Origin of the sequence: Ruegeria spongiae (assembly GCF_023502395.1) — a bacterium.
In the GTDB taxonomy this organism is placed as follows: domain Bacteria; phylum Pseudomonadota; class Alphaproteobacteria; order Rhodobacterales; family Rhodobacteraceae; genus Ruegeria_C; species Ruegeria_C spongiae.
The window spans coordinates 1-56,431 of record NZ_JAMFMB010000001.1 but is presented as its reverse complement, the minus strand read 5'-3'; the positions used below and the strand labels follow the sequence as shown (position 1 = coordinate 56,431).

Annotated in this window: 53 protein-coding genes and 4 pseudogenes (1 of these 57 cut by a window edge); 18 read left to right on the top strand and 39 right to left on the bottom strand. The window is 61.6% G+C overall.

The genetic code is table 11. The features are described 5' to 3' along the window. On the bottom strand, positions 1-443 hold the start of the coding sequence (locus tag M3P21_RS00280; RefSeq protein WP_249705865.1) for an aminotransferase-like domain-containing protein. Its footprint begins 970 nt before the window's first position; the window shows 443 of its 1,413 coding nt (coding positions 1-443); it begins with the start codon at positions 441-443; its stop codon lies off the left edge, out of view. A 96-nt stretch (positions 444-539) separates the two neighbouring features. Between M3P21_RS00280 and M3P21_RS00275 the strand changes: the two genes are divergently transcribed. Then, positions 540-767: a DUF1127 domain-containing protein gene (locus M3P21_RS00275; RefSeq protein WP_249705864.1), complete on the top strand. Its 228-nt coding sequence runs from the start codon at positions 540-542 to the stop codon at positions 765-767. Positions 768-825: 58 nt separating this feature from the next. On the opposite strand, the gene M3P21_RS00270 is transcribed toward M3P21_RS00275, so the two are convergent. Further along, on the bottom strand, positions 826-1,269 hold the full coding sequence (locus M3P21_RS00270) for a PaaI family thioesterase (RefSeq protein ID WP_249705863.1): 444 nt from the start codon (positions 1,267-1,269) through the stop codon (positions 826-828). A gap of 57 nt (positions 1,270-1,326) precedes the next feature. Between M3P21_RS00270 and M3P21_RS00265 the strand changes: the two genes are divergently transcribed. The 4 genes from M3P21_RS00265 (at position 1,327) to gluQRS (ending at position 5,201) form a co-directional block, all read left to right on the top strand. Next, positions 1,327-2,112, top strand: a complete 786-nt coding sequence (locus M3P21_RS00265) for an enoyl-CoA hydratase (RefSeq protein ID WP_249705862.1) — start codon at positions 1,327-1,329, stop codon at positions 2,110-2,112. A gap of 260 nt (positions 2,113-2,372) precedes the next feature. Continuing rightward, on the top strand, positions 2,373-3,728 hold the full coding sequence (gene trmFO, locus M3P21_RS00260) for a methylenetetrahydrofolate--tRNA-(uracil(54)-C(5))-methyltransferase (FADH(2)-oxidizing) TrmFO (RefSeq protein WP_249705861.1): 1,356 nt from the start codon (positions 2,373-2,375) through the stop codon (positions 3,726-3,728). A 22-nt stretch (positions 3,729-3,750) separates the two neighbouring features. Continuing rightward, a complete protein-coding gene (locus M3P21_RS00255; RefSeq protein WP_249705860.1) occupies positions 3,751-4,365 on the top strand; it encodes a class I SAM-dependent DNA methyltransferase in 615 nt (204 codons plus the stop codon). Next, complete coding sequence (gene gluQRS, locus M3P21_RS00250) at positions 4,362-5,201, top strand: tRNA glutamyl-Q(34) synthetase GluQRS (RefSeq protein WP_249705859.1); 840 nt, start codon at positions 4,362-4,364, stop codon at positions 5,199-5,201. Before M3P21_RS00255 ends, gluQRS begins: the two co-directional genes overlap by 4 nt. 2 nt (positions 5,202-5,203) lie before the next feature. Here the strand turns inward: gluQRS and hisI are convergent, their stop codons facing one another. Further along, positions 5,204-5,563, bottom strand: a complete 360-nt coding sequence (gene hisI, locus M3P21_RS00245) for a phosphoribosyl-AMP cyclohydrolase (protein WP_249705858.1) — start codon at positions 5,561-5,563, stop codon at positions 5,204-5,206. A 67-nt stretch (positions 5,564-5,630) separates the two neighbouring features. On the opposite strand from hisI, the gene M3P21_RS00240 reads away from it, so the two are divergent. Both M3P21_RS00240 and M3P21_RS00235 read left to right on the top strand, forming a co-directional pair. Next, positions 5,631-6,083: an iron-sulfur cluster assembly scaffold protein gene (locus tag M3P21_RS00240; RefSeq protein WP_249705857.1), complete on the top strand. Its 453-nt coding sequence runs from the start codon at positions 5,631-5,633 to the stop codon at positions 6,081-6,083. A gap of 56 nt (positions 6,084-6,139) precedes the next feature. Then, positions 6,140-6,781, top strand: coding sequence for a MarC family protein (locus M3P21_RS00235; protein ID WP_249705856.1), 642 nt, complete (start codon positions 6,140-6,142; stop codon positions 6,779-6,781). Positions 6,782-7,262: 481 nt separating this feature from the next. On the opposite strand, the gene recG is transcribed toward M3P21_RS00235, so the two are convergent. From recG to sciP, 4 genes are all read right to left on the bottom strand, one after another. After that, positions 7,263-9,353 carry an ATP-dependent DNA helicase RecG gene (gene recG, locus M3P21_RS00230; RefSeq protein WP_249705855.1) on the bottom strand — a complete coding sequence of 697 codons (2,091 nt, stop codon included), beginning with the start codon at positions 9,351-9,353 and terminating at the stop codon, positions 7,263-7,265. Continuing rightward, entirely contained in the window at positions 9,350-11,602 is a 2,253-nt protein-coding gene (gene ligA / locus M3P21_RS00225) for an NAD-dependent DNA ligase LigA (protein WP_249705854.1), read from the bottom strand. The genes recG and ligA overlap by 4 nt, the downstream gene beginning before the upstream one ends. Positions 11,603-11,715: 113 nt before the next feature. After that, positions 11,716-12,432, bottom strand: a complete 717-nt coding sequence (ctrA, locus tag M3P21_RS00220; protein WP_249705853.1) for a response regulator transcription factor CtrA — start codon at positions 12,430-12,432, stop codon at positions 11,716-11,718. An 84-nt stretch (positions 12,433-12,516) separates the two neighbouring features. Next, positions 12,517-12,810, bottom strand: coding sequence for a CtrA inhibitor SciP (sciP, locus tag M3P21_RS00215; protein ID WP_249705851.1), 294 nt, complete (start codon positions 12,808-12,810; stop codon positions 12,517-12,519). A gap of 130 nt (positions 12,811-12,940) precedes the next feature. On the opposite strand from sciP, the gene mnmA reads away from it, so the two are divergent. Then, positions 12,941-14,086, top strand: coding sequence for a tRNA 2-thiouridine(34) synthase MnmA (mnmA, locus tag M3P21_RS00210; RefSeq protein ID WP_249705849.1), 1,146 nt, complete (start codon positions 12,941-12,943; stop codon positions 14,084-14,086). On the opposite strand, the gene M3P21_RS00205 is transcribed toward mnmA, so the two are convergent. The 14 genes from M3P21_RS00205 to M3P21_RS00145 all read right to left on the bottom strand — a co-directional run bounded on the left by M3P21_RS00205 (position 14,080) and on the right by M3P21_RS00145 (position 27,262). Further along, a complete protein-coding gene (locus tag M3P21_RS00205; protein ID WP_249705848.1) occupies positions 14,080-14,664 on the bottom strand; it encodes a hypothetical protein in 585 nt (194 codons plus the stop codon). The two genes, mnmA and M3P21_RS00205, sit on opposite strands and share 7 nt — an antisense overlap. After that, the gene (lpxB, locus tag M3P21_RS00200) at positions 14,664-15,821 is read right to left on the bottom strand and encodes a lipid-A-disaccharide synthase (protein WP_249705846.1); all 1,158 of its coding nucleotides are present in this window, start codon (positions 15,819-15,821) and stop codon (positions 14,664-14,666) included. Before lpxB ends, M3P21_RS00205 begins: the two co-directional genes overlap by 1 nt. After that, on the bottom strand, positions 15,822-16,616 hold the full coding sequence (locus tag M3P21_RS00195) for an LpxI family protein (protein ID WP_249705844.1): 795 nt from the start codon (positions 16,614-16,616) through the stop codon (positions 15,822-15,824). A 3-nt stretch (positions 16,617-16,619) separates the two neighbouring features. Beyond that, a complete protein-coding gene (lpxA, locus tag M3P21_RS00190; RefSeq protein ID WP_249705842.1) occupies positions 16,620-17,405 on the bottom strand; it encodes an acyl-ACP--UDP-N-acetylglucosamine O-acyltransferase in 786 nt (261 codons plus the stop codon). Beyond that, positions 17,402-17,875, bottom strand: a complete 474-nt coding sequence (gene fabZ, locus M3P21_RS00185) for a 3-hydroxyacyl-ACP dehydratase FabZ (protein WP_249705840.1) — start codon at positions 17,873-17,875, stop codon at positions 17,402-17,404. The genes lpxA and fabZ overlap by 4 nt, the downstream gene beginning before the upstream one ends. 71 nt (positions 17,876-17,946) lie before the next feature. Then, positions 17,947-18,525 carry an OmpH/Skp family outer membrane protein gene (locus M3P21_RS00180; protein WP_249705838.1) on the bottom strand — a complete coding sequence of 193 codons (579 nt, stop codon included), beginning with the start codon at positions 18,523-18,525 and terminating at the stop codon, positions 17,947-17,949. 6 nt (positions 18,526-18,531) lie between these two features. Beyond that, the gene (bamA, locus tag M3P21_RS00175) at positions 18,532-20,892 is read right to left on the bottom strand and encodes an outer membrane protein assembly factor BamA (RefSeq protein WP_249705836.1); all 2,361 of its coding nucleotides are present in this window, start codon (positions 20,890-20,892) and stop codon (positions 18,532-18,534) included. Between the two features lie 129 nt (positions 20,893-21,021). Further along, entirely contained in the window at positions 21,022-21,147 is a 126-nt protein-coding gene (locus tag M3P21_RS22510; protein ID WP_283780795.1) for a hypothetical protein, read from the bottom strand. Positions 21,148-21,234: 87 nt separating this feature from the next. Beyond that, positions 21,235-22,587, bottom strand: a complete 1,353-nt coding sequence (rseP, locus tag M3P21_RS00170) for an RIP metalloprotease RseP (protein ID WP_249705835.1) — start codon at positions 22,585-22,587, stop codon at positions 21,235-21,237. 4 nt (positions 22,588-22,591) lie between these two features. Then, entirely contained in the window at positions 22,592-23,764 is a 1,173-nt protein-coding gene (gene dxr / locus M3P21_RS00165; protein WP_249705834.1) for a 1-deoxy-D-xylulose-5-phosphate reductoisomerase, read from the bottom strand. After that, a complete protein-coding gene (locus tag M3P21_RS00160; RefSeq protein WP_249705833.1) occupies positions 23,764-24,546 on the bottom strand; it encodes a phosphatidate cytidylyltransferase in 783 nt (260 codons plus the stop codon). The genes dxr and M3P21_RS00160 overlap by 1 nt, the downstream gene beginning before the upstream one ends. Then, a complete protein-coding gene (gene uppS, locus M3P21_RS00155) occupies positions 24,543-25,274 on the bottom strand; it encodes a polyprenyl diphosphate synthase (RefSeq protein ID WP_249705832.1) in 732 nt (243 codons plus the stop codon). The genes M3P21_RS00160 and uppS overlap by 4 nt, the downstream gene beginning before the upstream one ends. 12 nt (positions 25,275-25,286) lie before the next feature. Beyond that, on the bottom strand, positions 25,287-25,850 hold the full coding sequence (frr, locus tag M3P21_RS00150) for a ribosome recycling factor (RefSeq protein WP_249705831.1): 564 nt from the start codon (positions 25,848-25,850) through the stop codon (positions 25,287-25,289). Between the two features lie 827 nt (positions 25,851-26,677). Then, positions 26,678-27,262, bottom strand: a complete 585-nt coding sequence (locus M3P21_RS00145; protein WP_249705830.1) for an HNH endonuclease — start codon at positions 27,260-27,262, stop codon at positions 26,678-26,680. Between the two features lie 213 nt (positions 27,263-27,475). On the opposite strand from M3P21_RS00145, the gene M3P21_RS00140 reads away from it, so the two are divergent. Beyond that, positions 27,476-28,051 (top strand): pseudouridine synthase, encoded by a 576-nt coding sequence (locus tag M3P21_RS00140; protein ID WP_249705829.1) that lies wholly within the window; start codon positions 27,476-27,478, stop codon positions 28,049-28,051. Between the two features lie 11 nt (positions 28,052-28,062). Further along, on the top strand, positions 28,063-28,500 hold the full coding sequence (locus tag M3P21_RS00135) for a VOC family protein (protein WP_249705828.1): 438 nt from the start codon (positions 28,063-28,065) through the stop codon (positions 28,498-28,500). Position 28,501: 1 nt separating this feature from the next. Here M3P21_RS00135 and M3P21_RS00130 read toward each other — a convergent pair whose 3' ends face one another. Genes M3P21_RS00130 through M3P21_RS00120 form a run of 3 tightly spaced genes read right to left on the bottom strand, consistent with a single transcriptional unit; the run spans position 28,502 to position 30,127 of the window. Continuing rightward, positions 28,502-28,804 carry a putative quinol monooxygenase gene (locus tag M3P21_RS00130; protein ID WP_249705826.1) on the bottom strand — a complete coding sequence of 101 codons (303 nt, stop codon included), beginning with the start codon at positions 28,802-28,804 and terminating at the stop codon, positions 28,502-28,504. 25 nt (positions 28,805-28,829) lie between these two features. After that, complete coding sequence (locus M3P21_RS00125; protein WP_249705824.1) at positions 28,830-29,495, bottom strand: alpha/beta hydrolase; 666 nt, start codon at positions 29,493-29,495, stop codon at positions 28,830-28,832. Continuing rightward, positions 29,492-30,127, bottom strand: a complete 636-nt coding sequence (locus tag M3P21_RS00120; protein WP_249705822.1) for a DNA-3-methyladenine glycosylase family protein — start codon at positions 30,125-30,127, stop codon at positions 29,492-29,494. Before M3P21_RS00120 ends, M3P21_RS00125 begins: the two co-directional genes overlap by 4 nt. A 99-nt stretch (positions 30,128-30,226) precedes the next feature. Between M3P21_RS00120 and M3P21_RS00115 the strand changes: the two genes are divergently transcribed. Further along, complete coding sequence (locus tag M3P21_RS00115; protein WP_249705821.1) at positions 30,227-31,450, top strand: MFS transporter; 1,224 nt, start codon at positions 30,227-30,229, stop codon at positions 31,448-31,450. 3 nt (positions 31,451-31,453) lie between these two features. Here M3P21_RS00115 and M3P21_RS00110 read toward each other — a convergent pair whose 3' ends face one another. Genes M3P21_RS00110 through cysS form a run of 4 tightly spaced genes read right to left on the bottom strand, consistent with a single transcriptional unit; the run spans position 31,454 to position 36,007 of the window. Continuing rightward, positions 31,454-32,230, bottom strand: coding sequence for a squalene/phytoene synthase family protein (locus M3P21_RS00110; protein ID WP_249705819.1), 777 nt, complete (start codon positions 32,228-32,230; stop codon positions 31,454-31,456). Further along, a complete protein-coding gene (locus tag M3P21_RS00105; protein ID WP_249705817.1) occupies positions 32,227-32,946 on the bottom strand; it encodes a class I SAM-dependent methyltransferase in 720 nt (239 codons plus the stop codon). The genes M3P21_RS00110 and M3P21_RS00105 overlap by 4 nt, the downstream gene beginning before the upstream one ends. Continuing rightward, a complete protein-coding gene (gene cimA / locus M3P21_RS00100) occupies positions 32,946-34,568 on the bottom strand; it encodes a citramalate synthase (protein ID WP_249705815.1) in 1,623 nt (540 codons plus the stop codon). Before cimA ends, M3P21_RS00105 begins: the two co-directional genes overlap by 1 nt. Then, positions 34,568-36,007 carry a cysteine--tRNA ligase gene (gene cysS / locus M3P21_RS00095; RefSeq protein WP_249705814.1) on the bottom strand — a complete coding sequence of 480 codons (1,440 nt, stop codon included), beginning with the start codon at positions 36,005-36,007 and terminating at the stop codon, positions 34,568-34,570. The genes cimA and cysS overlap by 1 nt, the downstream gene beginning before the upstream one ends. A gap of 246 nt (positions 36,008-36,253) precedes the next feature. Between cysS and M3P21_RS00090 the strand changes: the two genes are divergently transcribed. Genes M3P21_RS00090 through M3P21_RS00080 form a run of 3 tightly spaced genes read left to right on the top strand, consistent with a single transcriptional unit; the run spans position 36,254 to position 38,353 of the window. Continuing rightward, positions 36,254-36,757, top strand: a complete 504-nt coding sequence (locus M3P21_RS00090) for a hypothetical protein (RefSeq protein WP_249705813.1) — start codon at positions 36,254-36,256, stop codon at positions 36,755-36,757. Positions 36,758-36,760: 3 nt separating this feature from the next. After that, positions 36,761-37,105, top strand: a complete 345-nt coding sequence (locus tag M3P21_RS00085) for an MmcQ/YjbR family DNA-binding protein (RefSeq protein WP_249705812.1) — start codon at positions 36,761-36,763, stop codon at positions 37,103-37,105. A gap of 60 nt (positions 37,106-37,165) precedes the next feature. Next, a complete protein-coding gene (locus M3P21_RS00080; RefSeq protein WP_249705811.1) occupies positions 37,166-38,353 on the top strand; it encodes a pyridoxal phosphate-dependent aminotransferase in 1,188 nt (395 codons plus the stop codon). Between the two features lie 16 nt (positions 38,354-38,369). On the opposite strand, the gene M3P21_RS00075 is transcribed toward M3P21_RS00080, so the two are convergent. Further along, a complete protein-coding gene (locus tag M3P21_RS00075) occupies positions 38,370-38,897 on the bottom strand; it encodes an outer membrane protein (RefSeq protein ID WP_249705810.1) in 528 nt (175 codons plus the stop codon). A 399-nt stretch (positions 38,898-39,296) separates the two neighbouring features. On the opposite strand from M3P21_RS00075, the gene M3P21_RS00070 reads away from it, so the two are divergent. Continuing rightward, entirely contained in the window at positions 39,297-40,841 is a 1,545-nt protein-coding gene (locus tag M3P21_RS00070) for a trimethylamine methyltransferase family protein (RefSeq protein WP_249705809.1), read from the top strand. An 89-nt stretch (positions 40,842-40,930) separates the two neighbouring features. On the opposite strand, the gene M3P21_RS00065 is transcribed toward M3P21_RS00070, so the two are convergent. Beyond that, entirely contained in the window at positions 40,931-41,176 is a 246-nt protein-coding gene (locus M3P21_RS00065; protein WP_249705808.1) for an EF-hand domain-containing protein, read from the bottom strand. 731 nt (positions 41,177-41,907) lie between these two features. After that, positions 41,908-45,561, bottom strand: coding sequence for a vitamin B12-dependent ribonucleotide reductase (locus M3P21_RS00060; RefSeq protein ID WP_249705807.1), 3,654 nt, complete (start codon positions 45,559-45,561; stop codon positions 41,908-41,910). 535 nt (positions 45,562-46,096) lie between these two features. Between M3P21_RS00060 and M3P21_RS00055 the strand changes: the two genes are divergently transcribed. Further along, positions 46,097-46,558, top strand: a complete 462-nt coding sequence (locus tag M3P21_RS00055) for a hypothetical protein (RefSeq protein WP_249705806.1) — start codon at positions 46,097-46,099, stop codon at positions 46,556-46,558. A gap of 99 nt (positions 46,559-46,657) precedes the next feature. On the opposite strand, the gene M3P21_RS00050 is transcribed toward M3P21_RS00055, so the two are convergent. The 4 genes and pseudogenes from M3P21_RS00050 to M3P21_RS00035 form a co-directional block, all read right to left on the bottom strand. After that, positions 46,658-47,983, bottom strand: a complete 1,326-nt coding sequence (locus M3P21_RS00050) for an aspartate aminotransferase family protein (protein WP_249705805.1) — start codon at positions 47,981-47,983, stop codon at positions 46,658-46,660. Continuing rightward, the gene (locus tag M3P21_RS00045; RefSeq protein WP_249705803.1) at positions 47,980-48,246 is read right to left on the bottom strand and encodes a glycine cleavage T C-terminal barrel domain-containing protein; all 267 of its coding nucleotides are present in this window, start codon (positions 48,244-48,246) and stop codon (positions 47,980-47,982) included. The genes M3P21_RS00050 and M3P21_RS00045 overlap by 4 nt, the downstream gene beginning before the upstream one ends. A gap of 101 nt (positions 48,247-48,347) precedes the next feature. Then, positions 48,348-50,303 (bottom strand): annotated as a pseudogene (locus tag M3P21_RS00040) (GcvT family protein); the annotation flags it as partial. Between the two features lie 50 nt (positions 50,304-50,353). Beyond that, positions 50,354-51,016: a glycine cleavage T C-terminal barrel domain-containing protein gene (locus tag M3P21_RS00035; protein ID WP_249705801.1), complete on the bottom strand. Its 663-nt coding sequence runs from the start codon at positions 51,014-51,016 to the stop codon at positions 50,354-50,356. Positions 51,017-51,018: 2 nt separating this feature from the next. Here M3P21_RS00035 and M3P21_RS00030 point away from each other — a divergent pair. Both M3P21_RS00030 and M3P21_RS00025 read left to right on the top strand, forming a co-directional pair. After that, positions 51,019-51,354 (top strand): annotated as a pseudogene (locus M3P21_RS00030) (transposase); the annotation flags it as partial. 949 nt (positions 51,355-52,303) lie between these two features. Beyond that, positions 52,304-52,459 (top strand): annotated as a pseudogene (locus M3P21_RS00025) (IS5/IS1182 family transposase); the annotation flags it as partial. A 444-nt stretch (positions 52,460-52,903) separates the two neighbouring features. On the opposite strand, the gene M3P21_RS00020 reads toward M3P21_RS00025, so the two are convergent. The 4 genes and pseudogenes from M3P21_RS00020 to M3P21_RS00005 all read right to left on the bottom strand — a co-directional run. Continuing rightward, positions 52,904-53,401, bottom strand: coding sequence for an SMI1/KNR4 family protein (locus tag M3P21_RS00020; RefSeq protein WP_249705799.1), 498 nt, complete (start codon positions 53,399-53,401; stop codon positions 52,904-52,906). Further along, on the bottom strand, positions 53,398-55,146 hold the full coding sequence (locus tag M3P21_RS00015; RefSeq protein ID WP_249705798.1) for an HNH endonuclease signature motif containing protein: 1,749 nt from the start codon (positions 55,144-55,146) through the stop codon (positions 53,398-53,400). Before M3P21_RS00015 ends, M3P21_RS00020 begins: the two co-directional genes overlap by 4 nt. Before the next feature lie 230 nt (positions 55,147-55,376). Continuing rightward, positions 55,377-55,709 (bottom strand): annotated as a pseudogene (locus M3P21_RS00010) (IS91 family transposase); the annotation flags it as partial. A 12-nt stretch (positions 55,710-55,721) separates the two neighbouring features. After that, positions 55,722-56,431, bottom strand: a 710-nt coding sequence (locus tag M3P21_RS00005) for a tyrosine-type recombinase/integrase (RefSeq protein WP_249705797.1), incomplete at its 5' end; no start/stop codon positions are given.

Here is a 56,431-nt window from a genome sequence, read left to right as displayed (position 1 = left end):
CCGGTACGGCTGGGGTAATGCATCAGCCCCGAGGGCGGGTCCTGCGCGATCTCAGCCAGCAAGTGCCGGATCAGCGCCGATTGCCCGACTCCAGGCAGATGCGGCGAAAACAGATTGACGGTATGGGCGTCCGCGCCATCGCTGTTATGGGCGATCACGTCCACTTCGATCGGCGCAACACCCGCCTGATCCATGCGCGGCGGCGCTACAAATGTACCCCGGCCCACCTCGGCCTGTAACAATCCCTCATCGGTCAGAATTGTATAGGCCCGCGCAACGGTGCCGGGCGTGATGCTCAATTGATATGCCAGTTCCCGCACCGGAGGCAACTTTGCACCGGGTTGCAACACCTTGTCTTCGATTGATTTTCTGATCGTGTCGGCCACCAGTTTATACTTGGGGCCTTTCTCGCGCGGCAGGGTGTCGGGCCAAATTGTACCCATTACAATCTTTCCTTTGATTTGGCACAATATCGAATGTACCCATACATCATATCCACTAACTACCTCATTGTGTCAATACAATTGAAAGGACCCACTATGACACACGCTTCGCAGAACCCTGCCCTGACGCTCCTCACCGCCAGCCCCCGGCTGCCGCTGCTGGCCGCCCTGGCGGTCCGTTTTGCGGCGACCGTGACACGGTGGGAACAACGGCGCCGCACCCGCATCAATCTGAGTTATCTCGATGACCGGCTTCTGTCCGATGTCGGCCTGACCCGCTGGCAGGCGGGCCGGGAAACGGCACGCCCGTTCTGGGATACCTGACCAACTCCCCGTCCCGATCCGGGACCTCCAGACTGGCCGGGCTTTGCCCGGCCTTTTTTCAGCCCGAGTCGGCGGCGGTAGACCCAACCGGCGGGATCGAATAGGTCATCGTGGCGCGGGCAACCGGTGCATCGCTGCCCTCGGACAGGATCAGCACATCGCCCACCGCCAGGCTGCGCCCGAGCTTGAGCAACCGGCATTGCGCGATCATCGCCACATCGCCGCGCGGCTTGCGCATGAAATCCATCGAACAATTGGTGGTCACCGCCAGCGCCTGCCGACCCAACCGCGCCAGCACGATCGCGTAGACGCTGACATCGGCCAGCGCGAACATCGACGGACCCGACACCGTGCCACCGGGCCGCAAATGCCGCTCGGCGGTGAGCAGCCGCATGGTCACGCCATCCTCTGACAGCGCGTCAATCACGAAATCCTCGCGCACCTGGGGAAAGATCTCGGCCAGATAGTCCGCAAGCTCTTCCCTGTTCATCTTCAGTGACATGCTTCCCCTCCGCCCTGCCGCCGCATAGAGTTGGCGCGGAACAGGGGTGAGGGCAAGATGGCAATTCTGGAACGGCATGACAAAGATGCGGTGGCGCATCTGCAATTGAACGCGCCCGAGCGGCTCAACGCGCTGTCGGACGAGATGCTGGCGGCACTGCAAGACGCGCTGGAGCAGATCGCCGAAGACCGCGATGTGCGGGCAGTGATCCTGTCAGGTGCGGGCAAGGCCTTCTGTACCGGGCACGACCTGAAGCAGATGACGGCGGGACGCCAGCACGAGGATGGCGGCAAGGCCTATTTCAAGGACCTGTTTGACCGTTGCGCCCGGATGATGATGGCCGTTCAGGCGATCCCGCAACCGGTGATCGCACAGGTTCATGGGATCGCCACCGCTGCCGGCTGCCAACTGGTGGCAACCTGCGATCTGGCGATCGCCGCCGAGGACACCCGATTCGGGGTCAACGGCGTGAATATCGGCTTGTTCTGTTCAACCCCCATGGTCGCTCTGACCCGCAACATCCCCCGCAAGCAGGCCTTCGAGATGCTCACGACCGGCCAGTTCATCGACGCCCCCCGCGCCGCCGAACTTGGGCTGATCAACCGCGCCGTTCCTGCGGACAAGCTGGCAGATGAAACCAACGCGCTGGCCCAGACCCTGACCCAAAAGCTTGGCGCTGCTGTAAAAATCGGCAAACGCGCCTTTTATGAACAGCTTCAGATGCCGCTGGATCAGGCCTATGCCCATACCGGAAACGTCATGGTAGAAAACATGCTGCACCGTGATACCGAAGAGGGTATTGCCGCCTTTATCGAAAAAAGACCCCCCGATTGGAGCCAATAAAGGGAACGTCTCACATTTTTTTTAGCATTGTTTCGATATTCGCACTTTTAATTTGGGCGAGACTGTGTCAAAGCTTGGGCATGGCGAAAGCCAAGGATAGTTTTGGGTCGTTGTAGGTGGAAGGTCCCTCCTGGTCAGTTCTCTCGCTGACTTCGACATTCCCGCCGCAGCGACCCCAAATCCTCCCCCTCCTGACAATTCGGTTCTGACAGTCACTGGCATCGTTGCGTCCGCGCGCGCCCTGCCCTATGTGGCAGCCCATGACAGAGATATTGCATATCGTGGGCGGCGGCATGGCCGGGTCCGAAGCGGCCTGGCAGGCGGCACACATGGGCGTTCAGGTGGTGATCCACGAGATGCGCCCCAACGTCGGCACTTTCGCCCATCAGACCGGCAATCTGGGCGAGATGGTGTGCTCGAACTCGTTCCGCTCCGATGATGACGAACAGAACGCCGTGGGTCTGCTGCATTGGGAAATGCGCGCGGCTGGCGGGTTGATCATGTCCAGCGCCGACCAACACCGCCTGCCTGCGGGTGGCGCTTTGGCCGTGGATCGCGAGCCTTTTGCCGAAACCGTCACCGCGCGGCTGCGCGCCCATCCCAATGTGACCATCTCCTCCGAAGAGATCACAGGCCTGCCCGAGACAGGTCAATGGATCTTTGCCACCGGCCCGCTGACCTCACCCGCCTTGGGTGAAGCGATCCGGGCCGAGACCGGCGCCGAGGCGCTGGCCTTTTTCGACGCCATCGCACCCATCGTCTATGCCGAGAGCATCGACATGGAAAAGGCCTGGATGCAGTCGCGCTATGACAAGGGCGAGACCGAAGAGGAACGGACCGCCTATCTCAACTGCCCGATGGACCGCGACCAGTATGAGGCGTTCATCGACGCGCTGCTGGCCGCAGATAAGGCTGAGTTCCACGAGGGCGAGACCGCCAGCTATTTCGACGGCTGCCTGCCGATCGAGGTAATGGCCGAGCGTGGCCGCGAGACCCTGCGCTACGGGCCAATGAAGCCGGTGGGCCTGACCAACCCGCACCAGCCCGATGCAAAGGCGCATGCGGTGGTGCAGCTGCGCCGCGACAACGCGCTGGGCACGCTGTTCAATATCGTCGGCTTTCAGACCAAGATGAAATATGGTGCCCAGACCGAGGTGTTCCGGATGATCCCCGGTCTGGAAAACGCCAGCTTCGCGCGGCTGGGTGGCATCCATCGCAACACCTTCATCAACTCGCCCACCTTGCTGGATGACCGGATGCGGCTGCGTGCGCGCCCCAATATCCGCTTTGCCGGGCAGATCACCGGAGTCGAGGGCTATGTGGAAAGTGCCGCCATGGGTCTGCTGGCCGGGCGACTGGCGGCATCCGACATTCTGGGCCACGCCCTGCCCACCGCGCCGCAGGACAGCGCCATGGGCGCGTTGATCCATCACATCACCGGCGGCGCCGAGGCCAAGACCTTCCAGCCGATGAATGTCAATTTTGGCCTGTTCCGCCCGGTCGAGGGCCTCAAGGGGGGCCGTCGAGGCCGTAAGGACCGCTACAAGGCCTATACCGACCGCGCCAAATCGGCCTGGCAGGGCTGGCTGGAGCAATGCGCGCTGGACGCGGCCTGACCGGCACGTCTATCCTGCGGCCATGTCAGATAAATTCCTCGACAAGACCTACGGGCTCAGCACCACCGAAGAAACCCGCGACCATTACGACCAATGGGCCGCCAGCTATGACGCGGAAGTGGGCGAGAACGGCTATGTCACGCCGGGCCGCGTGGCGGACGCGCTCTGGGGCGTTCTGCCCGAAACGCAGGCGCCGATCCTGGATTTCGGCTGCGGTACCGGGCTGTCGGGCCTCGCCCTGCGCCGCGCCGGGTTCGAGGTGATCGACGGCATGGACCCCTCGCCCGAAATGCTTGAGGGCGCGCGGACCAAATCCGCCTATCGCGCGCTGAAGCTGCTGGATGTGGAGGACCGCGCGCCCATCGCCAGCGGCAGCTACAAGGCGATCGCCGCCATTGGTGTGCTGGGGACCGGCGCCGCCCCGCCAGAAACCTTCGACCTGCTGGTGCACGCCCTGGGGCGCGGCGGATTGCTGGCGTTTTCGTACAATGATCACACGCTGGCCGACCGGAATTTCACCGGCAAGCTGAACGAATGGCTCGATTGCGGTGCCGCGCGCCTGCTGTTTCGTGAATACGGCCCCCACCTGACTGGCATGGATATGGGTGCCGACGTCTACGTGCTTGAAAAAGCGTGACGTTTACCACCCGTTTTGCGCCGTCGCCCACCGGACCACTACATCTGGGCCATGCCTGTTCGGCCCTGCTGGCCCATGACATGGCATGCGCTGCCGGGGGGCGGTTTGTGCTACGCATCGAAGACACCGACACCAGCCGCGCCCGCCCGCAATGGGAAGAGTTGATCTACAAGGACCTCGCCTGGCTCGGCCTGACCTGGGAAGAGCCGGTGCTGCGGCAATCCGATCAGTTGGAACTCTATCACGAAGCGCTCACGCAGTTGGCGCAACGCGGTTTGATCTTTCCCTGCTCCTGTCGCCGCCGCGACATCCGCGCAGCGCTCTCGGCCCCGCAGGAAGGCGCGAAACTGGCCCCCGGCATCTATCCCGGCACCTGCCGCAACCGGCCCATGAGCGACCGCAAGCCGGGCGACGCGCTGCGGCTGAACATGGGCGCGGCGGTGCAAAGCCTCGACATGCCCGGCTTCACCGAACTTGGCGCGGCACATGCGGGCCAGCACCAGTTGGACCCCGACCGTCTGATTATCGAGATCGGAGACGCGGTTCTGGGCCGGATCGAGCTGGAAACAGTCTCTTACGTGCTGGCCTCGGTCGTTGATGACGCAGCGCAGGGGATCACCTGCATCATCCGTGGCAAGGACCTGTTCCAGATCACCTTTCTGCAGGTGCTGTTGCAGGGTCTGCTAAACCTGCCGACACCGGACTATCATCACCACCACCTGATCCGCGACGATCAGGGCAAGCGCTTGGCCAAACGCGACGACGCCCGCGCCATCGCCAAATACCGGGCCGAAGGGGCCACACCACAGGATATCCGCCAAATGGTGGGGCTGTAGCCTCAGACCATCGGTGCCATCAACTCGCGCTCGCTCCCATCTTCGACCGAGGTATAGAAACAGCTGCGCCGGTTGGTGTGGCAGGCGGGGCCGGTCTGGTTGACCAGAGCCAGCAGGCAATCCCGATCACAATCGACCCGCAGATCGACCAGTTCCTGCACATGGCCCGAGCTTTCGCCCTTGATCCAGAAGGCCTGCCGCGAGCGCGACCAATAGGTGACCCGGCGCGTGTCGAGCGTCCGCCGCACGGCCTCGAGGTTCATCCAGGCCATCATCAGCACTTCGCCGCTTACCGCATCCTGCGCGATGGCGGGGATCAGCCCGTCGGCGTTATAGGTCAGTGTCTTGGGGTCGAAATCCATCTGCGAAAACCTTTTGCATCCCGGAATACGCCCACTATGTATGGGGAACGCATAACGAGGGAAAGCCATGTCCGGCGAAACCGATCTGATCAAGCTTTATTCGGGGCGCATTCTGGCGCTGGCCGCAGATATTCCGCATCTGGACCGGCTGGCCGAGCCCGATGCCACAGTCAAGAAACGCTCGCCGCTCTGTGGGTCGACGGTGACGGTGGATGTCAAGATGAAGGACGGGCGCATCGCCGAGTTTGGCCAGGACGTGAAAGCCTGTGCGCTCGGTCAGGCGTCGGCCGCCGTCGTGGGCGCCGCCATCATCGGCACCACCCGCGCGCAGGTCGAAACCGCCCGAGATCAGCTCAAAGCGATGCTGAAATCCGACGGCCCTGCCCCGGATGCCCCCTTTGACGGGCTCGAAGTGCTGATTCCGGCGCGCGAATACAAGAACCGACACGCATCGATCATGCTGGCGCTGGACGCCACGGCCGAGGCCATGGCGCAGGCCGAACAGGCCAATTGCGCCTGAGTGTGGCATTGCCCCCCGCTCTTGGCTAACGTCGCACCAATACCGGAGGGGATGCCTTGGAAGATCTGCTGGACCGTTTCGTGACCTTGTGGGTGGTGATCGACCCGATCGGCACCATCCCCGTCTTCATCGCTGTCACCGCCGGGATCGACGCCGCAACCCGTCGCCGCACCGCCCTCCAGGCGGCATTGGTCAGCGTGGGCGTGCTGATGTTCTTTCTCGTGCTGGGCCAGTTGCTGATTGATGCGCTGGATATCGGGCTGAACTCGTTTCAGGTCGCAGGTGGCATCGTGCTGTTCCTCTTTGCGCTCACCATGATCTTTGGCGAAAGCAAGGCCGAGACCGATACCAAGATCGTCGAGGCCGATAAATCCGCGCAGGTCCGTCGCAAGCAGAACCCGGCGATCTTTCCGCTGGCGGTGCCGTCGCTGGCCTCGCCCGGCGCGATGCTGGCGGTGGTGATGCTGACCGACAACAACCGATATGGCCCGATTGACCAGGGCATCACCGCGCTGGTCATGGTGGCTGTCATCGCGGTGGCCTATGTTCTGATGCTGTTCGCCGAACCGATCATCCGGGTGATCGGCCATGCGGGATCGGCCATCGTCAGCCGCGTCATGGGCATGATTCTGGCCTCGGTTGCGGCCAATGCGGTGTTGTCGGCGCTGATCAACATCATCCAGACCGGCGAGCTTTAAGCCCACCCATCAGCCTGTTGTTTTCAAAAAAACCGCCGCTCCTCCCGGACGGGAGAGGGCGGCGGCAGGAATGCGTTTCTCGTGTTGGGACCGATGGGCCCTGCGGGGTTCGGGACAAACCCCTCAAAGGGAAAGGACAGGCAGGTCACCCTTTGCATCGGGATGGGTAGGATGCGGGCAGATCGGCACGAGATCGCAGGCAGATAAGGGTCAGAGGCCGGGCATATGCAGAGCGACCATCAGCATGACAACCAGCGACGCGGCGCCCAGAGCATCCTGCAGGATGGTATGGCGGGAACGGGTCAGTGCAGTCTTGATCTGGGTCAGCATGGGTCACCTCCGGCTCTGTCGTTAGGCTTTTGTTGACCTTTTGTTCTCATTTTTGAAACGCCCTGTAAAGAACTTTATGAGAACATATGTGAACTTTCTAAGATCAAGCGCGGTAACCCATTGAAATCACGGCGCTCACAAGGTGACGCTATCAGCCCACCGAAATCAGGCGGATCGCCTGATCCTGTCGCATCAGCCACAGAAGAACACGCGCCGCCTGCCCTCTTTGCGAGGTTAGTTCCGGATCAGCGTCAAGCAAGGCACGCGCATCGCTTTGCGCCACCGACATCAGGGACGCTTGCCGTTCGAGATCAGCGATGCGAAACTTTGGCAGCCCCGATTGTGCGGTGCCGATCAGGTCGCCCGCGCCGCGCATCTCCAGATCGGTTTCGGCGATGCGGAACCCGTCCTCGGTCTCGCGCAACACTTCCAGCCGCCGCCTGCCGCTTTCGCTGACCGGGGCCTGATACATCAGCAGGCAGGTCGATTCAGCCTCGCCCCGCCCGACCCTGCCGCGTAGCTGGTGCAACTGCGCAAGGCCAAAAATCTCGGCCCGCTCAATCACCATGATGGAGGCATTGGGCACGTTGACGCCGACCTCGATCACCGTGGTGGCCACCAGTACCTTGGTTGCGCCGCTTTGAAACGCCGCCATCGCCGCGTCTTTGTCCGCCGGGGGCATCTGACCATGCACAAGCCCCACGATCCCCTCGCCAAGCACCGCGCGCAAACGCTTGAACCGGTCCTCTGCCGAGGTCAGGTCAACCGATTCCGACTCTTCCACCAATGGGCAGACCCAGTAACATTGCCGCCCTTCCGCAATGGCCTGACGCAGCCTATCGACCACGGCCGCAATGTTCTGGGTACTGATCACAGCGGTCTTGATCGGTTTGCGCCCGGGCGGCTTTTCATCCAGCACCGAGACATCCATGTCGCCATATTGCGCCAGCGACAGGCTGCGCGGAATCGGCGTGGCGGTCATTACCAGAACATCCGCGCCCATACCCTTTTCGGCCAGTTCCATCCGCTGACGTACGCCGAAGCGGTGCTGCTCATCAATAATCGCCAGACGCAGGTCCTTAAAACCCACATCCCCCTGAAACACCGCATGGGTGCCGACCAGAATCTGGATATCACCCTGCGCCAGCGCGTCCAGCTTGGCGCGCCGCTCCGACCCCTTGTCGCGCCCGGTCAGGATTTCCAGCACCACGCCCGCCTCTTCGGCGAGCGGGCGCAGCCCCTCCAGATGTTGACGGGCAAGGATTTCGGTGGGGGCCATCATCACGCCCTGCCCACCGGCCTCGACCGCAACCAGCAGCGCCATGAAGGCCACCAGCGTCTTGCCCGCGCCAACATCGCCCTGCAGCAAGCGGTTCATCCGTGTCTCCGCCGCCATATCGGCGGATATCTCTTCGATCGCGCGGGTCTGCGCAGCGGTGGGCCTGTAGGGCAAGCTGGCCAGCACCAGCGACTGCATTGCACCGGTGGCAGTACTGGATATCCCGCGCCCCTTGCGCTCGCGACGGCGGGCCAGCGCCAGCGTCATCTGATGGGCGAACAGTTCATCATAGGCGAGCCGTGCCCGCGCCGGGGCGTGCGGCAGCATGTCATCCAGCCCGCGTGGCGCATGCCCGGCCTCCATCGCGCCGTGCCAGTCGGCCCAGCCCTCGCGCTGTATCAGAGCCGGATCGATCCATTCGGCAAGCTGAGGTGCCCGCGCCAATGAGGCGCGGGCCGCCTTGAACATGGTCTTTTGCGTGACGCCCTGGGTCAAATGGTAGACCGGTTCGAAATCGGGAATATCGCGGGCCTCATCCACCGGCAGCATATGGTCGGGATGCACCATCTGCGCCATCCCGTCGAACAGCTCCAGCTTGCCCGAAATCAGCCGACGCTCGCCCGGCGGCAGCACTTTTTTCAGATAATCACTGCGGGCGTGAAAAAAGACGAGTTGGAAATCCGCCTGCGCGTCCTCGACATGCACCCGATAGGCTCCACCGCGACTGCGCGGGGCGCGATGGGCGCCCACGGTCACCTCAACCGTCAGGGTCGCGGGCAGATCGACCCCCTTGATGCTGTCGCGCCGCCTGCGATCGACCACCGCATAAGGCAGCGAAAACAAAATGTCGCGCGGCGCGGTGATCTCGGCCTGGGTCAGCAATTGCGCCGTTTTCGGCCCGACACCTTCCAGCGCCTCAAGCCCGGCAAAAAGCGGAAAAAGCTGTTCGGGGCGCCCGCTCATGCGTCGCCGATGAGGTGCAGCCAGCCATCCTCGTCCAAGGTTTCAATGCCCAGATCGGCCGCCTTCTTGGCCTTCGATCCCGCCCCCGGCCCCGCCACCAGCAGATCGGTCTTGGCCGAGACCGAGCCCGAGACCTTGGCCCCCAGCGCCTCGGCCCGGGCCTTGGCCTCGGCCCGTGTCATTTTCTCCAATGTGCCGGTGAAGACGACTGTCTTACCCGCGACCGGGCTTTCAGCGGCGGGAGCCTCGGGCGGGACGATGGTCAGATGCGCGCGCAAGGCGTCAAAGGCGGAGCGTTCTTCGGTATTGGCAAAGGCATCCGACAGCGACAGGCCCAGCGTCGCGCCGATACCGTCGATCCCGGTCAGATCCCCCCAGGCAGCGCTGGCCGCGTCTGGCACGGCGCGGGTGGTGATGGCGGCATCGCGCACCTCTTTGATCCGCGCCCGGCGACCTTCTCCGGCTGCCGCGATCCGTTCCGCCTCTTCCGCTTCATCGCCAGCGCGATGGGCTAGTGCCGCCGGACGGGCGGTATCGACGGCATCGGCCATCGCGTCCCAGTCCCGGTAAAACAGCGCCAGATCGCGTGCGCCGACCTCGCCCACATGGCGGATGCCGAGGGCAAAGATCAGCCGCGCCAGCGGGATGGTTTGCTTTTCCTTGATCGCAGCAAAGAGGTTGCTGGCAGACGTGTCCCCCCAGCCGTCACGGTTCTTCAGCTTGCCGAGGTTCTGCGCATCGCGGACCTGCAGCGTGAAGATATCGGCGGGCGTGTTGATCGGCAGGGTCTCGTCGCCATGGAACATCTCGACCTGCTTGGCGCCCAGACCTTCGATATCGAACGCCTTGCGTGACACGAAATGTTTCAGCTTTTCAACAGCCTGAGCCGGGCAGATCAACCCGCCGGTGCAGCGGCGTACCGCGTCGCCTTCCTCGCGGATCGCCGCGCTGTCACATTCGGGACACTGCGTGGGAAACTGATATTTTACAGCATCTTCCGGGCGTTTCTTCAGATCAACGTCGGCCACTTTCGGGATCACGTCACCGGCGCGATAGACCTGCACCCAGTCACCGATGCGAATGTCCTTGCCGCCTCGGATCTCGCCCCCAGTGGCGTCGCGGCCCGCAATGTAATCCTCGTTGTGCAGCGTTGCGTTCGAGACCACGACGCCGCCCACCGTCACCGGATGCAGACGCGCAACCGGGCTGAGCGCGCCGGTGCGGCCCACCTGAATGTCGATGGCTTCAAGCCGGGTCCAGGCCAATTCGGCCGGAAATTTATGCGCGATCGCCCAGCGAGGGGTGGTCGAGCGGAACCCCAGCCGCGCCTGCAAATCCAGCGCATCGACCTTGTAGACCACACCGTCAATGTCATAGCCCAGCGTGGCGCGCTGTGTCTCGATCTCGCGATAATGGCTGATCAAATCGGGCACTGAATGGCAGAGTCGGGTCAGCGGGTTGGTTTGGAAGCCAAGCGTTTGCAACCGCTCAATCGCCCCCATTTGGGTCTGCGCAAGAGGTTCCGATATCTCGCCCCATGCATAGGCAAAAAACCTCAGGGGGCGGGCGCGGGTGATCGCGGAATCCAACTGCCGGAGAGATCCCGCAGCAGCGTTGCGCGGGTTGGCAAATGTCTTGCCGCCTTCCTGTTCCTGCCGGGCGTTCAACGCATCGAAATCGGCATGGGTCATGTAAACCTCGCCCCGCACCTCCAGTACGTCCGGCGCGCCGGTGACGGTTGCGGGAATATCCTCGATCGTCAGTGCGTTGGCGGTGACATTCTCGCCAACCTCACCATCACCACGCGTTGCCGCCTGAACCAGCCTGCCCATTTCGTAGCGCAGCGACAGCGATAGCCCGTCGATCTTGGGCTCTGCGGTGAACCCCAGCCGGGTGTCACCCGACAGTCCCAGATATTTTCGAATCGATGTGACGAAGGCGCTCACATCCTCATCGTCAAAGGCATTTCCCAGCGACAGCATTCGCACCGCATGGGGAACCTTCGAAAACCCCTCTGCCGGGCGCGCGCCGACTTGGTCCGACGGGCTGTCCTTGCGTTTGAGTTCGGGAAACCGCGCCTCAATCGCGCTGTTGCGCCGTTTCAGCGCATCATAATCCGCATCGCTGATCTCGGGCGCGTCAGAGACATGGTAAGCCTGATTCGCACGCTCCAGCAGCCGGGTGAGCCGCGCGAGCTCATCGCGCGCCTGTTCTTGTGTCAGCGTGTCGACTGATTGTGTATCGGACATGGCCCCGCCCCGCCGCTTGTGGTTTCGGTCACAAGTGTTAGGACGAGGCCATCGTCAGGTCCAGACGTTGCGTGTGAGTGGTGGGACCGCTCTGGACAGGCGGTCGGGGGTATTCAGGCGCCGACGGCCAGTTTCGATTCCGTCAGACTGTCAGTCTGCGGGTCGCGCAGCACATAGCCGCGGCCCCAGACCGTTTCGATGTAATTGTCGCCATCGGTCGCTACGCTCAGCTTTTTGCGCAGTTTGCAGATGAAAACATCGATGATCTTGAGCTCGGGCTCATCCATGCCCCCATAGAGATGGTTGAGGAACATCTCTTTGGTCAGCGTGGTGCCCTTGCGCAGGCTCAGCAATTCCAGCATCTGGTATTCCTTGCCGGTCAGATGCACCGGTTGACCGTCTGCCTCGACCGTCTTGGCATCCAGATTGACCGCGATGCGCCCGGTCTGAATGATCGACTGCGAATGACCCTTGGACCGGCGGATGATCGCGTGAATACGCGCCACCAGCTCTTCGCGGTGGAACGGCTTGGTCAGATAGTCATCCGCACCAAAGCCAAAGCCCTTGATCTTGTTTTCGGTGTCATCGGCACCGGACAGAATCAGGATCGGCGTTTCGACCCGCGCCAAGCGCAGCTGTCGCAGCACCTCATGCCCTTCCATGTCCGGCAGGTTGAGGTCCAGCAGGATCAGATCATAGTCATAGAGCTTGGCCAGATCGATCCCCTCTTCACCCAGATCCGTGGCATAGACGTTCAGGTTGGCGTGGGTCAGCATCAGCTCGATGCTCTTTGATGTTGTTGGGTCATCTTCGACCAGAAGTATGCGCATGCACCGCTCTCCGTGTTCTACAGAAACTCGCTCTCGGGACCAAGGTGGACAAAAATGGTTAACCCAACGTTACCGTTAATCAAACTATCGTGTATCAACTTTAAGTTGTCTATATTTTTTCAACGCCGTGACCTTCAAAGCGTTCTCTCCGTGGGTTGCGGCGGCGGCAACCCAGCCATTGAATTCCTCTTCACTCAGCCCATAGGCTTTCTGAGCGTCCGATTGCGTGATCAGCCCGTAAAGCACGCCCCGCACCACCGCGAATTTGCGGGATGCAACCCATCTGTTAGTGCTCACTGGCGGCAGATCGGACCGCGTCATGATCGACCCGTCCGGCAGCGTGACCGAGTTCGGCCCTTCAACCTTGCGTAGAAACATCACCTTATCCCCTTTCTTGGCCCACAAACTGTCGCGCAGCAGACTTAACGGCACATGAAACCGCCTCTTGAGAGTATCTAGGATTTTCCTATATTCTGCCGGTCTTCCACCGATCCGCAGGAGTCGCCCGATGGCGCTGGACAACGATACGCAACTGAATTCGCTTGGCATCGCCAAACCGCCCTCGCAAACGCGGGTGGTGGTCGCCATGTCGGGGGGCGTCGACAGTTCTGTCGTGGCCGCCTATCTGGCCGATCAGGGCTATGACGTGGTGGGCGTGACACTGCAGCTTTATGACCATGGTGCGGCCTTGGCCAAGAAAGGCGCCTGCTGTGCGGGGATCGACATACACGATGCGCGCCGGGTGGCCGAAGAACGGGGCTTTCCCCATTACGTTCTGGATTACGAGAACATCTTCAAGGACGCGGTGATCGACGAGTTCGCCGACAGCTATCTGGCCGGGGCGACGCCGGTGCCCTGCATCCGCTGCAACGAGCGCGTGAAATTCAAGGACCTGCTGGAAACCGCCAAGGATCTTGAGGCGGACTGCATGGCAACCGGGCACTATATCCAGCGCAAGATGGGGCCAAACGGGCCCGAGCTGCACAGTGCCGAAGACGCCAACCGCGATCAGTCCTACTTCCTGTTCTCGACCACGCCAGAGCAGCTGGATTTCCTGCGCTTCCCGCTGGGCCACCTGCCGTCCAAGGATGCGACCCGCGAGATGGCGGTGCAATACGGGCTGGCGGTGGCCGACAAGCCTGACAGCCAGGACATCTGTTTCGTGCCCGACGGCAACTATGCCAGCGTGATCGAGAAACTGCGCCCCGGTGCCGCCGAACCCGGCGAGATCGTGCATGCGGATGGTCGTGTGCTGGGCGACCATAACGGCGTCATTCACTACACGATCGGTCAACGGCGGGGCCTCGGCATCGGCGGGCTGAGCGAACCGCTCTATGTGGTCAAGCTGGATGTGGACACCAAACAGGTCGTGGTCGGCCCCAAAGAGCTGCTGGCCACTCGCACCGTCCCGGTGCGCGAGATCAACTGGCTGGGCGATGAACCGTTCACCTCGCAAAAGGAATGGCATGTCTCGGTCAAGGTCCGCTCGACCCGCCCGCCGCGCGCGGCGGTGATCCGACCGCTTTCGGACACCACCGCCGAGGTCGAATTGCTGAGCGCCGAGGAAGGTATCTCACCCGGTCAGGCCTGTGTGTTCTATGAAACCGATGGCAGCCGCATCTTTGGCGGTGGCTGGATCTGGCGCGGCTACTGAGCCATGTCGGTCCAGCTGTTGCTCAGGATGTAGATCCCGGCGCAGATCATTACATACGGCACGATCTTTTCCATCCGACGGGCAATGCGCTCAGCGGCGCTGGTGGCCCGCGCGCCCGCCAGTGCCAGTGCCGCCAGCGCGCAGACCGCCAGCATTGCGCCGATCAGCCCGGCAAGGCGATAGCTGGGCACGGAATCGGCCAGCAGCGGGGCCATCACGATGAAACTGTCCACTGACAGGCTGAGAAACAGCAGCGTTGTCACCAATACCGATGCCCCGACCGGCAGCACCGAGGATGGCGCATCAGGTCGCGACGTGAACTGCCGCCACACTCCCCAAATGCCCAACCCGATCGGAAAGACGCCGAGATAGCCCGCCCAATGCGGCACCGTGTCACTGACGCCATAGGCCACCGCCAGCGCGGCCAGCAGAACCACCATCTGCGCCAGCAGAAACCCGGCCACCGAGCGCGCCGCACCCGATACCAGCATCAACGCAATCAGCGCCGCCAGATTGTCGAGATTGGTCAGCACCTGCGCCAGTGCCGCAGAAAGCGCAAAGATCAGGTGGTCGAGCATCAGCCCGGCAGCCGGTCCAACACGGCGCGGGCGGCGCGCAGGCCGGGGGCCTCTCCGCCGCGACCCAGACGCTCCATCGTCAGCGCCATGGCTGCCGCCTGCCCCGAGGGGTCGGCCTGCAGCGCCGCAAGCGCGGCGGCGACATTGTCAGGGGTACACGCGGGGCCGAGGCATTCCGGCACCACGCGGGTTTCGCTGACCAGATTGACCAGCGTCACGGTATCCAGCTTGACCATCCGTTCGGCGATCTTCTGAGTGAGCCAGCTGAGTTTGTAAGCGATCACCATCGGCGTGTTCTGCGCCGCCAATTCCAGCGAGACGGTACCCGAGGCCGCCAGCGCCAGATCGGCCATGGCAAATACCGCACGTTTGCGCGTCGCCGCAACATCGCTGTCGATCCCGCGCGGGTCTAGGATGACAGGGCGGCCCGGCCAGTCGGCGGTCTGTGCCTGCACCAGATCAACCACATGCGGCACCGCCGGGACAACCACGCGCATCTCAGGCCGGTCTTTCAAAAAGCCCTGCAGCGCTGCGCCAAAGACCGGTGCAAGCCGCTCGATCTCGCCCCGTCGAGACCCCGGCAGGGCCAGCAGCACCGGTGCATCGCCCAGATTCAGCTCCGCCCGCAGCGCGGCAATCTCATCGGCGCCGGCCACCGGATCGGCGGCCACGGGATGACCGACAAAATCACATTCCATCCCGGCGCGTTCCATATAGGGCGGCTCGAACGGCAACAGCGCCAGAACGTGGTCGATTACCTTGGCCATCTTGTCCGCGCGCCCCGGACGCCAGGCCCAAACGCTGGGGGCAACGTAGTGCACGGTGCGGATCGTGCTTTGCGCCTTGACCAGTTTCGCCACGCGCAGGCTGAAATCGGGGCTGTCGATGGTGATCAGCACATCCGGCTTCATCTCAAGCACCGCCTGTGCGGTCTCGGCGATGCGGCGCTTGAGATGGAAATACTTGGGCAGAACCTCGGTCAGCCCCATGATGCTGAGTTCTGACATCGGGAAGCGGCTGTGCAGCCCCTGCCCCGTCATCATCGGCCCGCCGATCCCCTCAAATGCCACATCCGGCACACGTTGCCGCAGCCCCTGCATCAGCGCCCCGCCCAGCCGGTCGCCCGAGGGTTCGCCCGCAAGGATGAAAACCCGCATTCAGACAGCCCGTTCGCGCACGGTCAGAAACAGGCCGAGCCGGTTGCATTCTTCAATGACCCGGTCGCGCTCCAGTACGATCACTCCGCCTTTTTCGATCACGATCCCCGACAGCCCGGCGGATACAGCGCTGGTCACGGTATCGGGGCCGATGGCGGGCAGATCGGCGCGCCTGTCCTGATCGGGTTTCGGTGCCTTGAACAGGATGCCACCACCCGCATCGGGGCGCTGGGTCAGTGACTGCAGCATCCAGGCGGTGCCATAAATCCCCTCAATCGCCAGCGCCTGCCCTCTGGCCACCACGCAGGCCTGTCCGACATCAGCAGCACTCATGGCGCGCACGATCCCGGTGCCGCGATCGGCGTCGCGCAGATCACCTTCGCCTGGCTGCGCCTTGGTCAAGGTACCCAGCGGTGGCAGCAGATCGGGGGCGATCTCATGCGCGGCATGTACGGTCAGGCCGGCCTCTTCCAGGATACCGATGATCGCGCGCAGGGCACTGTCATCGCCCGACAGGATCGCCTGCTGCAGCACCGGCACCAGCGGCATCGTGGCTGCATCAATGCGCGAGGGATCAATCGGGGGGCGCCCCACGGCACCTGCCATGCAGATCCCCGTGACGCCCTTCGCCTTGAGTTCTGCAATCAGCGTGCCGAGGTTTTCGAGGGCAAAGGGCCGGTTCACGCTCAGGTGGTCCGGCAGGAATGGCTCCATTGCGCAGATGTAGGGCCGTTCGGGCAGATGGGCCACGATTTCCTCGGGCAAGACCCCGGTTCCGGCGATCAGCGCCAGCATGGCTCAGCGCTCCGGGGTGAGGAAGGACCGGTCGCTCTGCCCGGTCACGAATTCGACGATCTGCTGAACATAGTCGCTGTCGCTGCTTTCGCCCAGGCGCTTTGCGCGATCCTGAAAGGTGCCGTCCCCTTCGGACAGTTCCTTGAACGCCGCGCGCAGGGCCGAGATGTCGGCCCGCGACAAACCGCGCCGCTTGAGCCCCACCAGATTCAATCCGTCAAGCCGCCCGCGCTGCGCCTGTACCAGGCCGTAGGGGATCACGTCATTGGGCACCATGGTCAGCGCGCCGATGATGGCGCCGCGCCCGACCCGCACCCATTGATGCAACCCGGAAATGCCGCCGACGATCACGTCATCCTCGATCACGCAATGCCCGGCCGCGCCGGCATGGTTCACCATGATGACCCGATTGCCGATCTGCACATCATGCGCCACATGCACGCCGGCCATGAACAGGCAGTCGTCGCCGATCCTCGTCACCCCGCCGCCGCCTTCGGTGCCGGTATTGATTGTCACATGTTCCCGGATACGGTTGCGCTTGCCGATCACCAGCGAGGTGTTTTCTCCGCCGAATTTCAGATCCTGCGGGATCTCTCCGATCACCGAGAAATTGAAGATCACCGTATCGTCGCCGATCCCGGTGTCACCGGTCACCACCACATGCGATTTGAGCTCGACCCGGTCGCCAAGTTTCACCTGCGACCCGACCACACAGAACGGACCGATGACGCAGTCCTGGCCGATCTGCGCACCCTCTTCGATTATGGCGCTGGGGTGGATGCCGCTCATGTCGTCTTTTCCATGTCCCAATCGACATAGGCTGAAAACTCGGCTTGCGCCGCCACTTCCCCGTCGACCGTGGCCAAACCACTGAACTTGAAAATCTTGCCGCCCTTCTTGCCACGCACGGTTTTGACATGCATCTCCATCACGTCCCCGGGCACCACCTTGCGGCGGAACTTGCACTTGTCGATGGACATGAAATAGATCAGCAATTCGGTATCGATCACATCAAACCCGACGCCCAGCATCACGCCCGCCGTCTGTGCCATCGCCTCGATGATCGTCACGCCCGGCATGATCGGAGTGCCCGGGAAATGGCCCTGGAAATGCGGCTCGTTCATGGTGACGTTCTTGATTCCGCGCGACGAGGCATAGCCATCAATATCCACCACCTTGTCGACCAGAAGAAAGGGATAGCGGTGCGGCAGAATACGCTGGATCAGCTGAATATCGGCGCTTTTGGTCTCTGATGTCATTGCGCGGTCATCCCGTGGTTCATTCTTGTTGGGGGCGTCACTAGCAACAGACGCCCGTTTGAGCAAGCGAGCTAGCGCTCGATCTGGGTTTCCAGACCCGCCCCATCGCCAATCGCCTCGTTGATCCGGGCGATGGCATTGGCGGTGATATCGGTGGCATTTGCGCTGAGGAAAACGTCAGAGCGTTCCAGAATGACGCCTGCGCCGGTATCTCGCATCAACGTTTCCAGCACCGGGCGGATCGCCTCGAAAAACACCGCGCGCGCCTTTTCGCGGTTCAGCGTCAGCGCATCAAGCTTGGCCTTCTGGTTGGCGCGGTGTTCTTCCACCTTTCTGTCAAAGGCATCGGCCAGCGCGCGAAAGGCCTGCGGGTCGGTCGTGGCGCGGCGCTCGGTCAGCGCCTCTTCCTCGCGACTCAATTCAGCGATGATGCGCTCGTTCTCGGCGGAAAGGACGATACCCTCCGCCTCCAGCTCGCTGAGCACCCGCTGACCGAAATCGGATTCGGCAAAAAGCCGGTCGGCGGAAACAGTCAGGATCTGGCCGGTGGGCAGGCCCGTATCCTGCGCCGCCGCCGGTGGCACCCCGAAAAGCAGCGCCACCGCCATTGCCAGCGCGGTCCCCGGACCGGATCTACGCCCAAGCGCCATCCGGGGTCAGAACCGCGCCTGCAGGGTCACGTCGAAATTCTGCGCTTTGTCGAAGCTTTCTTTCTGCAAGGCGTTCGAGAAGTTGAACCGCAGCGGACCAAAGGGGGTGGTCCAGAGAACAGAGAAACCGATCACCTGCCGGAGCGATCCGTCGGCCCCCACAATGGAGGCGCCGTCGGTATTCACATCATCAATGTTCCACAGGTTACCAAGATCATAGAACAACCCGCCGCGGATCCCGTATTCCTCGGGCAGGCCCACGGGGAAATCGGCCTCGAGCCGGGCAACCGCGTAATAGTTGCCGCCGATGGCGTCATCCACACCGTTGGACAGATCGCGGGGGCCGATACCCGCGGGCTCGAACCCGCGGAAGGTGCGCGGCCCCAGCAGGTAACGGTCGATCGTGCGGCTGTTGCCATTGCCAAGCCAGTGAAACGCACCAAGTTCGACCGTTGCTTTCAGGGTTACCTCTTCACTCAGGACGAGGCGTTGTGCGGTGCTGCTGATTCTCGCTTTGACATATTTGTCGTCGCCGCCAAGCCCCGCCGTGTCCACATCGGCCCGGAACAGAACACCAGCCGTCGGATCAAGCCCGCTGCGGCGGCTGTCATAGACATAGCTCACCCCCAGCCCGCTGGCGGTCCGCTTGCCCTCGGCGATTTCCGAGGCGATGACCGCCCCTACCGGCTGAGACCCACGATTGCGCATTTCGCTCTGGCCCCAGTCATAGCGCAACTGCATCGACGACAGTTCACCAATCGGAAATGTCACGCCGGGCGTGAAGAAAACACGTCTGGTGTCGTAGTTCGAAAAGCTCGAATCGCGCGCGGCATAGCCAAGATCCAGATCTCCGCGCAGGTTACGACCCAGAAGGTTGGGCTCGGAAAATCCGAACGTGTAGCGTTCTGATTCCTGCGCCGTTGAAAGGCTCAGCGAAACCCGCTGTCCCCGGCCGAGGAAGTTGTTTTCGGTCAGACCAACCGCCAGACCAAACCCGTCTGCCGCCGAATAGTTACCACCGAGATTGAGCGAGCCGGTCGGCTGCTCTTCGACATCCACATCGACAATAACCCGGTCCGGGGTGGAGCCTTCGCGGGTTTCCACGTCGGAATTGGCAAAAAAGCCCAGGGCACGGATACGTTCCGCGCTCTCGCGGATTTCACGCGGGTTGAACGGGTCGCCCTCGACCGTCCGGAACTGGTTGCGGATCACCCGGTCCAGGGTTGTGGTGTTGCCCTCGATATCGATCCGCTCGACAAAGATGCGTGGCCCGCGCACCAGCGCGAAATCGACGTTCAGACTCAGGTCGCGGTCATTGCGGGTGATCCGGGGTTCGACCCGCAGGAAATCCACGCCATTGCGCAGGCCCAGCTTTTCAAGGCGCGCGATTTCATTGTCCACCAGCGACGGGGAATAAACCACGCCGGGGCGCACCTTGATCGCATCCAGGTAGGGCGCGGGATCGAGGCCGGCAATCTCGCTGGACACGGTGACCTGACCAAACGAGAATTGCTGGCCTTCGGTAATGTTGAGAACAAGGAAGAACGCATCGCGTTCGCGGGTGAATTCCACGTTGGAACTGTTCACGCGGAAATCGACATAGCCGCGCGACAGGTAGAAGTCGCGCAACACCTGTTTGTCGAACTCGATACGGTCGGCGATGAACGTGTCAGCCCGAATGAAAGTCCGCAGCAACCCGGCTTGTTTGGTTTCCAGCACGCGGCGCAGGCGGCGGTCGGAATAATTGCGGTTGCCGACAAAGCTGATCCGCTCAACCTCGATCGTGTCGCCTTCGGCGATCTCGAAAACCAGATCGACCCGGTTGTCGCTGCGGCGAATGATGCGCGGCACGACCGTTGCGGCAACACGCCCCTGCGCGGAATAAACATCCGAGATCGCGACAGCGTCCCGTTCGGCCTGCTCGGGCGTGTAGATGCGGCGGGATTCCGAGGACACGACCTCGGTCAGCACCTCGTTCTTGACCCGCTTGTTGCCTTCAAAGCTGATCTGATTGATCGTCGGATACTCCGCGACCTTCACGATCAGGGTGCTGCCGCGCGGGATCATCTCGACTGTTTCAAATACGCCACTGTCAAGAACCCGTTGCACAGCGTCGTTAAGCTGGCCCGCGCTCACTTCCTTGCCACGTTCGATTCCCGTGCGGGTGATGATGGTCGAGGTTTCGATCCGTTCGTTGCCCTCGACCTGGACCGAATTGAACACGTAACTTTGTGCCGCCGCCATGTCAGGCAGGGTTGCAAAAGCCGTTGTCGTCAAAAAGAAAATCGCCGCCAGTGCGCGCCACAATATATTGCTGCCGCCCCACACTCCGCCGCAGGATGTACCCGTCCCCGTGCCAGTCTTCATTTTATGTACTACCCGATTTCAAACCGCTATTTTTGCTTTTCAGTAGCGGGATTGAAGCGCGTTGTCAAAACACCAAAGGCACGCAACCTTTCGGTTTGCGTGCCTTTTTGGATTATTGGTCGCTGAGAATCAGAAACTGTTGAGATATGCGCCCATGGCAAGACCCGCCCCAAGCGCGCCCAGAAACAGAAGACGGTCCCAGTTCAGCTCAAAAAGAAGGCTCAGGCCGCGATAGGAATGCTGAAGTGTCTGCATGGCAAACCCCCAATGAATGAATGGCTATAAATTAACGTCGGAATATGGCGAGACTGGGGCAGACCTGCGGCAAGAAGAGGGAGGAACTCAGCAGAACAGGTCGTTGCTGAACGCAAAGACCATCAAGCCGAGAATGAGGGAAATGCCCGCCGTCATCAGCACCCGAAGCGCCAGATCGCTGGGTGGTTTGCCGACCACCGCCTCATAGGCGTAAAAGACCAGATGGCCGCCATCCAGTGCCGGGATCGGGAACAGGTTCATCAACCCTACAGCCGCTGACAGCACCGCAATGAACCAGATGAAGCTCTGAGCGCCTTGGCTTGCCATGGCGCCCGAGGTCTCGGCGATGCCGATCGGGCCCGAAATATTGCAGGTGCTGATCGCACCGGTGATCATGTGCCACAGGCCGGAAACCGAACCGCGGATGATCCGCCATGTCTGTTCGGTCCCCTCGGTCAGGGCGTGCACCGGTCCTGCCCGCTCGGTCGCGGGTTCCAGCGCCATGCCGCCAACGATGCCGATCCGCCAATGGGTGACAAAGCCGCCATCAGGCTGCGGTTCGTCGGTGCGGCGGGGCACCAGCGCGAACTCCAGCATCTCGCCATCGCGCCAGACATCCAGCAGCAGCCCCTTGCCGTCTGATCCTTCGACCGCCTCTTTCAACTCGGAAAAGGCAAAGATCGACGCGCCGTCAATGCCGGTGATCACATCACCGGGTTTCAGGTCGATATCCATTGCGGCACTGCGCGGCGCCACCGCATTGACCAGTGGCGGAAACAGCCACGGGCCTTGCACCACCACGTCCTGCCCGTCGCGAACGACCGCATATTCAAGCACCGGTTTGGGCTGCAGATCATCAATGAAATCGCCCCAGGCATTGGTGTCGCCGATATCGGGCACCACGGCTCCGTCGATCGCTGTGATCCGATCGCCGACCTGCAATTCCTCGACCACATTGGGCAGCGGCTCGACCGCGCCCACAGTCAGCGGGTCGCTGGCCACGCCGCGAAACATGAAGATCGCGCCGAAAACGATGATCGACAGGATGAAGTTGAACACAGGCCCCGCAGCCACCGTCGCGGTCCGCGCCCAAAGCGGCGCGCCATGCATCGAAGCGCGCAGGGCCTGCGGGTTGTCCTCTTCGAGGGCGTCCATCGCCGCGCCATCTTTGCCCGAGGCCGCATTGGCGTCACCCAGAAACTTTACATAGCCACCAAAGGGCAGCAGCGCGAATTGCCAACGGGTGCCGTGGCGGTCGACCCGGCTCCACAAGACGGGACCAAAGCCCAGCGAGAACACCTCGGCGTGAATGCCGGACCAGCGCCCGACGATGTAATGGCCGTATTCGTGGACCGCAACGATCACCGAAAGCGCCACCACAAAGGCAATGATGGTGTACAGAAGTCCGCCGAACTGCGGGATCATCCCTAGAATGTCCAAATGTCTACCCTGCTCTTGCGCCGATGGTTTCATCCGCCCGGATACGTGCGAGATGGTCCGTTTGCGTCACGTTATCAAGTGTCATTGGGGCGTCAATAAGTCCCGGATCGGTCTCAAACCGGTCGAGCACCGCCTCGACCGTCGCCGCCATTTCAAGAAAACCGATGCGTCCCGCGATGAAGTGATCCAGCGCCCTTTCCTTGGCGGCGTTGAACACCGCCCCCGACAACCCGCCGCGCCGCATCACCTGCCGCGCCAGTGCCAGCGCCGGATAGCGCGCAGCGTCAGGCGCGCGGAAATTCAACTGCGCCAGTTGCGCCAGATCCAGTCGCGCCACCGGCAGGTGCCGCCGGTCGGGCCAGTTCAGAGCATAACCGATCGCATGGCGCATATCGGGTGCGCCCAGATGCGCCATCAGCGCCCCGTCGCGGAACCCGACCATCGCATGGATGATCGATTCCGGGTGAACGATCACTTCGATCTGCTCTGGCGATATGCCGAAATATTCTTTGGTTTCGATAACTTCCAGTGCCTTGTTAAACATGGAAGCGCTGTCGATGGTGATCCGCTGCCCCATCGCCCAATTGGGATGGGACGAGGCCTGTTCCAGTGTCGCTTCTTTCAGCGCCTCCAGCGGCCAGTCGCGGAACGCGCCGCCGCTGGCGGTGATCACGATACGCTCCACCGCCGAAATATCCTCGCCGATCAGAGCCTGGAACACCGCCGAATGTTCACTATCGACCGGCAAAAGCCGCGCCGCGTGACGCTGCGCGGTGTCCAGCACCAGCCGCCCGGCACAGACCAGCGATTCCTTGTTGGCCAGCGCCAGCGTTGCGCCCTGTTCCAGCGCCCGCAATCCCGGTGCCAGCCCGGCAGCGCCGACAATCGCGGACATCACCCAATCGGCGGGCCGCGCGCCCGCTTCGATCAGCGCCTCTGGCCCGGCGGCGGCCTCGATTCCGGTCCCCGAGAGCGCCGCGCGCAAGGCCTGGTAATGCCCTGCATGGGCGGTGACGGCCAGTTGCGCCTTCAACGCACGCGCATCCGCCGCCAGCTGGTCGATATTGGCGCCACCGGTCAGGGCCACCACCTGGAACCGGTCAGGGTTTCGGGCAATCAGGTCAACGGTGTTCTGCCCGATCGAACCGGTGGCCCCCAGAATGGATACCCGCCGCATTACATCGGCCCCGGCGCATAGATCAGCCCCGCGATCAACACAAAGAGCGCCGCCCCCATCATGCCGTCGAACCGGTCGAGAAATCCGCCATGGCCGGGGATCAGGCTCGAACTGTCCTTGACGTTACACTTCCGCTTGAGCGCGCTTTCGGCCATGTCGCCCGCCTGGCTGGCCATCGACGCCAGCACTGAGACCAGCACAAACGGCACACCAAACCCGACCTGCATGGCAACAACCGCACCGACCAGCGCCGCTGCAATCCAGCCGCCGACAATGCCCGACCAGGTCTTTTTTGGGCTCACACGCGGCCAGAACTTGCGCCCGCCGATGGATTTTCCCACGAAATACCCGGCCACATCGGTGGCCACCACAACACCGACCAGCCACAGCATCCAGCCAAAGCCCATGTTCAGCCGGATCGAGATAAAGCCCAGCCCCGCCGCGCTGATCCACAGCGCAAACAGAGCATAAAGCCCGCGCCGCGCCTTGACCTGCCCGACGCCCACAAGCACCGGTGCCAGAAGGATCGGCAATCGGAAAATCACCGGGGCGTGATAGCTGATCAGCACCGCCAGCCCGGTCAGGATGCCCAGATGAACCGCTTCGCTACGCTTCTCGGGGGCGATGATCCGCACAAGTTCCCAGATCATCACGCCACAGGCTGCGGCGATGAAACTTTCGAACCACAAGCCACCCAGCCAAAGTTCGATCGCGGCGATCGCGACCAGAACAACCGTCGACGCGACCCGCGCCGCCAGATCGGACCATTTACCCTCGCTCATGCGCGTACCGCACCAAAGCGTCGGTCCCGGGCACCATAGCTCCGACACAGGCGCCCCAACTCATCGGCCGTGAAGTCCGGCCACAGCGTGTCAATGAATTCATACTCCGCATAGGCCGATTGCCAGAGCAGGAAATTCGAGATCCGCGCCTCGCCGCTGGTACGGATGACCAGATCAGGGTCCGGCAACACGCAGGTATCAAGATAGCGTGGCAGGGTTTCTTCATCCACGTCGTCGGGGTTCAGCTTTCCTTGCGCCACATCCTGTGCCAACCGCTTTGTGGCGCGCGCCACCTCGTCGCGACCACCATAGTTCAGCGCGATGGTCAGGTTCACCCGTGCATTGTCGCGCGTCTTTTCCTCAAGCGTGTCCATCAGCGTGACCAGCTTGTTGTCCAGCCGGACCCGGTCGCCGATGAACCGCACGCAAACGCCGCGTTCGGACAGCGCGCGGGTCTCTTTGGTGATGTAACGGCGAAACAGGGTCATCAGCCCCGCCACTTCGACTTGGGTCCGCTTCCAGTTCTCGGTCGAAAAGGCGAAAATGGTCAGATATTCGATGCCCAGATCGGGACAAGCCTCGACAACTTCGCGCACACGGCGCGCGCCCGCATGATGCCCGAAGAGGCGCGGTCGCCCGCGCGCCTGCGCCCAGCGGCCATTGCCATCCATGATGATCGCGACGTGGCGTGGCCCGCCAGTCATTTCAGAGAAAGGATCCTTGGGCATCGACTGACGCGTTCATACCTGCATGATTTCGGCTTGTTTGTTTTCCAATGCGGCATCGACGGCCTTGATCATCTCGTCGGTCAGTTCCTGCACCTCGGTTTCCCAGAATTTCTGGTCATCCTCGGACATGCCATCGGCCTTGGCTTTCTTGATCTGGTCCATCCCGTCGCGTCGCACATTGCGGATCGCCACGCGTGCGCTTTCGGCATAGTGCCCAGCCACCTTGCCCAGCTCACGGCGGCGTTCCTCGTTCAGTTCCGGGATCGGCAGCATGATGATCGTGCCGTTAAGCTGCGGGTTGATGCCCAACCCGCTTTCGCGAATGGCCTTTTCGACCTTGCCGACCAGCGATTTGTCCCAGACATTCACCGTCACCATGCGTGACTCGGGCACGTTGACGGTGCCGACCTGGTTGATCGGCGTCATCGAGCCATAGGCATCCACCATCACCGGCTCCAGCATCGAGGCCGAGGCCCGGCCGGTGCGCAGCGACGCAAACTCAGTTCGCAGATTGGCCATCGAGCCGTCCATACGACGCTTCAGATCATCGGTATCCAGTTCGAAATCTTCAGACATTCTGCCCACTCCCCTTGCTTCAGGTGCTGTTTTGACGGGTCATACGCCATCAGCTTCTGGATGTATAGCAATCATGACCCACATTCGCAGCAAAGACGAGGCCGACCAGCCGCTCTTTCCAAACTTCAATTGGCAAACTTACCGGCACCGACCGATGCGGCCCGCAACCAAGCAGTTACAGGTTTTCTGCCCGCTATATGGCTGATCAAGTGACAGGCCTAGCCAGCATGGCCGTCCATGGGTGGTTTATGTTTCGACACCAACGACAGGGACCTGTTCGTTCCCGGTTTTCTGGGCACCTTGCACGGTTTCCGCTTCAATACAGAGGCGGAAGTTACTGATCTTGCAGCGATCTCTGCTCGCTTCCGGCCAAACCAACCAATGCACCATCCTGTCTGTCGCAACCAGCTCGAAAGGTTGGGTCAGGCGGCCGGACTTGAGGTCCCGGGTAAAGAAACGCGGTTAGAACATCGCGATCCCGTGCCCGGCCATCGCCGCCTGTGCCGGCTCGGTCTGTGAGGCCATCGCGGCGCCTGTGAGTCGATCCAGTGGCGCGGCGTCACAGCCCGCCTGTTCCAGCCAACTGCGCCAATAGGAATCGCCCGGGTTGATCAGTGAAAAATCGAGCAGCTCTGCCGGCGAGGATGCCCCCCATCGCGGCCCCGAAGACAGGCCTGAACTCGGTCGACATCAAAACCCGTGTGCTACGATGGTATCTCAGTGAAAGGCGGCCAAGAAAACGCCGCACCATCCATGTCGACCAATTGGACGACCATATGCTCAAGGATGTGTGTCTGCCACCCCGGTGCGACCGGTAGGCCTGCGGTTCACGCGTCCAGTTCGGTATCCCAGTAGAGGAAATCGATCCAGCTTTCATGCAGGTGGTTGGGCGGAAATTTCCGACCGGTATTGCGTAATTCCTCGGCTTGTGGGCGACGCGGGGGTTTGCGCAGGCTCATCCCGGCGCGGCGCAGCGATTTCGAGCCTTTGCGCAGGTTGCAGGGCGCACAGGCTGCGACCACATTTTCCCAGCTAGTGACACCGCCTGCCGCACGGGGCACCACGTGATCAAAGGTCAGATCGCCCTTGCTGCCGCAATACTGGCAGTGGAAACCGTCCCTCAGAAACAAATTAAAGCGCGTGAAGGCCACGCGCTTTTGAGGTTTTACATAGTCTTTCAGAACAACGACTGAGGGTATCCTGATTTCCGTCGACGGACTTCGGACAACCTCGTCATATTCCGCGACAATATCCACCCGATCCAGCCACGCGGCCTTGATGGCGTCCTGCCAGGCCCACAGCGACAAAGGATAATAAGAGAGCGGCCTGTAATCAGCATTCAGCACCAGCGCCGGGTGCTGTTTCAGGGCGCCTGGCTCCCTGACAAATTCGGTCCTGAAATCGCCATCCATACCTGACTCTCCACTCGCCCTGCTCTGTCCTCTTGTGACATCAGAGCGGGGAGCCCCGCCCCTGCCTTTGATATAACTATATATCGTGGTCCCGTCCTGACAAGTCTTGAATTTCCACAACATATCGCCGTCTTGCTAACGGGCAACCGTAACAGGGACATGACGGTTATCCACATGCTTGCCCACAATAGCCGCGCCCGCTAGGACAGGGCCATGAGCTGGTTCATCCGTTTCAACAAACCTTTCGACGTGCTGTCGCAATTCACCGACAAAGGCAGCGACGACAGCCCACGCCGGACCCTGTCCGCGTTCATTGATCTGCCCGGAGTTTATCCGGCCGGACGACTGGATCGCGACAGCGAAGGGCTGATGCTGCTGACCGATGACGGGCGGCTGCAGGCGCGGATCGCGGACCCGAAGCACAAAATGGCCAAGACCTATTGGGCCCAGGTCGAGGGCATCCCGGATCAGGCAGCGCTTGCGGCCTTGCAAAAAGGTGTCGAGTTAAAGGACGGCCTGACCCGCCCGGCCCGCGCGCGTCTCATGGATACGCCTGAAGGTCTCTGGCAACGGTCGCCGCCAATCCGGGTGCGCAAATCTGTGCCCGACAGCTGGATCGAACTGACCCTCCGTGAAGGCCGCAACCGGCAGGTGCGGCGCATGACCGCCGCGGTGGGCCACCCCACCTTGCGGCTGATCCGCTGCCGGATCGGGGACTGGTCGCTGGACGGGCTGGCCTCGGGCAGATGGGAGGCGCTGCCACCGCCTGACAGACCCCGCCGCGGGTGATATACTCGGGCATGACCGACAGATTGCCCCCCGCCCCCGCACCCTCTGCCATTCTCGAAGCCACGCTTTATGCCGAGGATCTGGACCTGGCCGAGGCGTTTTATGGCAGGTTGCTGGGACTTGACTGCATCCAGCGCATCGGCAAACGCCATGTCTTCTACCGGGTCGGTCCAGCCGTGCTGCTGATCTTCAACCCGCACCAGACGGTGCTGCCGCCCAACAATCCCCGCCTGCCGGTACCCGCCCATGGCGCGCACGGCCATGGACATGTGTGTTTCACGATGGACCGCGACGCGATCGAGAAGATGCAGACCCGACTGTCGGCAGCAAATGTCACGATCGACACGAAGTTCGACTGGCCCAACGGGGCCAGATCGCTTTATGTCCGCGATCCGGCCGGAAACTCGGTGGAATTTTCCGAAGACTGGTTGTGGGGCGACCCCGGCTGACTTAGCGCAGGGGCTGCTTTTCGCCGCCCACGACACGATAGACATCGCGCGAAACAACGCCCACCTGCCCCAGCGCCTGTTGAAAAACCGCCATATGGGGCACGGCGAAATGCGCCTCGAGCGCGGCCTGATCCGTCCACTCCTCGTAGACCCGGAACAGGGTTTCGGACCCGATCACCTGGCTGAACTCATAGGTGAGACCGCCCGCCTCCTTGATGGTTTCGGCGACCATGGCCCGTGCTGCCACCTTGGCAGCCTCGACCCCTTCGGGCGCGATCTCGATCACTCCGGTCACGATCAGCATGTCTGTCCTCCCTGTTGCGCCCTGGTCAAAGGTTCAGCTTGTCGCGCATGAAGGCCAGCGCCACGCTCAGCCCGTCGGGCGCGATACCGTGGCCGGTGCCTTTCATCACATGAGCGTAGACCTCTTTGAAGCCTGCTTCCTGCAGCGCCTCGGCGGCCTCGGGCAGCGATTGCGGCGGCACCACATCGTCGGCATCGCCATGCACCAGCAGCACCGGCATGCGGCTGACCACATCATCGGCCAGCGTCTCGGGGCTAAGCAACCGGCCCGAGATGGCGACGATGCCCGCCACCGGATCTTCGCGCCGGGGTGCAACATGCAGGCTCATCATCGTGCCCTGACTGAAGCCGAACAGCACGACCTGTTCCGGCAGCACATCCTCGTCGACCATCAGCGCGTCGAGATAGGCGTTCAGGTCCTCGACCGCTGCCGCCATGCCGCGCATGGCCTCTTCCTCGGATGATCCGTCGATCCACGGGATCGGAAACCACTGGTAACCGCCGGGCATGCCGGGGATCTGCTCGGGCGCGTCGGGGGCCACGAACAGCGTATCGGGCAGATGTTCGCCCAGCACATCGGCCAGCCCCAGCAGGTCCGCGCCATTTGCGCCGTAGCCGTGCAGAAACACCACAACCGATCGTGTGGTGCCCGAATGCGGCTCTTTGCGGCCGGAGTTCAAAACGCGCGTCATCTGATACCTTCCCTGTCCTTGGCCACGCGGTAATAGGCCCAGAGCACACGGGCCGCAACCGACCGCCAGGGCGACCAGTCCTTGGCCATTTGTCGCAGCGCCTTTTCGCTGGGGCGCTCGGGCAGGTCATAAAGAACCTTCGCCGCTTCTTGTAATGCCAGATCACCGGGTGCAAACACATCAGCGCGACCCAGCGAGAACATGGCATAGATCTCGGCCGTCCAGGCGCCGATGCCGGGCACTTCGACCAGCGTTGCAATGACCTCATCCGACGGCGCGTCGCGCAGAGCGGTGTAGTCGATCCGCGCCTCGGCCAGCGCGCGGGCATAGCGGATTTTCTGGCGGCTGAGCCCCACCGCGCGCAGATCGTCATCGTTGGCCCAGAGGATCTTGCGCGGCCCGGTCAGCCCGGCCGCCTTCATCCGGCCCCAGATCGCATTGGCCGAGGCGACGCTGACCTGCTGGCTGACGATGGCGCTGAGCAGTTCCGCAAACCCGTCCGGCTTGCGGCGCAAGGGCAGCGGGCCGGTCAGCGTCATGGCATGAGACATGCGCGGGCATTGGCGGGCCAGCCAGTCGGCCCCTTCAACCACGCAATCGGGCGTTTCGATGATCCGTTCGCCGTGCGCCATCCCTGACCATCCACGTTGTTCATCCTTGCGGCACCGTAACCGGATCGCCCCCGCTTGCAACCGCTTGTCGCGCCGCACAATCGGCGCTACGCATGCGGCATGAGTGATGCTATCGCCCCCCCGGATGACCGCTCCGCCCGCCGCAATGTCGTGGTGCTGGTGGCGGCGCAAGCGGTGCTGGGCGCGCAAATGCCGATGATCTTCACGATCGGAGGGCTGGCCGGGCAATCGCTGGCCAGCAATGTCTGTCTGGCGACCCTGCCGATTTCCATGATCGTGCTAGGCTCGATGCTGGCGGCCACGCCGATGTCGGCGATCATGCAACGCTGGGGCCGGCGCGCCGGGTTCATGCTGGGCGCGTTGATGGGCGCGCTGGGTGGTGTGGTGGGGGCCTATGGCCTTTATCTGAGTTCGTTTCCGGTCTTTCTGGCGGGCAGTTTCCTGACCGGCATCTACATGAGCGCGCATGGGTTCTATCGCTTTGCCGCCGCCGATACCGCCTCGGACGCGTTCCGGCCCAAGGCGATTTCCTACGTGATGGCGGGCGGGCTGGCGGCGGCCATCATCGGGCCGCAACTGGTGAAGCTGACCGCCACGGCCTATGTGGTTCCGTTTCTCGGCACTTACGTGGCCGTGATCACGCTTAATATTGTCGGCTCGCTGCTGTTTCTGTTCCTCGACATCCCGCGCCCGGCGCCGCCATCGGCGGACAGCCCAAAAGGCCGCACAAGGTGGGAGTTGATCACAACCCCCCGTATCGCAGTGGCGGTGATTTGCGCCATGGTGTCCTATGCCTTGATGAACCTGGTGATGACCTCGACCCCGCTGGCGGTTGTGGGCTGTGGCTACACCACCCATGACGCCGCGGATGTGGTCACCTGGCATGTGCTGGCCATGTTTGTCCCGAGCTTCTTCACCGGCCATCTGATCGCGCGTTTCGGGGTCGAAAAGATCATGGCGCTGGGGCTGGTCATACTGGCCGCCGCAGGTGTTGTCGCTCTGGAAGGTGTCGATCTGAACAATTTCTTCCTCGCCCTGATCCTGCTGGGGGTCGGCTGGAACTTCGGCTTCATCGGTGCGACGTCGATGCTGGCCGCCGCGCATACGCCCAGCGAGCGAGGCCGGATGCAGGGCTTGAACGACCTGCTGGTCTTTGGCGGCGTGACCTTTGCCTCGGTCGCCTCGGGCGGGTTGATGAATTGCTCGGGCGGCAACCCGGTCGAGGGCTGGACCGCCGTGAACCTTGCCATGGCCCCTTTCCTGGTGCTGGCGGGCGGCGCCTTGATCTGGCTGATGCTGCGCCCGAAAGAGGAACTGGCCTGACCCTTACCAGCGCCCCGTTGCGGCCTGCCACATCAGACCGGTGCGCTTGCGAAACCCGCTTTGCCCCAGCGCGCCCGAGGCCACCAGACCCGGCTCCGCCACCGCCTGTTTGAGCAAAGCCTCCGTTTGCCACCCTGCCAGAAGCGCCGGTCGCGCCGCCGCTGAAACCGCAGCCCGACCGCGACGCGCCCGGTCCAGACGATCCAGCCCGGTTCTGGCCAGCGCTCGCACACCTTCAGCGGTGCCATCCAGCAAGGGAATACGCCCGCGCGCCTCAAGCTCGGGCACCGCGACCAGCCAGTTCGCAACCCCCGCCGCATAGCCAAAGTCGCGCACAACATCCGTGTCTGCCGGGCCAAGGCTCTGGGCCGCGGCCACCATCAGCGACCCGGCGCTGTGATCCAGATAGGCGGTAAGATGCGCCGCGTCCTCGAACGGGTCCTTGTAGATATCCCAACGCCTTACCGAGACATATTGATCCAGATATGTCGCAAGCTCGGGCGACAGGATCGCGGCCAGAGGTGTGACTACCTGATGCCGCCGGACAGTCTGACCTTCGGCGATCTCTTGCAGCACGTCGCGCCACCATTGCAGGCGCATCTCGGCGATCATCGGCTCCTGCGTGACCCAGGGCGCGCGCGCCACTTCGACATTCAGCGCATAGAGTGGGAACAGCACCCGGCGCGCCGCAACCGGCGCGGCCATGGCGGCCAGAAACCGCTCTGGGTCACCCTTTTCAACCAGCGCCGCACAGGCTGTCAGGTCGGCATCAAAGCTCATCGGGGCCGGACAAGCATCAGGGCATAGGCGATGTGATCGGAGGCAGCTTCCCACAGCGCGGCCTCGCGCGCGTTCATATCCAACATCTCGACCAAGGCCGGATCGGGGTTGGCGGCGCGCAGCTCGGCGATGCGCCGACGCAAGGGTGCATAATAGTTTTCCCATGGCTGCCCGACGATCAGACGATGGCCTAGAACGTCATATCCCGCAGCGTCAACGCGTGCCGCGATACCCGACAGATCGGTGATCGCGGGGTACTCCTGCCAAAACTCCTGCGCCGCCTGCGGCACCTCATCTTGCAGTTTCACCGGTTCGGAAAACGCGACAAAGCCCCCCGGCGCAAGCGCCGAACGCCAGCTTTTCAGGCCTTCCGTCACGCCGAGAAAATAGAGCGCGCCAGCGCACCAGATCAGATCATGAGGCCCGCCCGGTTCGGCCATGTCGCCCTGCCGGACCTGCACGCGGTCGCCAAAGCGGGCGCAACGTCTGGCGGCGGTTGCAACAAACCCCGCCTGCATCTCGATGCCGGTCAGATACGCCTCGGGCAGCCGGTCGGCCAGCGTTTCAAGGTCGCCCCCCGGCCCGCACCCGGCGTCACAGACTGAAACGGCACCTGTCAGCCCGGTCTCATCCAGAACCCAATCCACATCCTCCGGCGCGCCGGGTCCCTCGCGGGGCAGATCGTGGTGAAGCGTGAAAAACGCCTCCCAGTCCATTATTCCGCCGCCTCCACATGATGGATCAGCTTCCAGCGGATCGCATCCAGCAACGCCTCGAAACTGGCATCCACTATGTTCGCACTGACCCCCACGGTGGACCAGCGCCGCCCGGCACCGTCCTCGCTGTCGATGATGACGCGGGTGACGGCCTCGGTGCCGCCTTGCGTGATACGCACCTTGAAATCGACCAGCCGCATATCCTCCAGCACCGCCGAATACTGACCAAGATCCTTGGCCAGCGCCTTGGCCAGCGCGTTGACCGGGCCGCGGTCGCTGCCATCCTCGTCCAGAGACTCGCTGACCGACAGACGCTTTTCGCCGTCGACCTTCACCACAACCACCGCCTCGGACAGGCTGATCATCCGGTTGTATTTGTTCTTGCGCCGCTCGACCGTGACCTTGTAGCGCTTGACCTCGAACAGGTCCGCCAGCAACCCCAGTTCGGCGCGCGCCAGCAACTCGAACGAGGCCTGCGCGGTGTCATAGGAATAGCCCTCGGCCTCACGTTCCTTGATCCGGTCCAGAATCCGCCCCAGCGCCGGGTCGCCCTTGGCCACCTCCAGCCCGGCCTCGGCCAGCCGGGTGCGCAGGTTCGACTGCCCTGCCTGGTTCGACATCGGGATGATGCGGGTGTTGCCGATCACCTCCGGGTCCACATGTTCGTAAGTCGAAGGGTTCTTCAGGATCGCGCTGGCATGCAGCCCCGCCTTATGCGCAAAGGCCGAGGCCCCCACATAAGGCGCCTGTTTGGTGGGGACGCGATTGAGGATATCGTCCAGCATCCGGCTGAGTTTGGTGAGCCCCGCCAGCGCTTCTTGCGTGATGCCGGTGTCGAACCGGCTGACATAGGGCTCCTTGAGCAGCAGCGTCGGGATCAGCGAGGTCAGATTGGCATTGCCGCAACGCTCGCCCAGCCCGTTCAGCGTGCCCTGGATCTGACGCGCACCAGCCTCGACCGCGGCCAGCGACCCGGCGACGGCCTGTTCGGTATCGTTATGGGTGTGGATGCCCAACCGGTCGCCGGGAATGCCCGAGGCGATCACCTCGCCCACGATCCGCCCGATATCGGAGGGCAGCGCCCCGCCATTGGTATCACAGAGCACGATCCAGCGCGCGCCGGCCTCCAGCGCCGCATGGCAGACCGAGAGCGCGTAATCGGGATTGTCGCGATAGCCGTCAAAGAAATGCTCGGCATCGAATAGTGCCTCGCGCCCCTGCGCCACGATTTGGGCAATCGAAGCGCGGACGTTTTTGGTGTTTTCTGCGAGCGAGATGCCAAGCGCGTCGGTGACGTGGAAATCATGGCTTTTGCCGACCAGACAAATCGTACCGGTACCCGCATTCAGCACCGCCGCCAGCACATCGTCATTTTCGGCCGACCGGCCCGACCGCTTGGTCATGCCAAAGGCAGTGAGCCGCGCGCCGGTCTCGGGCGCATCGGCAAAAAACGCGCTGTCGGTGGGGTTGGCACCGGGCCAGCCGCCCTCGATATAATCCAGCCCCAACGCGTCCAGCGCGCGGGTGATCTGCACCTTTTCGGTGGTCGAGAACTGCACCCCCTGCGTCTGCTGCCCGTCCCGCAAGGTGGTGTCATAGAGATAGAGGCGCTCGCGGGTCATCACACACTCTCCAGCTTGGCGGCGTCGAAATCGGGACCCGGCACCAATTCCACGCCCGCCTTGCTCATGCGCACCTCGACACCAGCCTCCAACAACAACGCCTTCAATCTATCCAGTTCTTTGAAGTCTTTTGTTGCCATCGCCTTAGCCCGTTCACCGATAAGAAGTTCTTCCCATTTTGTTTTCTCGAATTGCTGTAAGGTGGGACGCCCCAATATCGGCTGCGAAAGGACTGATTGTGGTGCCAGATGATGCACCCAGTTGAGTTCGTCCGTTAAAAGCCCCAAAAATTGTGCTGACGCTTTCAAGCTTGCAGCATTCCCGTCTTTTGCAAGCCGATGCAATACCGCTACTGCCTTTGATGTGTTTAGGTCGTCGGCAAGCGCCTCTAGAACTTCGGGATCGACTTCACTCGAAATAACATCTTGTGCCATTCGCCGCCAATTCCAAAGCGTATCTTTTGCAGATTTCGCCTTATCCGAAGTCCAATCCATCGGCTTGCGATAATGTGTCTGCAGGAACACAAACCGGATCACTTCACCCGGCACGCCCTTGTCGAGCAGATCGCGCACGGTAAAGAAATTGCCCAAGCTTTTGGACATCTTCTTGCCCTCGACCTGCAGCATCTCATTGTGCAGCCAGACCTTGGCGAACTCCCCTTCGGGATGGGCGCAACGGCTTTGGGCGATCTCGTTTTCATGATGCGGGAACATCAGGTCGTTGCCGCCACCATGGATGTCGAAACTGTCACCCAAAAGCTCATGCGCCATGGCCGAGCATTCGATATGCCAGCCTGGTCGCCCCCGTCCCCAGGGGCTGTCCCAACCCGGCAGATCGTCGGTGGAGGGTTTCCACAGCACGAAATCCATCGGGTCTTCCTTGAAGGGCGCCACCTCGACCCGCGCACCGGCGATCATGTCATCCACCGAGCGGCCCGAGAGCTTGCCATAATCGTTGTATTCGCGGACGCGGAACAGGACATGCCCCTCTTTTTCGTAGGCGTACCCCTCCGCGATCAGCCCTTCGATCATCGCGATCATCTGGGCGATGAACTCGGTTGCGCGCGGCATCTGGTTGGGTCGCATCGCGCCGACCTCATCCATATCCTTCAGATACCAGCCGATCGTTTCATCGGAACGCGCCTGCACAAGCTGTTCCAACGTGCCTTCAGCCCCGGCCTGCTTGCGGGCCAGAGCGGTTGCGTTGATCTTGTCGTCCACATCGGTGAAATTGCGCACGTAGGTCACATGTTCCACCCCGTAGACGTGGCGCAGCAGACGGTAGAGCACATCAAACACCACCACGGGCCGCGCGTTGCCCAGATGCGCCCGGTCATAGACGGTGGGACCGCAGACATACATCCGCACATCCTTCGCGTCGATCGGCGCGAAATCCTCTTTCCGGCGGGTTCTGGTGTTGTGCAATCTGATACGTGTCATCGTCTTTTTCCTCGGGCACGGCAAACCAAGCGCGTTGGCGCGGGCTTAGCAACTTGTCTCTGGGAAGAAAACGAAAGAAACCGGCCCGCGTGATCGCTCAGCAGGGAATGCAGCAAATAATGGTGCAAATCGGGTTCATGGGTCTTGCATAGCGCCCCGCCGCCGATCTTTCAAGGCCGGTCCAAAAGGGCTGCGAGCACCGGAACTTTGTGTTATGATGCAACCACAGGGAGCCATATGCCACAAATGAACACCTCAAGAGAGAAGTGGTCCACGGGACCGCATGAGACAGATGACAGCGCTGCCACGCAGTTTGACAATGCGGTGGTTGATGCGCTGGACAGTGACTATGCCGCGCTGGTGTCGGGGCTGCGAACGAAACAGCAGCGGTTCGAAACCAGCATTCACAAGCATTTGCGCGAGCTTGATCAATGCCTGACGCGGCTGGAATCCGAGCGCGAGCATCTGGTGCATTGCCGCACGCAGATCTCGGGCCATGAAAAGATCCTGGCCAGTCATAAAAAAAGCCTCCGAAAGGCACGCTCGGACGGGGACAAGAAAAAGCGCAAGTCTGTCGAAAAGACGATGAAACGGGAAACCGCCGCATATGAGGAAAGCCTGCGTCAGGCGGCCAAGCATTCCGCGCGTATTCAGCGCGAGTTGAAGGCGGCCAAGACCTCGTTCGAGGCGGTGGGATCGGCGGGGAACCTGATCGCCGACGGAGAGTTGAAGCTGGAAACCGGGTTATAGCCGGTGTCGCGTGACAGCGTGAACCGCATCTGTGCCGCGCTGCCGGGGGCCGAAGTCTCGGACCCGTGGGGCGGCGGCCATGATGCCTGGAAGGTGGGCGGCAAGATGTTCGCCTGTATCGGCGCCGCCAATGATGGCGTATCTGTCAAAACCCCCGATATCGAAACCGCCCAGATGCTGATCGAGGCGGGCGTCGGTGTGCGCGCGCCGTATTTTCACCGCAGCTGGATCAGGCTGGGCTGGGATGCGACCGAGGACGAGACGCGCCACCGGATCGAAGTGTCCTATGATCTGGTGCGGGCCGGTCTGACGAAGAAACTGCAGGCGACTCTGCCACCGCGCGGCTGAGATTGACAAATCACCGCGCCTCTGCCCCTCTCCGCTGAACTGGGAATCTGGGAGGTCGGCATGAAGTTGTCTCATCGCATCACCAATCTCACTGGCGGCGGCTCGGACGGGTGGGATGTGTTCAACAAGGCGCGGGCGATGGTGCGCGCGGGCGTTGCGGTGACCGAACTGACCCAGGGCGAGCATGACATCCGCACCCATCCCGCGATCCTCGACGCGATGGATGCCGCCGCGCGTGCCGGCAAGACCGGGTATTCCAGCGTGCCGGGCGAACCTGATCTGCGCGACACGGTGGCGGCCCGCATTCAGGACCGGACCGGCGTGCCCACCGGCCGCGACAATGTGCTGATCACGCCGGGCGGTCAGGCGGCGCTGTTTGCCGCCCATAACGCGACCTGTGATCCGGGTGACGTGGGACTGTTCATCGACCCCTATTATGCCACCTATCCCGGTACGATCCGGGGTGTGGCCGCGATTGCGAAACCGATTCAAGCCCATGCGGAAGACGGGTTTCAGCCGCGCGCCGCCGAGATCGACGCCGCCGCCGACGGTGCCACCTCACTGCTGATCAACACACCCAACAACCCCACCGGCGTGGTCTATTCCCGCGACACGCTGGAGGGCATTGCCGGGGTGTGCCGCAAACGCGACCTGTGGCTGATCTCGGACGAGGTTTATGACACCCAGGTCTGGGAGGGCGCACATCTCAGCCCGCGCGCCCTGCCCGACATGATCGAGCGCACGCTGGTGGTGGGCTCGTTGTCGAAATCCCACGCCATGACCGGATCACGCTGCGGCTGGGTCGTGGGCCCCGAAGAGGCGATCGCGCATCTGATCAATCTTGCCACCCACACCACCTATGGCGTGCCGGGCTTTGTGCAGGCGGCGGGGAATTTCGCGCTGAACGCCGGTCCCTGGCTGGAGGACGAGGTCGCCGCCCCCTTCCGTCGGCGCCGGGCGCTGGCGCAGGAGGTGCTGCAAGCCCAGAACGTGCTGCGGCTGGTGCCGGCACAGGGCGCGATGTACCTGATGCTGGACATACGGGCGACCGGTATGAGCGGCGAGGCGTTTGCCTATGCCCTGCTCGACGCCCATCATATCGCGGTCATGCCCGGCGAAAGCTTTGGCAAGGCGGCGGCGGGCCATATCCGCGTCGCGATGACGGTTGATGACGCGGGCTTTACCGCCGCGCTGAAAACCCTGTGCGACTTCGCGGGTCAGATCGCAAACACGCGCGCCGCCGAATAGGCCGCGCTGGGAACTATCAAAAGCGAAAGGTTGTGCGCAGGTTGAACGTGTCGGTGTCGAAATCGCCCGACCCATCGCCCAGATCGCTGAAATCATGGCGCAAAATCTCGCCGCCGATCAGCACCCTGTCACTCACCGGGACCGAGACGCCGATCCCATAGACTGCGCCGGTATCATCCGCGCCCGAGGTCTTGGCGCGGGCCGCACCGATCACCACATACCCCAGCGCCCGACCGAAATCATAGCCGCCGCGCAGCTTGAGCCGCCCGATATAATCCAGATCGCCCGAGGTACCGCCCAGGTCGATATCGGTGCGGTTATATTCGAACTCACCGCCCAGCACGAAATTGCCGAAATCGTGATCATATCCGATATGGGGACCAAAGCTGACATCGTTGCCCCCCGCGGACCCCGGCCCGTCCACATCGGTGTAGCCCAGGGCAAAGCCGCCATAGACACCGGTCCAGTCCTCGGCCAGCACCGGGCTGGCACAGCAGAGTGTCAGAGCGGTCAATAGGGACAGGATGGGTTGGCGGCGTTTCATGATCGGACTCCGGTCGTCACCGCGCCACAACCATCGCCCGAAATGGGGCTGTTGACCGTGGCAGCATCTAGGTGAGACATGGGTGACATGACCTGTGCTGTCAACGAACCGAATCCGCATGTGAAAATCTGTGATCCACCATAGCACGAAACCGGCCTGAGACGCAAAAAACCGCTCAAATCCACCGGGTTATTGGTCGCAAACAGAACAGACCCCGCCGCGCCCGCCTGTCAGTCTGTGTCGAAATGGGAGGGTCCGAATGCAGGGTGAAATGTCGAAAATCGGTCTCGTGAGCCGCACCATCGGTGCCGAGCGTGGCCGCGCTGCGCGCGGACGTCCCGCGCGCGTCTGAACGCCACATCACCCAAGCCTTTCGGACCTTTTCGGACAAATCTGACCATGAACGATCAAACCAGAACCTCTTCGCGCAGCGGCGGACGCGCTGCGCGCCGTGCCGCGCGCGCAACCGCCCTGCCTGACCACCTGCGCCCGATCCGCCCCGGCATGGAAGGCGGCACGCTAAAGGCGCTGTCCCAGCAGGATATCGAAAAAATCCACCACACCGCGCTGGATGCGCTGGAACAGATCGGGCTGGCCGATGCCCCCCCGAGCGGCGTCGAGTATCTGACCAGGGCGGGCTGTATCCTGGGCGATGATGGCCGCCTGCGCTTTCCACGCGCACTGGTCGAGGACACGCTGGCCATCGCAAACCGTGACGTGACGCTGTGCAGCCGCAACGGCAAGACCGACCTGGATCTCAGCGGCACGCGGGTCCATTACGGCACCGCCGGGGCTGCCGTGCATATGGTCGATGTACACGGGCGCGACTATCGCGATTCCACGGTGCAGGACCTGCATGACGCCGCCCGGATCTGCGATCAACTGGATAATATTCACTTCCTCCAGCGCCCGATGGTCTGCCGCGATATCCTCGACAACCGCGAGATGGACCTGAACACGATCTATGCCTGCTGCTCGGGCACGTTCAAACATATTGGCACCTCTTTCACCGAGCCCGACTTCGTCGCTCCTGCGCTGGAGATGCTGCATATGATCGCGGGTGGTGAGGACAAATGGCGGGAGCGGCCTTTTGTCAGCAACTCGAACTGCTTCGTCGTGCCGCCGATGAAATTCGCCACCGAAAGCTGCGAAGTGATGGAGCGTTGCATTGAAGGTGGCATGCCCGTTCTGCTGCTGAGCGCGGGCATGGCCGGGGCCACCGCACCCTCGACCGTGGCGGGTGCCATCGTGCAGGCCGTGGCCGAATGTCTGGCCGGTCTGGTCTATGTCAACGCCGTCAAACCGGGCCACCCGGCGATCTTCGGCACCTGGCCGTTCGGGCTGGACCTGCGCACCGGCGCGATGTCGATCGGTTCGGGCGAGCAGGCGCTGCTGAGTTCCGGCTGTGCGCAAATGCACCAGTTCTACGGGTTGCCCGGCGGGGCCGCTGCCGGTGGTTCGGATGCCAAGCTGCCCAACATGCAGGCCGGATGGGAGCAGATGTGCTCGAACCTGATGGCCGGTCTTTCGGGGCTGAACATGGTCTATGAGGCGGCCGGCATGCATGCCTCGCTGCTGGGATTCTGCCACGAAAGCCTGATTCTGGGCGACGATCTGATCGGTCAGGCGATGCGCTGTGTGCGCGGCATCGAGGTGACCGAGGAAACGCTGGCGCTGGACCAGATCGCCGATGTCTGCCTGAGCGGAACGGGTCATTATCTGGGCACCGGCCAGACGCTGGACCGGATGCAGGCGGATTACGTCTATCCAACCCTGGGCGACCGCACCTCGCCCAAGGAATGGGCGGAACTGGGCAAACCCGGCCTGCTTGACAAAGCCACCGCGCGGAAAGAGGCGATGCTGGCACACCCCTCGCAGGCGCGGCTGGACCCGATGCTGGACATGGCTCTGCGCGAGCGGTTCAACATTCACCTGCCCGCCTGACAAACCAAAGGCGGCGGCCGCATGGATGCAGCCGCCGCCGGACCGGCATGGTGGGTTGTTTGCCGGTCCCTGCCCCTAGTTGAAAAGGGTCAGCCTTCGGTCGCCGGGATCAGCCCCGCGTCCTGCGCTGCGGAAACTTCGGCCTCATCAAGGGCACCGTCGGCATTCACGTCGATCGCGTTGAACCCGTCAGCGGACATTTCGGGGAAGACGGCCTGCACCTCATCCAGCGTCCAGACGCCATCGCCATTTGCGTCCACTTTTCCGGCGGCCCATGCCAGCGCGGGCAGAGACACGGCAATCGCAAGCAGCGCGGTCGTTTTGGTCGGTTTCATTGGATCACTCCTAATTATCGGTTTTTTACCCGTTCCTTTCTGGAACACGGACAGAAAAACCGACCTGCGAAACGCCGTCACCCACCCGCGTGAGTTGCGCCCGTTTCAGGCTGCTCGCCGCCGGAATCGCACGGGTGACTGCGCGGCAGACCGCGCGTCCAAGTCAGCAAAGATTTGCTCGGCGGAACCTGTCGGATTGCATCGGTGGATTTAGGCGGGGCTCTGCCGAAACACGCTGGGGTTGCGACAAAAAAAGAAGGGGGGCTTGCACCCCCCTTTCAGTTTCGCCGTTCAGGCTCATCTAGTTTACCGCCCGTGTTTTTTTGCCTGCGGCCTGAACGTCGTTAGGGGCGAGCGCACCCGCCCCGGATGAGAGTGGGAGGACCGAACTTCCGCCACACCCTAGCTCGTCGGGGTCAGGCGAACGCACCGCCTGCACCCCTACACGCCATCTCTGACGCGATTCTCAAAAGCGTGATCAGGCGACCCGAACCGTGAGTGGTTGGCTTGCCGTTTCGACAATCGACAGTGTTTTCCACAGAGAGGCCCAGTTTTCTGAGGTTAAGTCTCGGGACAACTCTGTATTTCCCTGCCTGAAATTGATCGCCTGATACGCCCATGTTTCCTTTCGTTATCCGACCTCCCCCGGTTGGACCCGGTTCTTCCAAGCCCCCCCGCTTGCGGGAGATCCATCGGGGGCCGGTGCATTTACACCGGTCCCCTCAGTTTCCTCAGCTACAGCCGCTGGTGCCGCCGCAGGTGTTGCACTTCATGCAGGTGCCGTTTCGCACCAGCGTGTAGTTTCCGCATTCACCGCAGGGATCGCCCTCATATCCCTGCATCTTTGCCTTGGTGCGGGCATCCATGCTGACCGTACCGGTGCTGAGCGCGGTTTCGCCCCCCGTTTCCGGGACCAGCGTGCTGAGCGCCTGCACAGGATTGGTTGCACCGTCCAGAGCGACGCCGCCCACGGTCTGGCCACCATTCAGCACCACCAGTTCCTGCGGCAACCGCTTGCGCAGATACCCGGTCGAGCTGATCTGTTTCAGCACCTCCAGCGATTTCGACGCTGCGGTGTCGCTGATCTCGCTGACGTTGGACACGCCCTCTTCCTCGCCCCGGCCCAGATCGTCAAAGCTGGCGCCCTCGGGTTTCACATGGGCCAGATCGGTGCGGTCCAGATAGCTGACCGCCAACTCGCGGAAGATATAGTCGAGGATCGAGGTGGCGTTCTTGATGCTGTCATTGCCCTGCACCATGCCCGCCGGTTCGAACTTGGTGAAGGTGAAGGCATCGACGAACTCTTCCAGCGGCACGCCATATTGCAGACCGACCGAGACCGCGATGGCGAAGTTGTTCATCATCGCCCGGAAGCCTGCGCCTTCCTTGTGCATGTCGATGAAAATCTCGCCAAGATTGCCGTCCTCATATTCACCGGTCCGCAGATAGACCTTGTGGCCACCCACCATGGCTTTCTGGGTATAGCCCTTGCGCCGCTGGGGCATCTTTTCGCGATGCGATTTGACGATCTCTTTGATCACCACTTTCTCGATGATCTTCTCGGCCAGCACGGTGGCCTTTTCGGCCGGAGACCCGGTTTCCAGCACCTCGGCCGCATCCTCGTCATCCTCGACCAGCGCCGCCGCCAGCGGCTGGCTCAGTTTCGAGCCGTCACGGTAAAGCGCGTTGGCCTTGATGCCCAGCGACCAGCTGAGTTCATAGGCCTTCTGGCAATCCTCGATGGTCGCATCATTGGGCATGTTGATCGTTTTGGAGATCGCGCCCGAGATGAAGCTCTGCGCCGCCGCCATCATGGTGATGTGGCTGTCCACATTCAGGAAGCGCTTGCCCTTCTTGCCGCAGGGATTGGCGCAATCGAAGATGTTGTAATGCTCTTCCTTCAGGTGCGGCGCGCCTTCCAGCGTCATGGTTCCGCAGACATGATCGTTGGCCGCGTCGATATCCGCTTTGGAGAAGCCCAGATGGCGCAGCAGGTCAAAGGTCGGGTCGTTCAGCTTGGTGGCCGGTATGCCCAGCACGCCGGTGCAGAAATCCTCGCCCAGAGTCCACTGGTTAAAGACAAAGCGGATGTCGAAGGCCGAGGCCAGCGCCGCGTCCACCTTGGCCAGTTCGTTGGCGCCAAAGCCATGCCCCGCCAGCGAAGTGTGGTTGATCCCCGGCGCATTGCCGATGGTGCCATGACCCACCGCATAAGAGACGATCTCTTCGATCTGGGCGCTGGAATAGCCCAGCTTTTCCAGCGAGGCCGGAACCGAGCGGTTGATGATCTTGAAATACCCACCGCCCGCAAGCTTCTTGAACTTGACCAACGCGAAGTCCGGCTCGATCCCGGTGGTGTCGCAATCCATCACCAGACCGATGGTGCCGGTGGGCGCGATCACAGTGGCTTGCGCGTTGCGATAGCCGTTCTTTTCCCCAAGGTTCAACGCCTCGTCCCATGCGGTCATCGCCAGTTGCACCAGACGCGGATCGGGGCAGTTGTTGTGATCCATCGGCACCGGCTTGACGCTCAGCTTTTCATAGCCGTTCACCGCGCCATGGGCGGCGTTGCGGTGGTTGCGGATGACCCGCAGCATATGCTCGGCATTGCGCTCATAGCCTGCGAACGGTCCCAGCTCTCCGGCAATCTCCGCCGAGGTGGCATAGGCCACGCCGGTCATGATCGCGGTCAGCGACCCACAGAGCGCGCGGCCCTCGTCGCTGTCATAGGAGAAACCCATGTTCATCAGCAAGCCGCCGATGTTGGCATAGCCCAGACCCAGCGTGCGGAAGTCATAGCTGAGCTGCGCGATTTCCCTGGACGGGAATTGCGCCATGGTCACGCTGACCTCCAGCGTCAGGGTCCAGAGGCGGGTCGCATGCATGTAATCCTCGGCCTGGAACTCGCCCTCCTTGAGGAAGGTCAGCAGGTTCATCGAGGCCAGGTTGCAGGCGGTGTCGTCCAGGAACATGTATTCCGAACAAGGGTTTGAGCCGCGAATCTCACCATCTGTCGGGCAAGTATGCCAGTCATTCACGGTATCGTGGTACTGGATGCCGGGATCGGCACAGGCCCATGCGGCATGGCCGACCTTTTCCCACAGATCGCGGGCCTTGACGGTTCTGGAGATCTTGCCATCGACGCGATTGACCAGTTGCCAGTCCGCATCCTTTTCAACCGCGGTCAGAAAGGCATTGGTGACGCGGATCGAGTTGTTCGAATTCTGGCCCGAGACCGAATTATAGGCCTCTGAGTCCCAATCGGTGTCATAAGTCGGGAATTCGATGCTGGTATGGCCCTGCTTGGCGTAATCCAGCACGCGCTTGATGTATGTCTCGGGGACGGCGACATTTTTCGCTTCGCGCACAGCGGCTTTCAGGCTGTCGTTCACCTTGGGGTCGTAGGCATCAGTTTCCGCCCCGTCCCAGGTGCGGATGGCCTCGAAAATGCCGTTCAGCATCTTCTCGTGCATCTTCGATCCGGCTACGATCGAGGCCACCTTTTGCTCTTCGAGGACCTTCCAGTCGATGAAAGCCTCGATATCGGGGTGATCGGCATCCACGATCACCATCTTCGCTGCTCGACGGGTTGTCCCGCCTGATTTGATCGCACCCGCGGCACGATCGCCGATCTTCAGAAAGCCCATCAGGCCCGAGGATTTTCCACCGCCCGACAGAGGTTCACCTTCGCCGCGCAAGTGACTGAAATTGGTACCTGTTCCGCTACCGTACTTGAACAGTCGTGCCTCGCGGACCCACAGGTCCATGATGCCGCCCTCATTGACCAGATCGTCATCGACCGACTGGATAAAGCAGGCATGGGGCTGCGGATGCTCATAGGCGGATTTCGACTTGGTCAGCTTGCCGGTCTTGTGGTCGACATAGTGATGCCCCTGCGCCGGGCCGTCGATGCCATAGGCCCAGTGCAGACCGGTGTTGAACCATTGCGGCGAGTTGGGGGCTGCGCGTTGAGTGGCGAGCATGAACCGCATTTCGTCATAATAGGCCTGCGCGTCTTCTTCGGTCGTGAAATAGCCGCCCTTCCAGCCCCAATAGGTCCAGGCACCGGCAAGGCGATCAAACACCTGCTTGGAAGAGGTTTCGCCGCCAAACTCTGCATCCTCGGCCGGGACCGAGCGCCACAGAAACTCGGGCACATCCTTTTCGCGGACTTTCTTGGAGGCGCTGGGAACGCCGGCCTTGCGGAAGTATTTCTGCGCGATCACATCGCTGGCGACCTGGCTCCAGGAGGACGGGATTTCGATATCGTCCAGCCGGAACACGATGGTGCCATCGGGATTGCGGATTTCAGAGGTCGCAGAGACGAAATCGAGTTCCGCGTAAGCGTCTTGCCCAGTCTTGGTAAATCTTCTTTCAATCTTCATGTCCGCTGTCCTCAGATATTCAGCATCATTCCACTGGACCCATCGCCCTCTCTGTCCCGGTTCAGAACCGGTCGCCACTGGCGGGACAAAAACACCCCCGGCACCGCAAAATTCACGGTACAAACACGATCTGGTCGCGTGTTGCTTGATGATTTGGTTTCTGTCCCGCCTGCTTTGCCGCCTTGGTATTTTCTACCATATTTAGTGGCGACGCTGCTGGCCTACACAACTTGGCGTATGCAGCCCTAGCAGGTCAACGTTATTTTTACCTGAATTTCCAACTATTTTCTGTTGACCCGCGGAGCCGGGGCGTCGGCCTGGCGCGGGTGAACGATTCCTCCACACCCTGCTTTTCGCGGCGCGCCGTTACGCGGGGTAAGATAACGGTATGATTTCCAGTGCCTTACACAGAGACGCGGCACAAAGAGCGCAACGGCGCACGCATGCCGATTGCAAAATTATCCCCATCGCAACTGTTGCGGAATTATCTTAGTCTGGCACCGGAACCCGGGCAGCACACAAAACGGATCAGCAGGTGAAACACATAGGATCAATCCTGGCCTTGGCCTTTCTGGCCGCCTGCGCACCCCAAGATATTGTGCCCGGCAAAAGCTCGGCCCGCTTCAGGGAGTATCCGACCAGGCTGTTTGATGTCTTTGAAGCCGCCTGCACCGGCCCGGCCTATACGTTCTCGCATTCCGGCAAAGAGATATATGAGTGCCGCGAATTGCTGCCTCCGCCCGAGGCGGCCGCAACGATCCTGGCCTATGACGGGTATCCCGGAGACCTGCCGCAACTGGTGATCCGCTTCATCGCCACCCAGGACGCGCCGGGATATGTCGTGGATGCAGAGCTGTTCCTGAACGTGCCGCAGAAGAAGGGGCTGGCGCAACGCGTGGTTCCCGGGGACCCGCGAATCAACCGCAGGATGTCACGCCTGTTGCGCATGGCAGGCGGCGTTCCGATCGAACCCGGTGTATCGGCAGAACCCGGCTAGAGCATCGCTCGCTTGTTTTGCACCGCGAGCGATGCCCATACCAACCGTTTTGACGTGCTATATGTTCCGTGATCCGGAACCCGCCTCTTGGATTGCGATTTAGCGACCAATGCGATCGGCTGCTTTCTGACAGGCAACATCCAGGCCTTTCACAACGTGGTCCACGTCCTCCAATGAAAGGCAAAGCGGCGGCACCATGCGCAGGCAGGATTGAAACGGCCCGGATTTCGACAGGATGATCCCCTGCTCGCGACTGGCTTCGAACACCTCGGTGGTGGCGTCGTTGTCGGGGGTTTTGGCGTCACGATCGCTTACCATTTCGATGGCGAGCATAAGGCCTGTCCCACGCACATCTCCGATGATCGCGTGCTTGTCTTTCAAATCGTGCAACCGCTCCAGAAATGCACCTCCAACCGTGTGGGCGTTGTCCTGCAACCCTTCGTCCCGCAAAATGGCCAGCACGGACCGCGCGGCGGCAGCAGAGGTGGGGTTGGCGCCGTAAGTGTGGAACATGAACCTTTCGGCCATGGGTGCCGCGACGTGTTTCTTCGCCACCACCGCGCCGATGGGAAAGCCGTTGCCAAGCCCTTTGGCCATGACCACGATGTCTGGGACAACCGCGTCGGCTTCGAACCCCCAGAAATGGGCTCCGGTGCGGCCAAAACCCGACTGGACTTCATCGGCAATGTACAGCCCGCCTGCCGCGCGGACCCGCTCGGCGGCACCTGACATATAGCCGGGGGGCATCTCGATTATGCCGCCATAGCCCTGAACGCTTTCGACGACAATCCCCGCGACCTGCCCCGGTGTGGCCGAGGCGATCGTGCGGTCGATCTCGTCCAGATAGGGTTGCGTGCCGGGGCCGAAAATGCCGCGATACTGGTTGGGCTCGGGTACAAAGGCTACGTTGCCGGGCATTCCCGGATGCCGCCAGCCTGCAATGCCGGTAATCGACTGCGCCGCCGCGGTGGGGCCATGATAGGCCGTGCGCAGGGCCAAAAGGTCGAGGTTGCCGGTATAGGTCCGGGCCATGGTCATCGCCAGGTCGATGGCCTCGGCGCCGGAATTGGTCAGATGCACCACCCAGTCATGACCCGGGGGCATGGTGGCCGCCAGTTCTTCGGCCAGATGCGCCGGCGTGGGGTGGTAGAACATTGTCGTGCAATGGGTCAGGGTCTGCGCCTGTTCCATGGCGGCGGCAACCACGCGTGGGTGGGAATGGCCGACCGAAATACAGACATTCATGCCCAGCATGTCGGTGTATTTTCGCCCGTGAGCATCCCACAGGTATTGCCCCTGCCCCTTCCTGAACACGATCGGGTCGCGGAAGGGCGTGAAACGGGTCAGTGAGGCGGCATAATACCGGTCGCGCCGGGCTGCGGTGGCGTCGAAATCCCAATCGGTGGGCAGGGCATGGTCGGTCATGTATGGCCTCCGGGTTTCAGGCGTGTGTTGCGTGGGTCAAATGGGGGCTCTGGCAGGATAACCGCCGCGCGATGCGTGCCAAGGATCGAGACGGTCAGATTGTCACGGGCTGTCACCTCGCGCAGATAAGCCAGCGCCAGCACTTTGCCCGTGCGATGGCCATAGGCGCCCGAGGTGACGATGCCGACGGGGCGTCCATCCTGCCAAAGCGTATGGGCGTAAAACGGGTCCACGTCGCCAGTGTCGATCTGCAGCAGGACCATGTCCCAGGCGTGTCGCGGGCCAGCCTGTCGCGCAGTTCGGGGCGCACGAAAGGCGCGAGCCCCGCCTCCATCGGGCTGCGCTCGGTGGTCAGATCGCTACCCCACCCCCGATACCCCTTTTCGAGGCGCATGGAATTGGCCGCGTAGGCGCCATAATATCCTGGCGCAAAAGGCTGCGCGATCTGCTCCAGCATCTTGAAAAGCTGAACGGCGTTGTTGGCAGCGACATGCAATTCCCAACCGGACTCGCCGATATAGGACACCCTCAAGGCGCGCACGGGCACGCCCGCAACTGTCGTTTCCCGCGCCGTCAGCCAGGGCATATCGGCCAGTTCCGATAAAACGTCAGCAGCTTTTGGCCCCATGACACCGATCGCGGCAATGTCTTCGGTGACGTTCTCGACCCGCACGTCGAAGCCTATGGCGCGTGTTCGCAACAGGTCGAAGTCGATCTCTTCCGCCGCAGCGGCCGACGTCAGATAGGCTTTTTCCGCCCGCAACCTTGTGACGGTGAATTCCGACAGAACCCCACCGGTCGGGGTAAGCGCATGGGTCAGCCCGATCCGGCCCGGCCCGGGCGCGCGGTTGGCTCACAATGCCTCGAGAAAGGCGGCAACATCCGGCCCGGTAACGTCGAACTTGGAGAAGACAGACAGATCCGCCATGGCAACGCGGGTGGATGCGGCCTCGACCTCGGTCGCCACCGGGCCGAACCAATTGGCGCGACGGAAGGTTTCATCAGCCACCACGTCCGGCGTCGCGGAAAACCAGTTCGGTCGTTCCCAGCCATGCGCCGCGCCCATCACCGCGCCGCGCTGGATCATCAGGTCATGCAGCGGCGACAGGCGCAGGCCGCGCCCGGCGGGGCGTTCCTCATGGGGGTAATGCACGCCGAACTGAAGACCGAAACACTCGACCGCCTTGGCAACACGGTAATCGCGGTCCGCCCAGGCGCCAAAACGTCGGCTGTCGACGCTCAGCGCATCCATCGGCGGCGCGCCATGGGTCATCCAGTGGGCCAGGAACCAACCGGCACCGCCGCCCTCCATCACGCCCATCGAAGATCCGTTCAGCAGCCAGGCATTTTTCGCGCCGTGGGCGGGCCCGATCAGCGGGTTGGCATCGGGGGTGAAGGTGATCGGCCCGTTGATCACCGATTTGACACCGCCTGTCTGCAGCGCCGGGATGCGCTCCATCGCGGCCATGATGATATGTTCGACCCGGTCCAGATCCGGCGGCATCAGGTCGGCGCCGAATGCGGGCGGAACACCATCAACGGACCAGACCTGCGCTTCCTTTTCGTAAGGGCCAAGGATCAGCCCATCGCGTTCCTGTCGGACATACCAGCTTTCTTCCGGGTCGCGGATGATGGGCAGTTCCGGCAGTCCGGCGGCAACGCGGTCTTGGACGGCATCCACGGTATCGGTCACCAGATATTGGTGCAGGACGGGGACCGACGGGATGTTCAAGCCCATCATGTGGCCGATTTCCCAACCCCATGTCCCGGCTGCGTTGACGATGTGGGTTGCCGCAACCACGCCTTTTTGCGTTTCAACGCGCCAATGCGCGCTGTCCCGCTCGATGCCTGTCACGGCACAGTTACGCCAGATCCGCGCCCCACCTCGGCGGGCAATTTTTGCCATCGCATGGGTGGCAAGCGACGGGTCGACATGACCGTCATCGGGTTCATAGATTCCGCCCAGCAACCCGTCGAGTCGCGCCAACGGGTGCAGCTCTGCGATCCGGTCCGGGGTCAGCATTTCGAGCGGATAGCCGGTGAAGTCCGACAGCCCGGCCACATGACGAAACTCGTCCATGCGGTCGGGGTTGCGGGTGATACGCATCGCACCCGCCGGGTGAAAGCCGCAATCCTCCCCTGTCTCTTGCGGCAGGATATCGCGATACAGCCGGACAGATACCGCGCGCAGTTCCTGAATGGTTGGGTTATGGGCGAAATGCGTGCACAATCCCGCCGCATGCCATGTCGAGCCGTGGGTGAGATCGTTCTTTTCCACCAGCAACACATCGGACCAGCCCGCCTTGACCAGATGATACATGAGCGAGACACCCATGACCCCGCCACCGATGATCAGCACCTGCACTTTGGTCATGCCCGCATCCTTTTGCCTTCGGGGTCAAATGGAGCGCGGCGCAGCGGCGTGGCCGGATAATCTTGCCCGGCAACCCTGACGATGAAAGCGCGCGCGCAGGTCTGCGTCAGGGTTTCGCCTCGCGCGGTTTCAACCATCGCAAAGCACAGGTTCAGCCCCGTGCGCGGCCCGCGCCCGCCCGAGGTTGTCATCCCCATATGGCGACCCGCCTCGAAGACCGGTTCGTCATGCAGCATCAGCGCGTCGCCCACGATCCGCATCAGGACCAGCCTTTGGCGCACACCCTCCGATCGCTGTTTCAGCAAGGCGGCACTGCCGATGCAGTCCTTGCCCCAATCAATGGTGAACGCCAACCCGGCTTCAAGCGATGTCACCATCGGCCCCAACTCATGCCCCCAATGCTTGAAGCCCGTTTCAAGGCGGCACCCGTCCAGCGCGTAATGCCCCAGCGGCACCGCCCCGGCACCCCGCAATGCGTCAAACAGCATGGGTGCGTCGGTATTGGCCACCCTCAGTTCCCAGCCCAACTCACCAACAAAGCTCACGCGGGTCGCGCGGCATGGGATCCCCGCGATCCGAGCCTCGGCAGCGTACCCAAAATGCATGGCAGGCAGATCGCCCAGACCCTTCAGCAGCGTACGGCTGCCAGCACCCATCACGCCAAACATCGGACTATCTGGGCTTTGATTTGGTGATGACCGACAACCTTCCAGAACCCAAAGTTTTGCTGGCGGATCGCGGCTATGATGCTGATCGTATTCGTAAAACCATGAATGAACGCAACATCCTGCCCCAAATCCCAATGCGCAAGACCCGCAAAATGCGCATTGGTGTAGATCATGGGTTATATCGGCTGAGAAACATGGTCGAACGGTGCTTCAACAAGCTCAAGAATGCCCGTCGTGTCGCTACTCGATATGATAAAACCGCTGAAAGCTATCTCGGGTTCATCGACATCACATCCATCAGGCTATGGGTGCGTCATTTGTCAACATGACCTAGCTTTCGCAAATTAATGCCGTTTCTAGTCTGAATATGATACGACCATCTCAAACTTCAATCCATGAATACAGCCAGTGGGTAACAACCTATTCTTGCGAAGACCAAACTGAATGGTATAGCTTCTTCTATGCCTTGCCAGATATCGGAACACGACAGACATCTTGCTTTGTTTAGTGCAAATCCAACGGTGAACGGACAACGACACCTACTGATTGGTACTGAATTTTCTTCTGGAAGAAATGACGAGCGAGTTGACCTCGTTACTCTTGGGCAGGATGGTGTTGTGTGGATTATGGATAAGAAAGGTCCGCAAAACTTCAGGGAAGCTTTCAATCAGCTTGACGGATACGCTCGCATACTTGTGCAAGTCCCAGGTGAAGAGTTCATCGCATCAACACTTACACTTCCAAGTGCACCTCGCGATTTTCGCGATGCCGAGGCGGTCTTCAGGGAGCATCTGGGAGAAAGCGGCCTCCGGAGTCTTCTTTCCCGAGACAAACATCCAACTCGAAAGGCAATTATCGTAAGCAAGCCTACAAGGCGGTTGATCGATTACGTTTGTATCGCAAGGGAGTACGGGTCCGCCCTCCTACTATTTCGCGCATCGGAGTCGAGGTCAGACAGTGGAACTGAGCTTTCATTGCGCGAAATTGAAACAGAGGTTCCGTGCCCCGAATACGAAATGCCGCTTCACAGTTTCTCTGACCTCGATTCGCGGCTCAAAAAGTCGAGACCAAGCCGCCCGAAGTACTTTTACCCGCTGTTTTGGCACAAATTGATCACCGTTCGGCCAAAAGAAGTAGCAGATGCCTTCGCGGGAACAAAATCGTGGTGCCATCCAACAATCTCCACTCCCTTTCCCCTAACGAAAAGTAGGTTACTAGGCTGTGTTGACAAAAAGGATTCACACTGGCGCTCTGCCGTGATTCAAGCTGGTATCTGCTATGGAGACCCGCTTGCCCCGACATCTGATGAGCGACGACGAATGGTCGCTGTTTGAACACTTCATTCTTGCGATCCGTTCCCCGAATGGCCGAAAGCCTACCAACCATCGTCTTGTTCTTGATGGGATTTTCTGGATAGCGCAAAATGCTTTACCCGCGCTTCACGAGTCGCACATCTCAGCTATGTGTATTTGGCTATGCAATCCGAGAAGTAACAAAAACACCTTTGGTCGAACATGGAGCGAGTGTCAGATGCGACCGTCTCGGTTTTACTTTGCGAGCGCCCATTCGTGCAGTCGCAGCCAAAGTTAACTTTGTCCCGCAACCTGTGAGTTGCCCTCAAAATCTTCGCCGCGCCACCAACGAATGGCAGCTATTCCCGCTGCCGGGCAGCGCCATGAACTGAGCAGGTGAAGCGATTTTCGCGCTGCGTGCGCATGCAGCATGAAATGGAAATGGCCGCCTTGGGCTCTCCCGGCACCTTCGCCGCGAGATCCATGAACGACAGTTCTGGGATGGGTCGCCTTTCGCCGCGCTGCGCTCGAACTGGTAAGACGCGCAACAAACCGCCCTTTCGCTGAAGCGCTGTAAATGGCGGCTTTAGTCCGGTGCGGGTCCAAGCATGGCAGTGAACTCAGAGAAGCTGTTGGCGACGGGATAGAGCAGTTGCGCTTCTTCGTAGTCGTCCTCGTCCTCAAAGCCGGTGTCGTCGATCAGGATCGGGTCGTTTGGCGGGCTATTATGGGCGCGGATGTAGATTTTCCCATGATTTGGGCCCTCGCGCAGATCCATGAACAAGGTCTGTCCGAAGGGATCGTAACCAATCTTCAGCATTCGAGCGTGCATGAAATCTGAAAAATTGGTGAACCGTTCGGTGGCGATCGAGGCGTCAGCTCGTGCGGTGAGGCCAAAAAGTACCTGTACCAGCAGCCAGTTCCAGCCCTCAATCCACGCGGCGCTTTGTTCTGGATTCAATCCGCCACCATTCTGACTCAGCAAGAAATCGACATATTCACCCGGAAGCCGAATACCTCTCCGGCCCTCAAACTCTCTGACCTCATTCGCTTTAGCTGGCTTGTTATTGCAGTTAAAAATCATCTTTTCCTCGCAACCGAAGCTCCGCCTCGATGATAGAATTTGTCATTGATTTCGAATGGAACCAACTGCATCGTGCGCGCGTCTTCGACATGGTGCCATGTCCACTCAGGGCTGGGCGGAGCACTACCCCATTCGGGATGTCCTGCCGCTTCGTTGGCGCGTCGAAAATCTTTCGGATTGCTTCCAGTTACTTCGATCTCAACGGATCGCACGCCGCTTGGGTGGGTCATGAACGGTCTGAAGTCGGGATATCCGCCGGGATATTCGACGGAGACACGTTGCTTTTGGCCAAGCAGATCAGTCTCAGCCGAATATCGGAAATGCCCGTCCGGCATCAGTTCGACCGCTCCGCCCCGGTTGATCCATTTCTCGAACTTGGGTGCATTTGGACCGGCATTGGTGATCCCTTCAAAATCAGGGTCGGTCCGCAGCCTTTCCAGTGTCAGCGTTTCCGGCGCGGACAGCGTGTCCGCCCGGCGGCGCACCCGGCCAAGGGCTGCGGCACCCGCGATGACCTCGGGCAGACCATAGCCCAGGGCACCGGCATAGTCACCGGCCGCAATCCGCTCCTGGAACGGTTCGACCATGGCCTCGGGCAATGCGGAGGGGTCGGCATAAAGTGCCTCGGCCGCACGGCGAAGGTCGTCCAGCCGGATATCGGGGAGATTTCTGACAGTCTGCGCGATATCTGCCAGCGCCCGGGTTGTTCCGCCCACAAAACGATCCACCGCGTTGCGCGCTTGTGTCAGCGCCTGATCCACAAGCGCGCCCGGCGCGTCCGCTGCAGATAGCGTTGTTGCCGCCGCCAGAGCGCCCGGATTCGAAATGCCAAAGACGGGTGCGAGGCGTGAAAAGCAGTCGCCATGGCGTACCAGGAGCGCCAGAAAGCTGTCCGGATCGTCCCTGATTTCGTCGTCAATTTTTTGCAACGCTGTTGCGAGATCGCCCTGGGTCTGAATGTCGAGCATCTCGCCATCAATCGTGACGCCCGGCTCCGGCTGGAACAGATTCTGCAATCGCTCCCCGAAAGACTGTGGACGCACACCGATGCCCACTGAGAAATCCTCGTTGAGGCCACTCAGGAAGTCATCCAGGGCCTCAATAGCTCCCAAGCCGTTGCCGTCGGGCGCAAAATCGGCCAGAACAACAGGGCTCTGTACCCCCGGCGGAACCGGTTCCGCATAACACCTGCAATTATGCGCTTGCCCCGGGTGCCCGCCTTCCGGCGGAGCGTCCCATCGAATGATCCGGTCATCATATCCTTGATGCAAGCCACGAACCTTGTCGTCATCTTGTGACCGCCAGATATATTGTGCGATGCCCAGTTCTTCCTGCCGGAGTTGGTTAATCAGTCCGGAGAAAGCACGAAGCAACCGTTCCTCCATCGCCACACGCAGGGGGCGCAGGCGCTGAGGATGGTTGTGATAGTCACTGAAAATACTTTCGAGCCGCGCGCCCCACTGGCGGAGCGCTTCGTCTTTGGCATCGCTCACGTCCCGCAGATCGTCCGCTGTCACGACTGGCACGCTGTCGGGTGGCGTCAGGGCATTCAGCAATGCCCGCGTGTTCTTCGAGGTCACACGATCAAGACGGGTGTCAAATTCCTCGCGCAGCGCGGAATAGTTCGGGAAGGTTGATTTGAGCGAAAACGAACGGCGGCGGCCCGTGACGTGTTCGCCGCGATTTGTCATCACGTACTGGCCGTCGCCACCATGCCTGACGAAGTCTCCAAAACTGTGTTGCATAGAACCTCCGCAGACCATTGGGAGCGTATCTAAACAGCAATGGTTAAGGCTGCCTTAGATCGCTGCCCGCTCAGTTGCCCAGCGAGGCAACAGAGCAATGAACTGGAAAACGCCATTGAGACAAACTGCAGAATATGTCGTTTTGGGCTCTCACCAAGATTTCGCCGCCACCAGGCCGAACCTCGGCTTTTGGGACACGGATGGCAGCACATCATCGGAAACGTCGCTGGATAGGCGATCTGCGCAATCTCCGCCGGTAGGGTGAAGACCACGTGGAAATACGCCACGGGCAGCAGGTCCTCGGCGCGGGCCTCCATCCAGTCACGGGCCGCCGGTCCCTGACATTTAGGGCAGTGCCGGTTCTTGCAGGAATTGTAGGCGATATGATGGTGGCCGCAATTGCTGCAACCTGCCACATGACCACCGAGCGCCTCAGTGCGGCAGCTCTCAATCGACGACATTACTTTGAGCTGGGAAAGACTGACATGCCCGGCATTGGCCCGCCGCCACGCGGGGCCGTATCGTCGGAAAATATCAGCGATCTCGAGCTTGGGACGGGGCAAGCCCCCGACACATCATTCCAGGCTTCGCCGCAGGGTCTGATCCTGCAGGCCGGCCAGCATCTCATTGGGGCTGACCGTGTCCTTGATCGTTTTGGTGGCGACATGGGTGTATTGTGCTGTGGTGGTCAGTTTGGCGTGCCCCAGCAGCACCTGGATCACCCGAACGTCGGTGTTGGCCTCAAGCAAATGTGTCGCAAAGCTGTGGCGCAAGGTGTGCAGCGTCGCTGGCTTCGAAATGCCCGCCATGTGTTTGGCCGATGTGAAGGCCCGATTCAGTTGCCGCGATGAGATCGGATTGATCTTGGGTTTGCCAGGAAAGAGCCAGCCTTCGGGTCGTGCTTCTTTCCAGTACTCCCGTAGCAAGCCCAGTAGCCCCGGCGACAGCATGACCTTACGGTCTTTGCCACCCTTGCCCTGATCAACGTGGATCAGCATCCGGTTGCTGTCGATGTCGCTGATCTTGAGATTGCAGACCTCAGACGCCCGCAGTCCCGCGCCATAGGAAATGCTGAGCGCAGCTCGGTACTTCAGACCTGGTCCGGGCGTTGCCATCAGCAAATCCGACACCTCCTGCACACTAAACACGACAGGCAGCTTCTTGGGCTGGGTCTTGAATTGCATGAAACGCTTCATGTCTTCACGCCCACAGGTGATGCCGAAAAAGAACCGCAGCGCCACGATCCGCGTGTTGAACGTCGAAGGCGTCACACCGGTGTCGGTCA

Bases quoted from the DNA above. Each gene is read 5' to 3' on its own strand.
- M3P21_RS00275 (WP_249705864.1), top strand. From the start codon at position 540: ATGACACACGCTTCGCAGAACCCTGCCCTGACGCTCCTCACCGCCAGC.
- M3P21_RS00270 (WP_249705863.1), bottom strand. From the start codon at position 1,269: ATGTCACTGAAGATGAACAGGGAAGAGCTTGCGGACTATCTGGCCGAG.
- M3P21_RS00265 (WP_249705862.1), top strand. From the start codon at position 1,327: ATGGCAATTCTGGAACGGCATGACAAAGATGCGGTGGCGCATCTGCAA.
- trmFO (WP_249705861.1), top strand. From the start codon at position 2,373: ATGACAGAGATATTGCATATCGTGGGCGGCGGCATGGCCGGGTCCGAA.
- M3P21_RS00255 (WP_249705860.1), top strand. From the start codon at position 3,751: ATGTCAGATAAATTCCTCGACAAGACCTACGGGCTCAGCACCACCGAA.
- hisI (WP_249705858.1), bottom strand. From the start codon at position 5,563: ATGGATTTCGACCCCAAGACACTGACCTATAACGCCGACGGGCTGATC.
- M3P21_RS00240 (WP_249705857.1), top strand. From the start codon at position 5,631: ATGTCCGGCGAAACCGATCTGATCAAGCTTTATTCGGGGCGCATTCTG.
- recG (WP_249705855.1), bottom strand. From the start codon at position 9,353: ATGAGCGGGCGCCCCGAACAGCTTTTTCCGCTTTTTGCCGGGCTTGAG.
- ligA (WP_249705854.1), bottom strand. From the start codon at position 11,602: ATGTCCGATACACAATCAGTCGACACGCTGACACAAGAACAGGCGCGC.
- ctrA (WP_249705853.1), bottom strand. From the start codon at position 12,432: ATGCGCATACTTCTGGTCGAAGATGACCCAACAACATCAAAGAGCATC.
- sciP (WP_249705851.1), bottom strand. From the start codon at position 12,810: ATGTTTCTACGCAAGGTTGAAGGGCCGAACTCGGTCACGCTGCCGGAC.
- mnmA (WP_249705849.1), top strand. From the start codon at position 12,941: ATGGCGCTGGACAACGATACGCAACTGAATTCGCTTGGCATCGCCAAA.
- M3P21_RS00205 (WP_249705848.1), bottom strand. From the start codon at position 14,664: ATGCTCGACCACCTGATCTTTGCGCTTTCTGCGGCACTGGCGCAGGTG.
- lpxB (WP_249705846.1), bottom strand. From the start codon at position 15,821: ATGCGGGTTTTCATCCTTGCGGGCGAACCCTCGGGCGACCGGCTGGGC.
- M3P21_RS00195 (WP_249705844.1), bottom strand. From the start codon at position 16,616: ATGCTGGCGCTGATCGCCGGAACCGGGGTCTTGCCCGAGGAAATCGTG.
- lpxA (WP_249705842.1), bottom strand. From the start codon at position 17,405: ATGAGCGGCATCCACCCCAGCGCCATAATCGAAGAGGGTGCGCAGATC.
- fabZ (WP_249705840.1), bottom strand. From the start codon at position 17,875: ATGACATCAGAGACCAAAAGCGCCGATATTCAGCTGATCCAGCGTATT.
- M3P21_RS00180 (WP_249705838.1), bottom strand. From the start codon at position 18,525: ATGGCGCTTGGGCGTAGATCCGGTCCGGGGACCGCGCTGGCAATGGCG.
- bamA (WP_249705836.1), bottom strand. From the start codon at position 20,892: ATGAAGACTGGCACGGGGACGGGTACATCCTGCGGCGGAGTGTGGGGC.
- M3P21_RS22510 (WP_283780795.1), bottom strand. From the start codon at position 21,147: ATGCAGACACTTCAGCATTCCTATCGCGGCCTGAGCCTTCTTTTTGAG.
- dxr (WP_249705834.1), bottom strand. From the start codon at position 23,764: ATGCGGCGGGTATCCATTCTGGGGGCCACCGGTTCGATCGGGCAGAAC.
- M3P21_RS00160 (WP_249705833.1), bottom strand. From the start codon at position 24,546: ATGAGCGAGGGTAAATGGTCCGATCTGGCGGCGCGGGTCGCGTCGACG.
- uppS (WP_249705832.1), bottom strand. From the start codon at position 25,274: ATGCCCAAGGATCCTTTCTCTGAAATGACTGGCGGGCCACGCCACGTC.
- frr (WP_249705831.1), bottom strand. From the start codon at position 25,850: ATGTCTGAAGATTTCGAACTGGATACCGATGATCTGAAGCGTCGTATG.
- M3P21_RS00145 (WP_249705830.1), bottom strand. From the start codon at position 27,262: ATGGATGGCGATTTCAGGACCGAATTTGTCAGGGAGCCAGGCGCCCTG.
- M3P21_RS00140 (WP_249705829.1), top strand. From the start codon at position 27,476: ATGAGCTGGTTCATCCGTTTCAACAAACCTTTCGACGTGCTGTCGCAA.
- M3P21_RS00135 (WP_249705828.1), top strand. From the start codon at position 28,063: ATGACCGACAGATTGCCCCCCGCCCCCGCACCCTCTGCCATTCTCGAA.
- M3P21_RS00130 (WP_249705826.1), bottom strand. From the start codon at position 28,804: ATGCTGATCGTGACCGGAGTGATCGAGATCGCGCCCGAAGGGGTCGAG.
- M3P21_RS00125 (WP_249705824.1), bottom strand. From the start codon at position 29,495: ATGACGCGCGTTTTGAACTCCGGCCGCAAAGAGCCGCATTCGGGCACC.
- M3P21_RS00120 (WP_249705822.1), bottom strand. From the start codon at position 30,127: ATGGCGCACGGCGAACGGATCATCGAAACGCCCGATTGCGTGGTTGAA.
- M3P21_RS00115 (WP_249705821.1), top strand. From the start codon at position 30,227: ATGAGTGATGCTATCGCCCCCCCGGATGACCGCTCCGCCCGCCGCAAT.
- M3P21_RS00110 (WP_249705819.1), bottom strand. From the start codon at position 32,230: ATGAGCTTTGATGCCGACCTGACAGCCTGTGCGGCGCTGGTTGAAAAG.
- M3P21_RS00105 (WP_249705817.1), bottom strand. From the start codon at position 32,946: ATGGACTGGGAGGCGTTTTTCACGCTTCACCACGATCTGCCCCGCGAG.
- cimA (WP_249705815.1), bottom strand. From the start codon at position 34,568: ATGACCCGCGAGCGCCTCTATCTCTATGACACCACCTTGCGGGACGGG.
- cysS (WP_249705814.1), bottom strand. From the start codon at position 36,007: ATGACACGTATCAGATTGCACAACACCAGAACCCGCCGGAAAGAGGAT.
- M3P21_RS00090 (WP_249705813.1), top strand. From the start codon at position 36,254: ATGAACACCTCAAGAGAGAAGTGGTCCACGGGACCGCATGAGACAGAT.
- M3P21_RS00080 (WP_249705811.1), top strand. From the start codon at position 37,166: ATGAAGTTGTCTCATCGCATCACCAATCTCACTGGCGGCGGCTCGGAC.
- M3P21_RS00075 (WP_249705810.1), bottom strand. From the start codon at position 38,897: ATGAAACGCCGCCAACCCATCCTGTCCCTATTGACCGCTCTGACACTC.
- M3P21_RS00070 (WP_249705809.1), top strand. From the start codon at position 39,297: ATGAACGATCAAACCAGAACCTCTTCGCGCAGCGGCGGACGCGCTGCG.
- M3P21_RS00065 (WP_249705808.1), bottom strand. From the start codon at position 41,176: ATGAAACCGACCAAAACGACCGCGCTGCTTGCGATTGCCGTGTCTCTG.
- M3P21_RS00060 (WP_249705807.1), bottom strand. From the start codon at position 45,561: ATGAAGATTGAAAGAAGATTTACCAAGACTGGGCAAGACGCTTACGCG.
- M3P21_RS00050 (WP_249705805.1), bottom strand. From the start codon at position 47,983: ATGACCGACCATGCCCTGCCCACCGATTGGGATTTCGACGCCACCGCA.
- M3P21_RS00045 (WP_249705803.1), bottom strand. From the start codon at position 48,246: ATGGTCCTGCTGCAGATCGACACTGGCGACGTGGACCCGTTTTACGCC.
- M3P21_RS00020 (WP_249705799.1), bottom strand. From the start codon at position 53,401: ATGATTTTTAACTGCAATAACAAGCCAGCTAAAGCGAATGAGGTCAGA.
- M3P21_RS00015 (WP_249705798.1), bottom strand. From the start codon at position 55,146: ATGCAACACAGTTTTGGAGACTTCGTCAGGCATGGTGGCGACGGCCAG.